The sequence below is a fragment of the Streptomyces sp. NPDC058525 genome (assembly GCF_042719495.1).
Classification (GTDB): domain Bacteria; phylum Actinomycetota; class Actinomycetes; order Streptomycetales; family Streptomycetaceae; genus Streptomyces.
In genome coordinates, this window is the sequence record NZ_JBHXNP010000001.1 from 1 (window position 1) to 57671 (window position 57671).

The 57671-nt window shown below is 70.6% G+C and carries 53 protein-coding genes and 3 tRNA genes (1 of these 56 running past the window's edge); 34 read left to right on the forward strand and 22 right to left on the reverse strand.

Annotated elements, in window-relative coordinates; all coding sequences use genetic code 11:
• Positions 1–128: 128 nt before the first annotated feature.
• Positions 129–1595: a CCA tRNA nucleotidyltransferase gene (locus ACFWP3_RS00005; RefSeq protein WP_384215112.1), complete on the reverse strand. Its 1467-nt coding sequence runs from the start codon at positions 1593–1595 to the stop codon at positions 129–131.
• Positions 1596–1780: 185 nt separating this feature from the next.
• Between ACFWP3_RS00005 and ACFWP3_RS00010 the strand changes: the two genes are divergently transcribed.
• The 7 genes from ACFWP3_RS00010 to trxA all read left to right on the forward strand — a co-directional run bounded on the left by ACFWP3_RS00010 (position 1781) and on the right by trxA (position 11309).
• Positions 1781–4045 (forward strand): DUF6049 family protein, encoded by a 2265-nt coding sequence (locus ACFWP3_RS00010; RefSeq protein ID WP_384215113.1) that lies wholly within the window; start codon positions 1781–1783, stop codon positions 4043–4045.
• Positions 4046–4091: 46 nt separating this feature from the next.
• A complete protein-coding gene (gene murJ / locus ACFWP3_RS00015) occupies positions 4092–6266 on the forward strand; it encodes a murein biosynthesis integral membrane protein MurJ (RefSeq protein WP_384215114.1) in 2175 nt (724 codons plus the stop codon).
• 117 nt (positions 6267–6383) lie between these two features.
• Positions 6384–8111 carry a protein kinase family protein gene (locus ACFWP3_RS00020; RefSeq protein WP_384215115.1) on the forward strand — a complete coding sequence of 576 codons (1728 nt, stop codon included), beginning with the start codon at positions 6384–6386 and terminating at the stop codon, positions 8109–8111.
• Positions 8112–8211: 100 nt separating this feature from the next.
• Entirely contained in the window at positions 8212–8907 is a 696-nt protein-coding gene (gene sigM, locus ACFWP3_RS00025; protein ID WP_384215116.1) for an RNA polymerase sigma factor SigM, read from the forward strand.
• The gene (locus tag ACFWP3_RS00030) at positions 8904–9836 is read left to right on the forward strand and encodes a hypothetical protein (RefSeq protein WP_384215117.1); all 933 of its coding nucleotides are present in this window, start codon (positions 8904–8906) and stop codon (positions 9834–9836) included. Before sigM ends, ACFWP3_RS00030 begins: the two co-directional genes overlap by 4 nt.
• A 124-nt stretch (positions 9837–9960) precedes the next feature.
• Positions 9961–10920, forward strand: a complete 960-nt coding sequence (gene trxB / locus ACFWP3_RS00035) for a thioredoxin-disulfide reductase (RefSeq protein WP_384215118.1) — start codon at positions 9961–9963, stop codon at positions 10918–10920.
• Between the two features lie 47 nt (positions 10921–10967).
• Positions 10968–11309, forward strand: a complete 342-nt coding sequence (trxA, locus tag ACFWP3_RS00040) for a thioredoxin (RefSeq protein WP_384215119.1) — start codon at positions 10968–10970, stop codon at positions 11307–11309.
• Between the two features lie 91 nt (positions 11310–11400).
• Here the strand turns inward: trxA and ACFWP3_RS00045 are convergent, their stop codons facing one another.
• The 9 genes from ACFWP3_RS00045 to rpmH form a co-directional block, all read right to left on the reverse strand.
• The gene (locus ACFWP3_RS00045) at positions 11401–12018 is read right to left on the reverse strand and encodes a GNAT family N-acetyltransferase (RefSeq protein ID WP_384215120.1); all 618 of its coding nucleotides are present in this window, start codon (positions 12016–12018) and stop codon (positions 11401–11403) included.
• A gap of 116 nt (positions 12019–12134) precedes the next feature.
• Positions 12135–13226: a ParB/RepB/Spo0J family partition protein gene (locus tag ACFWP3_RS00050; RefSeq protein WP_384215121.1), complete on the reverse strand. Its 1092-nt coding sequence runs from the start codon at positions 13224–13226 to the stop codon at positions 12135–12137.
• On the reverse strand, positions 13223–14311 hold the full coding sequence (locus ACFWP3_RS00055) for a ParA family protein (RefSeq protein ID WP_384215122.1): 1089 nt from the start codon (positions 14309–14311) through the stop codon (positions 13223–13225). Before ACFWP3_RS00055 ends, ACFWP3_RS00050 begins: the two co-directional genes overlap by 4 nt.
• 264 nt (positions 14312–14575) lie before the next feature.
• Complete coding sequence (rsmG, locus tag ACFWP3_RS00060; protein WP_384215123.1) at positions 14576–15292, reverse strand: 16S rRNA (guanine(527)-N(7))-methyltransferase RsmG; 717 nt, start codon at positions 15290–15292, stop codon at positions 14576–14578.
• Between the two features lie 131 nt (positions 15293–15423).
• Complete coding sequence (locus tag ACFWP3_RS00065) at positions 15424–15936, reverse strand: R3H domain-containing nucleic acid-binding protein (RefSeq protein ID WP_326589132.1); 513 nt, start codon at positions 15934–15936, stop codon at positions 15424–15426.
• Between the two features lie 15 nt (positions 15937–15951).
• Positions 15952–17058 (reverse strand): membrane protein insertase YidC, encoded by a 1107-nt coding sequence (yidC, locus tag ACFWP3_RS00070; protein WP_384215124.1) that lies wholly within the window; start codon positions 17056–17058, stop codon positions 15952–15954.
• A 3-nt stretch (positions 17059–17061) separates the two neighbouring features.
• Complete coding sequence (gene yidD / locus ACFWP3_RS00075) at positions 17062–17343, reverse strand: membrane protein insertion efficiency factor YidD (protein ID WP_215021225.1); 282 nt, start codon at positions 17341–17343, stop codon at positions 17062–17064.
• On the reverse strand, positions 17340–17714 hold the full coding sequence (rnpA, locus tag ACFWP3_RS00080; RefSeq protein ID WP_384215125.1) for a ribonuclease P protein component: 375 nt from the start codon (positions 17712–17714) through the stop codon (positions 17340–17342). The genes yidD and rnpA overlap by 4 nt, the downstream gene beginning before the upstream one ends.
• Before the next feature lie 21 nt (positions 17715–17735).
• Positions 17736–17873: a 50S ribosomal protein L34 gene (rpmH, locus tag ACFWP3_RS00085; RefSeq protein ID WP_008741645.1), complete on the reverse strand. Its 138-nt coding sequence runs from the start codon at positions 17871–17873 to the stop codon at positions 17736–17738.
• Between the two features lie 357 nt (positions 17874–18230).
• On the opposite strand from rpmH, the gene dnaA reads away from it, so the two are divergent.
• From dnaA to ACFWP3_RS00145, 12 genes are all read left to right on the forward strand, one after another.
• Positions 18231–20042 carry a chromosomal replication initiator protein DnaA gene (dnaA, locus tag ACFWP3_RS00090; RefSeq protein WP_384215126.1) on the forward strand — a complete coding sequence of 604 codons (1812 nt, stop codon included), beginning with the start codon at positions 18231–18233 and terminating at the stop codon, positions 20040–20042.
• Between the two features lie 851 nt (positions 20043–20893).
• Positions 20894–22024 (forward strand): DNA polymerase III subunit beta, encoded by a 1131-nt coding sequence (dnaN, locus tag ACFWP3_RS00095; protein ID WP_329382392.1) that lies wholly within the window; start codon positions 20894–20896, stop codon positions 22022–22024.
• 188 nt (positions 22025–22212) lie between these two features.
• Entirely contained in the window at positions 22213–23088 is an 876-nt protein-coding gene (gene gnd / locus ACFWP3_RS00100) for a phosphogluconate dehydrogenase (NAD(+)-dependent, decarboxylating) (RefSeq protein WP_384215127.1), read from the forward strand.
• 84 nt (positions 23089–23172) lie between these two features.
• Positions 23173–24309 (forward strand): DNA replication/repair protein RecF, encoded by a 1137-nt coding sequence (gene recF, locus ACFWP3_RS00105; RefSeq protein ID WP_384215128.1) that lies wholly within the window; start codon positions 23173–23175, stop codon positions 24307–24309.
• The gene (locus tag ACFWP3_RS00110; RefSeq protein WP_384215129.1) at positions 24306–24848 is read left to right on the forward strand and encodes a DUF721 domain-containing protein; all 543 of its coding nucleotides are present in this window, start codon (positions 24306–24308) and stop codon (positions 24846–24848) included. Before recF ends, ACFWP3_RS00110 begins: the two co-directional genes overlap by 4 nt.
• Before the next feature lie 359 nt (positions 24849–25207).
• Complete coding sequence (gyrB, locus tag ACFWP3_RS00115; RefSeq protein WP_384215328.1) at positions 25208–27226, forward strand: DNA topoisomerase (ATP-hydrolyzing) subunit B; 2019 nt, start codon at positions 25208–25210, stop codon at positions 27224–27226.
• Between the two features lie 40 nt (positions 27227–27266).
• The gene (gene gyrA, locus ACFWP3_RS00120; protein ID WP_384215130.1) at positions 27267–29885 is read left to right on the forward strand and encodes a DNA gyrase subunit A; all 2619 of its coding nucleotides are present in this window, start codon (positions 27267–27269) and stop codon (positions 29883–29885) included.
• 87 nt (positions 29886–29972) lie between these two features.
• On the forward strand, positions 29973–30506 hold the full coding sequence (locus ACFWP3_RS00125) for a DUF3566 domain-containing protein (protein ID WP_384215131.1): 534 nt from the start codon (positions 29973–29975) through the stop codon (positions 30504–30506).
• Between the two features lie 83 nt (positions 30507–30589).
• Positions 30590–30663 (forward strand) — tRNA-Ile (locus tag ACFWP3_RS00130).
• 145 nt (positions 30664–30808) lie between these two features.
• Positions 30809–30943, forward strand: coding sequence for a DLW-39 family protein (locus ACFWP3_RS00135; RefSeq protein ID WP_208809277.1), 135 nt, complete (start codon positions 30809–30811; stop codon positions 30941–30943).
• A 122-nt stretch (positions 30944–31065) separates the two neighbouring features.
• Entirely contained in the window at positions 31066–32127 is a 1062-nt protein-coding gene (locus ACFWP3_RS00140) for a hypothetical protein (protein WP_384215132.1), read from the forward strand.
• Positions 32076–32396, forward strand: a complete 321-nt coding sequence (locus ACFWP3_RS00145; RefSeq protein ID WP_384215133.1) for a hypothetical protein — start codon at positions 32076–32078, stop codon at positions 32394–32396. The genes ACFWP3_RS00140 and ACFWP3_RS00145 overlap by 52 nt, the downstream gene beginning before the upstream one ends.
• Here ACFWP3_RS00145 and ACFWP3_RS00150 read toward each other — a convergent pair.
• Positions 32383–33741: a serine/threonine-protein kinase gene (locus tag ACFWP3_RS00150; RefSeq protein WP_384215134.1), complete on the reverse strand. Its 1359-nt coding sequence runs from the start codon at positions 33739–33741 to the stop codon at positions 32383–32385. The genes ACFWP3_RS00145 and ACFWP3_RS00150 overlap by 14 nt on opposite strands.
• Before the next feature lie 53 nt (positions 33742–33794).
• On the reverse strand, positions 33795–34343 hold the full coding sequence (locus tag ACFWP3_RS00155; protein WP_384215135.1) for a helix-turn-helix domain-containing protein: 549 nt from the start codon (positions 34341–34343) through the stop codon (positions 33795–33797).
• A gap of 161 nt (positions 34344–34504) precedes the next feature.
• On the opposite strand from ACFWP3_RS00155, the gene ACFWP3_RS00160 reads away from it, so the two are divergent.
• Positions 34505–34577 (forward strand) — tRNA-Ala (locus ACFWP3_RS00160).
• Between the two features lie 115 nt (positions 34578–34692).
• On the opposite strand, the gene ACFWP3_RS00165 is transcribed toward ACFWP3_RS00160, so the two are convergent.
• Complete coding sequence (locus tag ACFWP3_RS00165) at positions 34693–35217, reverse strand: GNAT family N-acetyltransferase (protein ID WP_384215136.1); 525 nt, start codon at positions 35215–35217, stop codon at positions 34693–34695.
• A gap of 46 nt (positions 35218–35263) precedes the next feature.
• A complete protein-coding gene (locus tag ACFWP3_RS00170; protein ID WP_384215329.1) occupies positions 35264–36631 on the reverse strand; it encodes an MFS transporter in 1368 nt (455 codons plus the stop codon).
• A 289-nt stretch (positions 36632–36920) separates the two neighbouring features.
• Here ACFWP3_RS00170 and ACFWP3_RS00175 point away from each other — a divergent pair, with 289 nt between their 5' ends.
• Both ACFWP3_RS00175 and ACFWP3_RS00180 read left to right on the forward strand, forming a co-directional pair.
• Entirely contained in the window at positions 36921–37400 is a 480-nt protein-coding gene (locus ACFWP3_RS00175; protein WP_384215137.1) for a MarR family winged helix-turn-helix transcriptional regulator, read from the forward strand.
• Positions 37401–37550: 150 nt separating this feature from the next.
• On the forward strand, positions 37551–38087 hold the full coding sequence (locus ACFWP3_RS00180; protein WP_384215138.1) for a LysM peptidoglycan-binding domain-containing protein: 537 nt from the start codon (positions 37551–37553) through the stop codon (positions 38085–38087).
• A gap of 107 nt (positions 38088–38194) precedes the next feature.
• On the opposite strand, the gene ACFWP3_RS00185 is transcribed toward ACFWP3_RS00180, so the two are convergent.
• On the reverse strand, positions 38195–38887 hold the full coding sequence (locus ACFWP3_RS00185; protein ID WP_384215139.1) for a DUF5324 family protein: 693 nt from the start codon (positions 38885–38887) through the stop codon (positions 38195–38197).
• Positions 38888–39062: 175 nt separating this feature from the next.
• Between ACFWP3_RS00185 and ACFWP3_RS00190 the strand changes: the two genes are divergently transcribed.
• Complete coding sequence (locus ACFWP3_RS00190; protein WP_384215140.1) at positions 39063–39590, forward strand: peptidylprolyl isomerase; 528 nt, start codon at positions 39063–39065, stop codon at positions 39588–39590.
• 111 nt (positions 39591–39701) lie between these two features.
• Positions 39702–40577, forward strand: a complete 876-nt coding sequence (locus ACFWP3_RS00195) for a rhomboid family intramembrane serine protease (RefSeq protein ID WP_384215141.1) — start codon at positions 39702–39704, stop codon at positions 40575–40577.
• 115 nt (positions 40578–40692) lie between these two features.
• Here the strand turns inward: ACFWP3_RS00195 and crgA are convergent, their stop codons facing one another.
• A complete protein-coding gene (gene crgA / locus ACFWP3_RS00200; RefSeq protein WP_384215142.1) occupies positions 40693–40947 on the reverse strand; it encodes a cell division protein CrgA in 255 nt (84 codons plus the stop codon).
• 91 nt (positions 40948–41038) lie between these two features.
• Between crgA and ACFWP3_RS00205 the strand changes: the two genes are divergently transcribed.
• The 6 genes from ACFWP3_RS00205 to ACFWP3_RS00230 all read left to right on the forward strand — a co-directional run bounded on the left by ACFWP3_RS00205 (position 41039) and on the right by ACFWP3_RS00230 (position 45016).
• On the forward strand, positions 41039–41812 hold the full coding sequence (locus ACFWP3_RS00205) for a DUF881 domain-containing protein (RefSeq protein WP_384215143.1): 774 nt from the start codon (positions 41039–41041) through the stop codon (positions 41810–41812).
• 4 nt (positions 41813–41816) lie between these two features.
• Complete coding sequence (locus ACFWP3_RS00210; RefSeq protein WP_384215144.1) at positions 41817–42536, forward strand: class E sortase; 720 nt, start codon at positions 41817–41819, stop codon at positions 42534–42536.
• A gap of 90 nt (positions 42537–42626) precedes the next feature.
• On the forward strand, positions 42627–42803 hold the full coding sequence (locus ACFWP3_RS00215) for a hypothetical protein (RefSeq protein WP_030011120.1): 177 nt from the start codon (positions 42627–42629) through the stop codon (positions 42801–42803).
• Positions 42800–43438 (forward strand): aminodeoxychorismate/anthranilate synthase component II, encoded by a 639-nt coding sequence (locus tag ACFWP3_RS00220; protein ID WP_384215145.1) that lies wholly within the window; start codon positions 42800–42802, stop codon positions 43436–43438. The genes ACFWP3_RS00215 and ACFWP3_RS00220 overlap by 4 nt, the downstream gene beginning before the upstream one ends.
• A 143-nt stretch (positions 43439–43581) precedes the next feature.
• Positions 43582–44265 carry a class E sortase gene (locus ACFWP3_RS00225; RefSeq protein ID WP_384215146.1) on the forward strand — a complete coding sequence of 228 codons (684 nt, stop codon included), beginning with the start codon at positions 43582–43584 and terminating at the stop codon, positions 44263–44265.
• A gap of 13 nt (positions 44266–44278) precedes the next feature.
• The gene (locus ACFWP3_RS00230) at positions 44279–45016 is read left to right on the forward strand and encodes a class E sortase (protein WP_384215147.1); all 738 of its coding nucleotides are present in this window, start codon (positions 44279–44281) and stop codon (positions 45014–45016) included.
• 190 nt (positions 45017–45206) lie between these two features.
• Here the strand turns inward: ACFWP3_RS00230 and pknB are convergent, their stop codons facing one another.
• The 6 genes from pknB to ACFWP3_RS00260 all read right to left on the reverse strand — a co-directional run bounded on the left by pknB (position 45207) and on the right by ACFWP3_RS00260 (position 53307).
• Entirely contained in the window at positions 45207–47246 is a 2040-nt protein-coding gene (gene pknB / locus ACFWP3_RS00235) for a Stk1 family PASTA domain-containing Ser/Thr kinase (RefSeq protein ID WP_384215148.1), read from the reverse strand.
• 186 nt (positions 47247–47432) lie between these two features.
• Positions 47433–48896, reverse strand: coding sequence for a peptidoglycan D,D-transpeptidase FtsI family protein (locus ACFWP3_RS00240; protein ID WP_384215149.1), 1464 nt, complete (start codon positions 48894–48896; stop codon positions 47433–47435).
• Positions 48893–50317 (reverse strand): FtsW/RodA/SpoVE family cell cycle protein, encoded by a 1425-nt coding sequence (locus tag ACFWP3_RS00245; RefSeq protein WP_384215150.1) that lies wholly within the window; start codon positions 50315–50317, stop codon positions 48893–48895. The genes ACFWP3_RS00240 and ACFWP3_RS00245 overlap by 4 nt, the downstream gene beginning before the upstream one ends.
• Before the next feature lie 31 nt (positions 50318–50348).
• Positions 50349–51809: a PP2C family protein-serine/threonine phosphatase gene (locus tag ACFWP3_RS00250; protein ID WP_384215151.1), complete on the reverse strand. Its 1461-nt coding sequence runs from the start codon at positions 51807–51809 to the stop codon at positions 50349–50351.
• Between the two features lie 138 nt (positions 51810–51947).
• On the reverse strand, positions 51948–52448 hold the full coding sequence (locus ACFWP3_RS00255) for an FHA domain-containing protein (protein ID WP_384215152.1): 501 nt from the start codon (positions 52446–52448) through the stop codon (positions 51948–51950).
• A 10-nt stretch (positions 52449–52458) separates the two neighbouring features.
• A complete protein-coding gene (locus ACFWP3_RS00260; protein WP_384215153.1) occupies positions 52459–53307 on the reverse strand; it encodes an FhaA domain-containing protein in 849 nt (282 codons plus the stop codon).
• A 293-nt stretch (positions 53308–53600) separates the two neighbouring features.
• On the opposite strand from ACFWP3_RS00260, the gene ACFWP3_RS00265 reads away from it, so the two are divergent.
• The 4 genes from ACFWP3_RS00265 to ACFWP3_RS00280 form a co-directional block, all read left to right on the forward strand.
• Positions 53601–53683: transfer RNA gene (locus ACFWP3_RS00265), tRNA-Leu, on the forward strand.
• Between the two features lie 242 nt (positions 53684–53925).
• Positions 53926–55596, forward strand: a complete 1671-nt coding sequence (locus tag ACFWP3_RS00270; RefSeq protein WP_384215330.1) for a sensor histidine kinase — start codon at positions 53926–53928, stop codon at positions 55594–55596.
• An 8-nt stretch (positions 55597–55604) separates the two neighbouring features.
• Positions 55605–56264, forward strand: a complete 660-nt coding sequence (locus tag ACFWP3_RS00275) for a response regulator (protein ID WP_384215154.1) — start codon at positions 55605–55607, stop codon at positions 56262–56264.
• A gap of 51 nt (positions 56265–56315) precedes the next feature.
• On the forward strand, positions 56316–57671 hold the 5' portion of the coding sequence (locus ACFWP3_RS00280; protein WP_384215155.1) for a DUF2252 domain-containing protein. The gene runs 45 nt beyond the window's last position; only the first 1356 of its 1401 coding nucleotides appear in the window; it begins with the start codon at positions 56316–56318; the stop codon falls past the right edge of the window.

A 57671-nucleotide genomic window follows, 5' to 3' on the forward strand; every position in this document is an offset into this window, starting at 1 on the left:
TGGTGTGGTGTGTGGTTTTTTTTTTTGTTTTTTTTTTTTTAAATTTTGGGGTTTTGCGTTGGGTTTATCTTTGTTTACGGGGGGGTGTTTTTTTTTAATTTTAAAACACCCACCCCCGCGCTCTCTCGTCACGCCTGGGCGGCCCACCACTCCTTGAGGGCGGCGACGGCCGCGTCGTGCCCCACCGGCCCGTTCTCCAGCCGCAGCTCCAGCAGGAACGCGTACGCCTTGCCGATCACCGGACCGGGCCCGACATCCAGCACCCGCATGATCTCGTTGCCGTCCAGGTCGGGCCGGATCGCGTCCAGCTCCTCCTGCTCCTGCAGCTGCGCGATGCGCTCCTCCAGGCCGTCATAGGTCCGGGAGAGCGCGTTGGCCTTGCGCTTGTTGCGCGTGGTGCAGTCCGAGCGGGTCAGCTTGTGCAGGCGCTCCAGCAGCGGGCCGGCGTCGCGGACGTAGCGCCGCACCGCGGAGTCCGTCCACTCGCCGTCGCCGTAGCCGTGGAAGCGCAGGTGCAGCTCCACCAGCCGGGACACGTCCTTGACGATGTCGTTGGAGTACTTCAGAGCCGTCAGGCGCTTCTTGGTCATCTTCGCGCCCACCACCTCGTGGTGGTGGAAGGAGACCCTGCCGTCGCTCTCGAAGCGCCGGGTGCGGGGCTTGCCGATGTCGTGCAGCAGGGCGGCGAGCCGCAGCACCAGGTCCGGGCCGTCCTCCTCCAGCGCGATCGCCTGCTCCAGCACGATCAGCGAGTGGTCGTAGACGTCCTTGTGGCGGTGGTGTTCGTCACTCTCCAGCCGCAGCGCGGGCAGCTCGGGCAGCACCCGGTCGGCCAGCCCGGTGTCCACGAGCAGGCCCAGGCCCGCCCGCGGGCCCGCGGAAAGGATCAGCTTGTTCAGTTCGCCCTGCACCCGCTCCGCCGAGACGATCTCGATCCGGTCGGACATGGCCTTCATCGCCGCGACCACCTCGGGAGCGACCTCGAAGCCCAGCTGCGCCGCGAACCGCGCCGCCCGCAGCATCCGCAGCGGGTCGTCGGAGAACGAGTCCTCAGGGGTGCCCGGGGTACGCAGCACACCGGCGGCCAGATCCTCCAGACCGCCGTGCGGGTCGATGAACACCTGCTCCGGCAGGGCCAGCGCCATTGCGTTGACCGTGAAGTCGCGCCGGACCAGGTCCTCCTCGATGGAGTCGCCGTAGGAGACCTCGGGCTTGCGCGAGGTCCGGTCGTAGGCCTCCGAGCGGTACGTCGTCACCTCGATCTGGAAGTTCCGCACGACGCCCTCGACGCGGGCGCTCTTCTGCGCCCCGACGGTGCCGAAGGCGATGCCGACGTCCCACACCGAGTCCGCCCACGGGCGGACGATCTTCAGGACGTCCTCGGGACGGGCATCGGTGGTGAAGTCGAGATCGTTGCCGAGACGCCCGAGCAGCGCGTCGCGGACGGACCCGCCGACCAGGGCGAGGCGGAAGCCCGCCTCCTGGAAACGGCGGCCGAGCTCGTCGGCGACAGGAGCGACCCGCAGCAGTTCACTCACCGCGCGGAGCTGCACCTGACTCAGGGCACTGGGGTTGTCTTCGTTGGCGTTCGGCACAACAGAAAAGGGTACGTGTCCCGCCCGGCGCGGGCTTCCTCCTTTATCGCGACCCCGGTACGCGGATGCCCCGGGGCTGAGCCGATCATGTGGAGCAAGGGGCGGCACTCGCGCACAGCGGGTCTCGTTACCATGCGTGGACGCACAAACGACGACCACTGACACTTCGAGGGACGGGCTAGCGCGTGGCCGAGGCGGCAGACATCCTGGGGGCGTCCCCCACTCCTGTCCGGCGCCGCTGGCTGCGGCGCGCGGTGGTCCTGCTTGCCGGGACGCCCGTCCTCGCCGCCCTCGTCTACTCTCCCGCCCCCAAGGCCCAGGCCGCCCAGGCGTCCGGCGTCGACGTCCAGCTGACCTCGATGACCCCTGCCGCCCCGGTCAAGGGCGACACCCTGACCATCACGGGCACCGTGGTCAACAACGGCTCCGAGACGATCAACGACGCGCACGTGGGCCTGCGGGTCGGTCCGCTGCTCGCGGACCGGGCCTCGATCGACGAGGCCGGGGAGCGCACCGGCTTCCGGGCGGGCATCGACCCCGGGGAGATCGACCCGGCCCACGCCGTGAAGATCGCCTCGCTGCCGTCGAAGGTGAACCAGGACTTCACGCTCACGATCCCCGTGAACAAGCTGGAGCTGGACAAGGACGGCGTCTACCAGCTCGGCGTCTCCCTGTCCGGGGTGACCGAGAGCCGCCCGTCCGAGCAGGTGCTCGGCATCAAGCGCACCTTCCTGCCCTGGCAGCCGGAGGCCGCGGCCAAGCGGTCCCAGCTCACGTACGTGTGGCCGCTGATCTCCACCACCCACGTGACGGCGGAGACCGGCTCGGACGAGACCCAGACCCCCGTCTTCCTCGACGACTCCCTCGCGGAGGAGCTCAAGTCCGGCGGCCGGCTGGAGCGGATGGTCGCGCTCGGCAAGGACCTGCCCATCACCTGGGTCATCGATCCCGACCTGCTCTACACGGTCGACGCGATGACCAAGGGCTACCGGGTCCGCGTCCCGGGCGGAAAGCCCGTCCAGGGCAAGAACAAGGCCGTCGCGGAACAGTGGCTGAACTCGCTGGAGGCGGCCGTCCAGGGCAAGAAGGTGGTGGCCCTGCCCTTCGCGGACCCCGACCTCGCCTCCCTCGCCCACCGCGGCAAGGACGTCTCGGGGACCCTGGGGCAGCTGCGTCCCGCCACCGACAAGGCCAAGGACGCCATCGACACGGTGCTGCACGTCCCCGCGTCCACCGACTTCTCCTGGCCCGTGGACGGCGCCATCGACCCCTCGATCGTCAACGTCGCCACCTCGGCCGGCGCCCACAACATCCTCACCCGCAGCGACAGCCTCTCGGAGAGCGGGGCGCTGGGGTACACCCCCTCGGCCGCCCGCCCCATCGGCGCGGGTGCCACCGCCGTCGTCGCCGACGCGGACCTCTCCACCGCCTTCGAGGGCGACATGCTGAGCGCCGGGAACTCCACCCTCGCCGTGCAGCGGTTCCTCGCCCACTCGCTCTCCCTGAACCTGCAGAAGACCGACGAGCAGCGCAGCTTCGTCGTCGCCCCGCAGCGGATGCCCAGCGTCAGCCAGGTGGAGACGATGGCCGATGCCGTCCGCGCCCTCCAGGCCGGCCGCTGGACCCAGCCCGGCGACCTCGAGAGCGCGGCCGCGGCCAAGCCCGACCCGTCGGCCGCCACCCAGGTGCCGGGCGCCGGGCAGTACCCGGAGGAGCTGCGCAAGCACGAGCTCCCGGTGACCGCCTTCGAGAAGATCCGGACCACCCAGAACACCCTCGACCACTTCAAGGTCATCCTCGCCGCACCCGACCGCGTCGAGATCCCCTTCGGCAACACAACCAACCGGGAGATGTCCACCTCCTGGCGCGGCCGCCCCGCGGAGGCCGCGCTCTACCGGGACCAGGCGCAGGACTACCTGATCGGCCTCACCGAGAAGGTCAAGATCATTCCCAAGTCCGACGCCACCTTGTCCGGCCACAGCGCCACCATCCCGGTGAGCGTCCAGAACAGCCTCGTCCAGGACGTCCACGACCTGGTCCTGCGGGTCAAGTCCGCCAACCCCACGCGCCTGATGTTCGGCGACAAGGGACAGGCCGAACAGCAGGTCACCGTCCAGGGCGACCACACCCAGACGATCAAGTTCCCCGCGAACGCCACCGCGAGCGGCCCCGTCGAGGTCACCGCGCAGCTCTTCACCAAGGACGGCGTCCCCTACGGCAAGGAACGAAAGTTCACCGTCGACGCCACCGAGGTCACCCCCACCGTCATGCTCGTCATCGCCGGCGGTGTGCTCCTCCTCGTCCTGGCGGGCATCAAGATGTACGCCAGCCGCAAGCGCGTCGCGGCGCGCGCGGCCGCCGAGGAGAGCACGCAGCAGAGTGACGAGTCCCCGGACACCGGACCGCAAAGCACGGACGGGTCCGGCACGAGTGAGACAGTGGACCGTTGAGCGATGCCGTGGCCGGTCGGCCTGGGGACGATGAGGTGGGGTTTCGATGAACGCGCCGTACGACGGTGACCGCGCGCAGGGCACTGGTGGGCCTACGCCCCCCCAGGGCACTGCCCCGGGCACCCCGGTGCCCGGGCAGGTTCCCGCACCTGCGCCCGCGCCGGACCGTGACCCGTATGTCCAGGACGCCTACGACTACGACCCGTACCGGTCACAGGACCTGTCCGCACAGGATCCCGTGGCCGAGGTCCTCTACGACCGGGCCGCACACCCCCCGCCGCCGCCCGGCACCTACCAGGAGGCGGGCCCGCTCTACGCGGCGCCCACGGCCCCCTCCTACGCCCCCGACCCGCGCGTCTGGGCCCAGACCCCGCCGCCCGAGCCGGACGGCCCCTCCCGCCACCTGCCGTACGGCGACCACGCGAGCACGACCCAGTTCGTCGGCGTGGACTCCCTCGTCACCAAGGCGGCGGACGACGAGCCCGAACCCGACGCATTCGCCCACCTGTACCGGGACCAGGAGGCGGCTCCCCGCACCCCCGCCGAGGAGCCCCCCGTCGCCGCGCCGGCCCCTGCCAAGCCCGCCGGGCGCGCGTCCAGCCTGCTGAAGTCCAGCGCGCTCATGGCCGCCGGCACGATCGTCTCCCGCATCACCGGCTTCCTGCGGACCCTGGTCATCGCCGGTGCCATCGGCGTCGGCACCTTCAACGACACGTACCAGATCGCCAACACCCTGCCCACGATGATCTACGTGCTGGTCGGCGGCGGCGCCCTCAACGCCGTCTTCATCCCGCAGCTGGTCCGGGCGATGAAGAACGACAGCGACGGCGGCCAGGCGTACGCCAACCGGCTGCTGACCCTCGTCGTGGTGCTGCTGGCCGCGATCACCACCGTCTGTGTGCTGGCCGCGCCCGTGTTCATCACGATGATGTCGCCGAAGATCGCCTCCGACCCGCAGCAGATGGACGTCGCGGTCGCCTTCGCCCGCTACTGCCTGCCGACCATGTTCTTCATGGGCGTCCACGTGGTCCTCGGTCAGATCCTCAACGCCCGGGGCCGGTTCGGCGCGATGATGTGGACCCCGGTCCTCAACAACATCGTCGTCATCGCCACCTTCGGCGCCTTCATCTGGGCCTTCGGCGGCTTCACCACCTCCGGCGTCAACGCCTCCACCGTCACGGCCGACGGTGTGCGGCTGCTGGGCCTCGGCACCCTGCTGGGCCTCACCGTCCAGGCCCTCGCGATGCTGCCGTACCTGCGCGACGCCGGCTTCAAGCCGCGCCTGCGCTTCGACTGGAAGGGCCACGGCCTCGGCAAGGCCGCCCGCCTGGCCAAGTGGACGTTCTTCTTCGTCCTCGCCAACCAGATCGGGCTCGTCGTCGTCACCCAGCTCGCCACCTGGGCCGGATCGGTCGCCGAGAAGCAGGGCCACCCCGGTACCGGCATCACCGCCTACAACTACGCGCTGCTGCTGTGGCAGATGCCGCAGGCCATCATCACCGTCTCCGTCATGACGGCCGTGCTGCCGCGCATCTCCCGGTCCGCCCACGACGGGGACGCCGCCGCCGTGCGCGACGACATCTCCTACGGGCTGCGCACCTCCGCCGTCGCGATCGTGCCCTGCGCCTTCGCGTTCCTCGCGCTCGGCGTCCCCATGGCCACGCTGCTCTACGCCGGTTCCGGCTCCGGCGCCCAGAACATCGGCTACGTCCTGATGGCCTTCGGCCTCGGTCTGATCCCGTACTCGGTCCAGTACGTGGTCCTGCGCGGCTTCTACGCCTACGAGGACACCCGGACGCCCTTCTACAACACCGTCATCGTCGCCGCGGTCAACGCGGCCGGTTCGGCGGCCTCCTTCTTCCTCCTCCCGGCCCGGTGGGCCGTCGTCGGCATGGCCGCCGCCTACGGCCTCGGCTATGCCGTCGGCGTCGGCGTCGCCTGGCGCCGCCTCAAGACCCGCCTCGGCGGCGACCTCGACGGCGCCCACGTGATGCGCACCTACGCCCGCCTCACCGGCGCGTGCGTCCCCGCGGCCGCGGTGGCCGGCGCCGCCGCATATGGCGTCACCCGGTGGCTCGGCAGCGGAGTCGCCGGCTCCGCCACCTCCCTCGTGGCCGGCGGCATCGCCCTGGCCGCCGTGTTCCTCATCGCCGCCAAGCGGATGCGGATCGAGGAGCTCAACTCGATGGTCGGAATGGTCCGCGGACGACTGGGGCGCTGATGCGCACAACCGTCGCCCCCGTTCGTGTGTCGTGCATAGCGTCGGACTGTGGGCACAATTGGCATGGCTTCGCAGACTGGCCGACAGCGCGCAACGGATGGGGAGGCGGGAACGACGGTGGCGGAACGTAGCACGGCTGCCGTCGACGTGGCCGACAACAGTGGCGACAAGCCGCTGGCCGCGAAAGCGGACAAGGCCACGGCCGACGGGGTGGACACCCAGAACGGACGAGCCGCGGACGGACCCATGACCGAAAAGGACGGCGAACGCACGAACGCGGCCCCTGCGGCCGCACCCGAACTCCACAGCGGCCACAAGCTCGCCAGACGCTACCGGCTCGAGGAGTGCGTCACCCGTCTGGACGGATTCAGCAGCTGGCGTGCGATGGACGAGAAACTGCGCCGGGCCGTGGGCGTCCACCTGCTGCCCGCCGACCATCCGCGGGCCCGGTCCGTCCTTGCCGCAGCCCGCTCCTCCGCCCTGCTCGGCGACCCCCGGTTCGTCCAGGTCCTCGACGCCGTGGAGGAGAACGACCTCGTCTACGTCGTGCACGAATGGCTGCCCGACGCCACCGAGCTCACCGCGTTCCTCGCCGCGGGCCCCCTGGAGCCCCACGAGGCCTACCAGCTCGTCAGCCAGATCTCCCAGGCCATGGCCGCGGCCCACCGCGAAGGCCTCGCCCACCTGCGCCTGACACCCAGCGCGATACTGCGCACCTCCACCGGCCAGTACCGCATCCGCGGCCTCGCCGTGAACGCCGCCCTGCGCGGCATCACCAGCGAGACTCCGCAGCGCGCCGACACCGAGGCCATCGGCGCACTCCTGTACGCCGCGCTCACCCAGCGCTGGCCGTACGAGAACGACGCCTACGGGCTCACCGGCCTGCCCAAGGGCGTCGGCCTGATCGCCCCCGACCAGGTCCGCGCCGGGGTGCACCGGGGCCTGGGCGAGCTCGCCATGCGCGCCCTCGCCAACGACGGGGCCACCGCCTCCCGTCAGGAGCCCGCCTGCACCAGCCCCGAGGAGCTGGCCAAGGCCGTCGCCGCGATGCCCCGCATCCGGCCTCCGGAGCCCGCCTTCACGGCCCCGCCGGAGTACCAGCACACGACCTACCAGCAGGGCAGCTACGGCCGTCCCACGCCTCCCGGTGCCAACACCACCCAGGTGCGGCCCATCGCGCCCCCGCCGCCCCCGCTGCAGAGCCGTACGGGCCGGGCCCTCAAGTGGGGTGTCGCCGCCCTGCTCATCGCCGCCCTCGGCCTGGGCAGCTGGCAGCTGGCCGACACCCTGCTGGAGCGCAACAACGGCGGCACCAACGGCCCGAACCAGACGCAGACCGAGTCCGACGACGCCCCCAAGCCCGTCACTCCCGGCAAGGCCCTCAGCATCGCCGACGCCTCCGTGTTCGCGCCCGACCCGGACCCGCTGAACACCAAGGACAGCCACAAGGCCGTCGACGGCAACCCGGAGACCGGCTGGGCCACCCCCCGGTACGACGGCTACGCCAACTTCGGCAACCTGCCGTCCCGCAAGGGCGGCAGCGGCATCATCGTCGACCTCGGCAGCGTCCAGGACGTGGCCGGCATCGATCTGGACCTCTACGCGAGCGGCCAGAAGCTCCAGGTCCGGGCCGCCCCGCCGGAGGCCTCCTCGCCGTCGGAGCTCTCGCAGTTCTCCCAGCCGATCACCGAGCTGAAGGACGTCGAGAAGAAGCTGAAGGCCAACCTCGACAAGCCGGTCCGCACCCGCTACGTGCTGATCCACATCACCTCCCTGCCCTCCGAGGGAGCGGACAGCTACCGGGGCGGCATCAACGAGATCAAGATCCTCGGTACGACCCCCTGAGGTCCTGACCGTCTTCGCGGGCCCGCTGCGCCACCGGCACGGCGGGCCCTCGTCAATTCCCCCGCCCAGGCCGTAATCTCCCCCCGGGAGGCGAGGTGTGATGCACGACGCGACGACCGGCGACGCGAGCGACGCGGACCTGCTGGCCCGGCACACCGCCGGGGACCCCGAGGCCTTCGGTGAGCTCGTGCGGCGCCACCGTGACCGGCTCTGGGCCGTGGCCCTGCGGACGCTCGGCGACCGGGAGGAGGCCGCCGACGCGGTGCAGGACGCCCTCGTGTCCGCCTACCGGGCCGCCCACACCTTCCGCGGGGAATCCGCCGTCACCACCTGGCTGCACCGGATCACCGTCAACGCCTGCCTCGACCGGGCCCGCAAGGCCGCCTCCCGCAAGACCTCGCCCCTCGACGACACGGAACGCCTGGAGCGCCTCCTGGAGCCCCACGAGTCCGCCGAGGCCCCCGCGGAACGCCAGGACCTCCACCGCCAGCTCCTGGCCGCCCTCAGCACCCTCCCCGCCGAACAGCGGGCGGCGCTCGTCCTCGTCGACATGCAGGGATACCCCGTCGCCGAGGCCGCCGACCTCCTCGACGTCCCCACCGGCACCGTGAAGAGCCGGTGCGCACGGGGCCGGGCGAAACTCCTCCCGATGCTCACTCATCTGCGCGCGAATGCCGGGGATAACACCGCCGCCGAGCGGGGAAGGAACCGGACGCCGGGGACAGCCGTCCCACCAGCGGCAGAACCCAGGCATCCAGATCCAGACGCAGTGAAGGGCGGAGGTGGACGACCGTGAGCCCCACCACCGGCACGACCGGCACGATCCGGCACCCGGACGTCTCGGAGATCTCCGACCTGACCGAAGGGCTCCTCTCCCCGGCCCGCAGCGCCGAAGTCCGCCGCCACCTCGGCGACTGCGTGCTCTGCGCCGACGTGCGCGACTCCCTGGAGGAGATCCGGGCGGTGCTGGGCACCCTCCCGGGCCCGGCCCGGATGCCCGCCGACATCGCGGGCCGCATCGACGCCGCCCTGGCCGCCGAGGCCCTCCTCGACGCCACCACGCCCCGGGATCCCCAGCAGAGCGGAGGGCCCGCCGAGGCGGCCCGTCCCCGCACCTCCGACCGCGATGTTTCACGTGAAACATCGGCGAGGCGCGCCCAGCCCGCCGGTCACCCGACCGGCCCAACCGGCCCCGGCCGGCGCCGCGCCCGCCGCCGGATCGCCGTTCTCGCGGGACTGACCGGGGCCGCCGCCTGCGCCCTCGGGATCTTCCTGTTCGCCGACCCCGCCGGTCCGCCCCCGCTGACGGCCCGTGACGCGACGAGCTCGGCCGCCCAGCCCCGGGCCGCCGACGGCTCGTACACCGCCCAAGGCCTCCAGAGCACGGTCCGCCGGCTCCTCGCCTCGGGTGAGGCCTCCGGCACCGCCCCGCAGGAGCAGAACAACACGTACGGGATGGAGAACACCTCTCCGGCCCCCGGGATCGCCCCCAACGACCGCGGGGCGGCGTCCGTACCGGCGTGCGTCCAGAAGGCGACCGGCCGCCCGGACCTTCCGGTCGCCACCGAACGCGGCAGCTACCAGGGCACTCCCGTCTTCCTGCTCGTCCTGCCGCACCCGGGCGACAGCTCCCGCGTGGACGCCTACCTCGTCGACAGCGCCTGCGAGAGCGCCCCGGACAGCACCGGAAAGGTGCTGCTCACGAACAGCTTTGCCCGAAGCTGACACATCGGGTCCCGCACCGGGCGGGCTGGGGAATGCTCGCGCCGTAGGATCCGTTGGGTGGGGTGAGAGTCCGCACCGGCCCCCGGTAGGCAGTACGCAGTCCGCAGAGACGAGGAAGAAACCCGTGAGCGACGTCCGAAACGTGATCATCATCGGATCCGGACCGGCCGGCTACACCGCCGCCCTGTACACCGCACGTGCTTCGCTCAAGCCTCTGGTATTCGAAGGCGCCGTCACCGCCGGTGGCGCGCTGATGAACACCACCGAGGTGGAGAACTTCCCCGGGTTCCAGGACGGGATCATGGGCCCGGACCTCATGGACAACATGCGCGGCCAGGCCGAGCGCTTCGGTGCCGAGCTGGTCCCGGACGACGTCGTGTCCGTGGACCTCACCGGTGACATCAAGACCGTCACCGACACCGCCGGCACCGTGCACCGCGCCAAGGCCGTCATCGTCACCACCGGCTCCCAGCACCGCAAGCTCGGCCTGCCGAACGAGGACGCGCTCTCCGGCCGCGGCGTCTCCTGGTGCGCCACCTGTGACGGGTTCTTCTTCAAGGACCACGACATCGCCGTCGTCGGCGGCGGCGACACCGCGATCGAGGAAGCGACCTTCCTCTCCCGGTTCGCCAAGTCCGTCACGATCGTCCACCGCCGCGACAGCCTGCGCGCCTCGAAGGCCATGCAGGACCGCGCCTTCGCGGACCCGAAGATCAAGTTCGCCTGGGACAGCGAGGTCGCCGAGATCCACGGCGAGCAGAAGCTCTCCGGCCTCACCCTGCGCAACACCAAGACCGGTGAGACCTCCGCGCTGCCCGTGACCGGCCTCTTCATCGCCGTCGGCCACGACCCCCGCACCGAGCTGTTCAAGGACCAGCTGGAGCTCGACGACGAGGGCTACCTCAAGGTCGACGCCCCCTCCACCCGGACCAGCGTGACCGGCGTCTTCGGCGCCGGCGACGTCGTGGACCACACCTACCGTCAGGCCATCACCGCTGCGGGCACCGGCTGCTCCGCCGCACTGGACGCCGAGCGCTTCCTCGCCGCCCTCGCGGACGCCGAGAAGGCCCACGCGACCGTCTGACCCCCGTACCAGCCCCACCCACACCCCGCAGGAAGAAGGAGGCCGCTGTGGCCGGCACCCTCAAGAACGTGACCGACGCTGACTTCGAGGCCGAGGTCCTCAGGAGCGACAAGCCCGTACTGGTGGACTTCTGGGCCGCCTGGTGCGGACCGTGCCGCCAGATCGCGCCGTCCCTCGAGGCCATCGCCGCCGAGTACGGCGACCAGATCGAGATCGTCAAGCTGAACATCGACGAGAACCCGGCCACGGCCGCCAAGTACGGCGTCATGTCCATCCCGACCCTGAACGTGTACCAGGGCGGCGAGGTCGCCAAGACCATCGTGGGCGCCAAGCCGAAGGCCGCCATCCTGCGCGACCTCGAGGAGTTCGTCCAGGCGAAGACCGCCTGACGATCCGCCTGTTCCGCCGGGGGCGACCCCGGCGGCGGCCGGTGGAGAAACGGGGCCGTCCCTCCGCGGGCGGTCCCGTTCCCGTGTCCGCTCACAGCGGGCGCAGCGCCGGCTCCTTGCGTGCCGCTCCCAGCAGCCGGTCCAGCGCCAGCTCCACGTCTTCCTTCCACGACAGCGTGGAGCGCAGCTCCAGCCTCAGCCGTGGATGCGCCGGGTGGGGCCGGACCGTCTTGAAGCCCACCGCGAGCAGGTGGTCCGCCGGGAGCAGGCACGCCGGGCCCTCCCACCGGGCGTCCCCGAAGGCCTCGATGGCCCGAAACCCCCGGCGCAGCAGATCCTTCGCCACCGTCTGGACCATCACCCGGCCCAGCCCCTGCCCCTGGTACCCCGGCATGATCCATGCCGTGATCAGCTGCACGGCGTCCGGGGACACCGGACTCGTCGGGAACGCCGTGGACCGCGGGACGTACGCCGGCGGCGCGTACAGCACGAAGCCGACCGGGACCTCGTCCACGTAGACGACCCGGCCGCACGATCCCCACTCCAGGAGGACGGCGGAGATCCAGGCCTCTTTCTCCAGTGCCGGTGTCCCCGCCTTCACGGCGGCGTCACCGCTGACCGGATCGAGCTCCCAGAACACACAGGACCGGCAACGTCGAGGCAGATCCTGGAGGTTGTCCAGCGTGAGCGGTACCAGCCGACGACCCATGAACGCATGGTAACCACTGGTCCCCGCTCATTCGACAGGCGCGGCTCGGCGGCACGGCAAAGGGGCGGACCGCGCGGCTCTCACCGGCACGGTCCGCCCCTCGGCGGCTCCGGGGATCACTCCCCGGACAGACCCTGCTCCAGCACCCGGCCCTCGCCCGGCGCCAGCGTCCCCAGAATCCGCTCCAGATCCTCCATCGAAGCGAACTCGACGGTGATCTTGCCCTTCTTCTGGCCCAGGTCGACCTTCACCCGCGTCTCGAACCGGTCCGACAGCCGCGTCGCCAGCTCGCTGAGCGCCGGAGCCACCCGGGCACCCGCACGCGGGCCCTTCGGCTTCACCCCGCTGGAGGGCTCCGACGCCATCAGCGTCACGATCTCCTCCACCGCACGCACCGACAGCCCCTCGGCCACGATCCGGTGCGCCAGGCGGTCCTGCTCCTCGGAATCCTCCACCGACAGCAGCGCCCGCGCGTGGCCCGCCGAGAGCACACCCGCGGCCACCCTCCGCTGCACCGACGGCGACAGCTTCAGCAGTCGGAGCGTGTTCGACACCTGGGGGCGCGAACGCCCGATCCGGTCCGCCAGCTGGTCGTGCGTGCAGTTGAAGTCCTGGAGCAGCTGGTCGTAGGCCGCGGCCTCTTCCAGCGGGTTCAGCTGAGCCCGGTGCAGGTTCTCCAGCAGCGCGTCCAGGAGCAGCTTCTCGTCGTCCGTCGCGCGGATGATCGCCGGGATGCTCTCCAGCCCGGCCTCCCGGCAGGCCCGCCAGCGCCGCTCGCCCATGATCAGCTCATAGCGGCCGGGAGACGACTGCCGCACCACCACCGGCTGAAGCAGGCCCACCTCCTGGATGGAGGTCACCAGCTCGGCCAGCGCGTCCTCGTCGAAGACCTCGCGCGGCTGCCGCGGGTTCGGCGTGATCGCGTCCATTGGAAGCTCCGCGAACGACGCCCCGGCCACCACATTGGCCTCCGGCGCCGCCGGCGCCGGCTCGCTCACCGGCGGGGCCGCGAACGATGTTTCACGTGAAACATCGGCCTGCGCGAGCGAAGCCAGCTTCGCCGCCGCGACCCCGCGCTCCGCGGTCATCACCGGCACCGCCGACGGAGACGTCGACCCGCCGCCGACCACCGGCGGCGTCTGCTCCTGCGGAGCCGCCGGAATCAGCGCACCGAGCCCCCGCCCCAGACCTCTACGTCGCTCGCTCACTGGATCCCCTCCGCCACACTCTGCGTGCTGTTCACACCCGCGCCCAGATGGGCCTGCCGGGCGTCGTATTGCATTCCAACCCCACGAAACGCGATCTCCCGCGCCGCCTCCAGATAGGAGAGCGAGCCGCTGGAACCCGGGTCATAGGTGAGCACCGTCTGCCCATAGCTCGGCGCCTCGGAGATGCGCACCGACCGCGGGATGCTCGTCCGCAGCACCTCCTTGCCGAAGTGACTGCGCACCTCGTCCGCCACCTGCGAGGCCAGCCGGGTCCTGCCGTCGTACATCGTCAGCAGGATCGTCGACACGTGCAGGGCCGGGTTCAGGTGGGCCCGCACCAGGTCGACATTGCGCAGCAGCTGACCCAGACCCTCCAGCGCGTAGTACTCGCACTGGATCGGGATCAGCACCTCCGCGCCCGCCACCAGAGCGTTGACCGTGAGCAGCCCCAGCGACGGCGGGCAGTCGATCAGGATGTAGTCGAGCGGCTGCTCGTACGCCTGGATCGCCCGCTGCAGCCGGCTCTCACGGGCCACCAGCGACACCAGCTCGATCTCCGCACCTGCCAGGTCGATCGTGGCCGGAGCGCAGAAGAGCCCCTCCACGTCCACCACGGGCTGGACCACCTCCAGCAGCGGCCGGCTGTCCACCAGAACGTCGTAGATCGACGGCACGTCCGCGTGGTGGTCGATGCCCAGAGCCGTGGAGGCATTGCCCTGCGGGTCGAGGTCGACCACCAGGACCCGCGCCCCGTGCAGTGCCAGCGAGGCCGCCAGATTCACGGTCGTCGTGGTCTTGCCCACGCCGCCCTTCTGGTTGGCGACCACGATGACCCGGGTCTGCTCCGGACGGGGCAAGCCCTCACCGGCGCGCCCCAGCGCCTCGACCGCCAGCTGGGCGGCTCGGCCGATGGGGGTGTCGTTGTCTACAAGGGGAGGAGGCGATGTTTCACGTGAAACATCGTCCCCCGCCGATTCAGAGCGGGGACCGGGGACCGGATCGGTCATCGGCCCCGCGAGGTTGGCGTCGGACCGCACGGTGTCACTCTCCTCGACATCAGGCTCGCGATGAACAGAGCCTGCCATGTCACCGGGGTCGCGAACCAGCGGGGCCCGTACTCCTGTGGATGAATCCACCGATGTGGACAACTCCGTCCCCCTCGCGTCCTTGCGGGGGCGGGGGGACGCAGCCGCACGACCGCGGCTGATGATTCCGTGCAGCAGAGAGCGACGTTTCACGTGAAACACGATGCCCGGGCGGAGACTTCCGGCCGCTACGACACTCCGAAATCCATACCTATAGGGCCCAACACAGGCGAAATCTCCCGCCGAACCCCGGGAATCAGAGGTTCAGCGACGCCGGCGCGTCCGTCCCACCCGAGCCGCCTTAGCCCGCTTGGCCGCGAACCTCACCCCGCCGGGGCTCTCGCCGACCTCGACGCGCACCACCGTCGACAGGGGGTCCACCACACCCTCACCGACGTGCAGCACCGAGGTCTTCACCACACCGAGCTTCGTCAGCGCGGTCTTGGCCGACACCAGCTCCTCCTCCGCGGTGTCGCCCTTGAGCGCCAGCATCTCCCCGTACGGACGCAGCAGGGGCACGCCCCAGCCGGCCAGCCGGTCCAGCGGAGCCACCGCGCGGGCCGTCACCACGTGCACCGGCTGGAGCTTCCCGAGGACTTCCTCGGCCCGCCCGCGCACCACCGTCACGTGGTCCAGGCCCAGCAGCTCCACGGCCTCCTGGAGGAACGTCGTACGCCGCAGCAGCGGCTCGAGCAGCGTGATCTTCAGATCGCGCCGCACCAGAGCCAGCGGGATGCCGGGCAGACCCGCGCCCGAGCCCACGTCGCACACGGTGACTCCCTGGGGAACCACCTCCGACAGCACAGCGCAGTTCAGCAGATGCCGCTCCCACAGGCGCGGCACCTCACGCGGCCCGATCAGGCCCCGCTTCACTCCCGCATCGGCCAGCAGCTCCGCGTAGCGCACAGCTTCCGGGAAAAACTCACCGAACACCGCGCGCGCCTCTTCAGGCGCCGGGGGAAGCTCAGCTGCCTCCGTCACGGGGACCGTCCCTTCCGTACCGCATGGTTCTGAAGAACCACGTCTTCAAGATGGCGCGTCGTTCACATGCCAGGCTGACAAACTTCGGCCCCGTCTGCGACACAGACGGGGCCGAACACTCTCGCTACCGGTCAGGCCGGGAGCACAACGACGAAGCGCTGCGGCTCCTCGCCCTCGGACTCGCTCCGCAGACCGGCCGCCGCCACCGCGTCGTGGACGACCTTGCGCTCGAACGGGGTCATCGGGGCCAGCTTCATGGGCTCGCCGGACGCCTTCACGTCCGCCGCGGCCTGGGCGCCCAGCGCCGCCAGCTCCTCGCGCTTCTTCGCGCGGAACCCGGCGATGTCGAGCATCAGCCGACTGCGGTCCCCGGTCTCGCGGTGCACGGCGAGGCGAGTCAGCTCCTGCAGAGCCTCCAGAACCTCACCGTCGCGGCCCACGAGCTTCTGCAGGTCGCGGCCGGCCGAGTCACTGACGATCGACACCGCGGCCCGGTCGGCCTCGACGTCCATGTCGATGTCGCCGTCCAGGTCGGCGATGTCCAGCAGACCCTCAAGGTAGTCGGCCGCGATCTCACCCTCCTGCTCGAGGCGGGTCAGGGTGTCGCCACTCTCAGCGGCGGCGGTGGTGGTGCCTTCCGTCACGGGAGGGACTCCTTCTTACTTCTTGGAGGGCTTGCTGGGGGGCGTCTGACGCTTCGACTTCGTCTGCCGCTTGGGCTGCTGCCGCTTGGTCGCGACACCGCCGCTCGCCGCGTCCGAGTCGACGGTGGCTTCAGCACTCTTGGCGACCGAGCCGTCCGCCTGAGCGGCCAGGCCCTGCTTGGTCAGCGCGGAGATGAACTTGCGTTCGTTGTCGTTGCGGTCCGGGCCCTTGGCCACGATCGCGGCGACGACCTTCTTCTTGCTCCGGCCCTTGACGTCACCGTGCGAGCTGACGTGCTTCAGCAGGCGGTTCAGGTACTGGTCCTGGGCCATGCTGCCCGGCGTCGGGTTCTGGTTGATCACGTACATCTGCTGGCCCATGGTCCACACGTTCGTGGTCAGCCAGTAGACGAGGACACCGACGGGGAAGTTGATGCCCATGACCGCGAAGATCACGGGGAAGATGTACATCAGCATCTTCTGCTGCTGCATGAACGGCGTCTTGACCGAGAGGTCGACGTTCTTCTGCATCAGCTGACGCTGGGTGTAGAACTGCGACAGCGACATCAGGACGATCATGACCGCGGTGACGATCCGCACGTCCGTGATCGAAGCGCCGAGAGCGGCGACGTCCGCGGCGCTGTCCATGAACTTGGACGCCAGCGGGGCACCGAAGATGTGGGCGTTACGCGCACTCTCCAGCAGCGGACCGTCGATGTAGCCGATCTTCTCGCCGTTGGCGATGCTCGCCAGCACGTGGTAGAGCGCGAAGAAGAACGGGGACTGCGCCAGGATGGGAAGGCACGAGGAGAGCGGGTTGGTACCCGTCTCCTTGTACAGCTTCATCATCTCTTCGGACTGACGCTGCTTGTCGTTCTTGTAGCGCTCCTGGATCGCCTTCATCTTCGGCTGGAGCGCCTGCATGCCACGCGTCGCCTTGATCTGCTTCACGAAGAGCGGGATCAGGCAGATACGGATCAAGACCACCAGGGACACGATGGACAGGCCCCAGGCCCACCCACTGTCCGCACCGAAGACCGCCCCGTACAGCTTGTGGAACTGGACGATGATCCACGAAACGGGTGTGGTGATAAAGCTGAACAGACTGGCAATCGTGTCCACTAATCAGGCTCCTTGAGCATTGCGAGATCTACGCAACGCACTGCGCAGCTGCTCGTGCCAACGCGGGCGTTTACGAGGTGGGACGTGGTCCACACCACCCGGGGACCACGGATTGCACCGCAGGATCCGCCAGCCGGTCAGGACCGTCCCCTTCACCGCACCATGCCGGTCGATGGCCGTGTACCCGTAGTGCGAACACGAGGGGTAGTAGCGGCACACCGGGCCGAGCAGCGGACTGATCGTCCACTGGTACAGCTTGATCAAAGCGAGCAGCGGGTACTTCATCGAGCCACGCCTCCCAGGAGCCGCGCCAGAGCGGCATCCAGGTCCCGGGCCAGATCGTCGGGGCCGGCATCACCCGCTCCGGGCAACGCACGTACCACCACCAGGCTACCGGCGGGCAGCTGGGACAGCCGCTCCCGGACCAGATGGCGCAGACGGCGCTTCACCCGGTTACGTATGACGGCGTTGCCGACAGCCTTGCTGACGACGAAACCCGCACGCGTCGAGGGATCGATCTCCCCCGGCTCGTGCGGGTCCGTTGCACCGCTTGTACGTAGGTGGACGACGAGGAGCGGGCGACCAGCCCGACGACCTCGACGTACCGCGCTCGCGAAGTCCTCGCGCCGCCTCAGCCGATTCTCGGGAGACAGCACGACGTCACGACCTGCGTGTTGTTACGCGGAAAGGGCGGCGCGGCCCTTGCCACGACGGTTCGCGAGGATCGCGCGACCGGCACGGGTACGCATCCGCAGGCGGAAGCCGTGGGTCTTGGCACGACGGCGGTTGTTCGGCTGGAAGGTGCGCTTGCTCACTCGGGGGCTCCAGAGAATGAAATCGTTGTGGCGGGACATCGCCTGGCTGTCACCGTGCGCCCACGAGGAAACTCGCGTGTTCGCCCGAGTGGCACCGCTAAACGATCACGATCAGTGATCTTCGCCCATCGGTAGGCAGGCGGCAGCAGCCATCGACAACTCGACCTCGTTACGGTACGCGCGGCTACGCCATCCGGTCAAACCGAGCCGACGCTGCCCCACACTGTGCACAGGCTGTGGACAACGACTTGAACCGTACCCGCTGGCCTGACTACCGTTGCCTGATCCCGGATTTTTTTGTCCCGACCGTCCCAAAGAACCACACATTCGTGGGACCCCTGTGAGAGAGCGTGCTCTGTGGCTGACGTACCTGCCGATCTTGCCGCAGTGTGGCCAAGGGTGCTCGAAAAGCTCCTCGGGGAGGGACAGCCGGGGATCGAGCCCAAGGACAAGCAGTGGGTCGAGCGATGCCAGCCCCTGGCACTCGTCGCCGACACCGCACTGCTCGCCGTCCCCAACGAGTGGGGCAAGCGCGTCCTCGAGGGCCGCCTCGCCCCGCTGATCAGCGACGCCCTCAGCCGCGAATGCGGCCGCCCCATCCGGATCGCGATCACCGTGGACGACTCCGCCGGCGAGCCCGCGCCCTCCGCCCCGGGCGGCCAGCAGCAGGGCGGGTACGAGCCGTACCCCGGCCAGCGCCCCGGCGGCCCGGGCGGCCCCTCCGACGACCAGCTCCCCACCGCCCGCCCCGCCTACCCGGACTACCAGCAGCAGCGCCCGGAGCCCGGCGCCTGGCCGCGGGGCGGGCAGCAGGACGACTACGGCTGGCAGCAGCCCCGCCTCGGCGGCTTCCCCGAGCGCGACCCGTACGCCTCTCCGCAGCCGGGCTACCTCCAGCAGTCCGAGCCCCCGGCCTACGACCAGGGCTCCTACGAGCAGCAGCAGTACGAGCAGTCCCCGTACGAGTCCCAGCAGCAGCACCAGTCCCACCCGTCGCATCAGTACGAGCAGCAGAAGTACGAACAGCAGCAGTACGAGCAGCAGCAGTACGAGCAGCCCCCGCCCCGCCAGGCCCCCGGCCGGCCCTCGGCCGCCCCGGCGCCGTCCGGCGGCTCCACGTCCGGCCCGCTCGAGCCGACCGCCCGGCTGAACCCCAAGTACCTGTTCGACACCTTCGTCATCGGCGCCTCCAACCGCTTCGCGCACGCCGCCGCGGTGGCCGTCGCCGAAGCGCCCGCGAAGGCGTACAACCCGCTCTTCATCTACGGGGAGTCGGGACTCGGCAAGACGCACCTGCTGCACGCCATCGGGCACTACGCGCGGAGCCTGTACCCCGGCACCCGCGTGCGGTACGTGAGCTCCGAGGAGTTCACCAACGAGTTCATCAACTCCATCCGCGACGGCAAGGGCGACGCGTTCCGCAAGCGCTACCGCGAGATGGACATCCTGCTCGTCGACGACATCCAGTTCCTCGCGAGCAAGGAGTCGACGCAGGAGGAGTTCTTCCACACCTTCAACACGCTCCACAACGCCAACAAGCAGATCGTGCTCTCCTCCGACCGGCCGCCCAAGCAGCTCGTCACCCTGGAGGACCGGCTGCGCAACCGCTTCGAGTGGGGCCTGATCACCGACGTCCAGCCGCCCGAGCTGGAAACGCGCATCGCGATCCTGCGCAAGAAGGCGGTCCAGGAGCAGCTCAACGCCCCGCCGGAGGTACTGGAGTTCATCGCCTCCCGCATCTCGCGCAACATCCGCGAGCTGGAGGGGGCGCTGATCCGGGTCACGGCCTTCGCGAGCCTGAACCGGCAGCCGGTCGACCTGGGCCTGACCGAGGACGTCCTCAAGAACCTGATCCCCGGCGGCGAGGACAGCGCGCCGGAGATCACGGCGACCGACATCATGGCGGCCACCGCCGACTACTTCGGGCTCACCGTGGACGACCTGTGCGGCTCCTCGCGCAGCCGGGTCCTGGTCACCGCGCGGCAGATCGCCATGTACCTGTGCCGGGAGCTCACCGACCTGTCCCTGCCCAAGATCGGGGCCCAGTTCGGCGGGCGGGACCACACCACGGTCATGCACGCCGACCGCAAGATCCGCGCCCTGATGGCGGAGCGCCGCTCCATCTACAACCAGGTCACGGAGCTCACCAACCGCATCAAGAACGGCTGAGGCGGACCCGCGCAGAGCTCTTCCAAACGCTTTCAGAGGGCGCTCCCGGACCACACCGGGGGCGCCCTTCTTCGTCCGCGCGCCCCTGACCTGTTCGAATACGCCCCCTCGGGAGCAACTCATCCACAGATTCGCGGACTTTCTGCCGTCCACACCCTGGGGACGGCCCCCATCGCCCACAATCTGTCCACAGGCATGCCGGGTGAGGATCCATCAGGCCTGGTCAGCAGGCTGTGGAATTGTGCGCAAGCTTCATCCACAGCCTGTGGACAGAATATTCATCCACAGCCCTGTCCACGACGTTGTCCACCGCCAACCCACAGGTTCGCCGATCCTGTGCACAGGATCCGACGTCTTCTCCACACCGTTGTCCACTGTTCGGCAACATTCCACCCCCGCTCACCGCCCCGAGTGAAAGCCGTCACACGCAGGTGGACGTTTGGGCTGTGGAGTACTGGGGGAAAGCTGGGGACACACCTGTGGAGTAGTCGAGGTCGTCTGGGGACGGCCTGTGCAGAACTTTTCGTTCTCCACAGAGACACCGTGTTGTCCACCGGTGCCACCCACAGGGTGTGGGGATAAAAAACGCGGGCTGACCTGGGAAAACGGGGTTATCCACCGTTTCCACAGGCCCTACTACTACCCCCATAGAGAGTTAGCCCGGTTTCGGTTTTCAAGCAGGTCCTGTGCACAACTCGGTGGACGGGCTCGCCAACGCCTCGCTCCCGACTTGACCGCCAGCCGCACCGAGTGTCGGCGCCGTACGTCAGACTGGTCCCCGGCACTCGAGCCATCGACAAGCCGACGACGAAGGCCGGCAGACGAGCGAGCAACAGCAGGAGGCGGTTCCGGTGAAGATCCGGGTGGAGCGCGACGTACTCGCGGAGGCGGTGGCCTGGGCTGCCCGTAGCCTCCCGGCCCGGCCGCCGGTGCCCGTTCTCGCGGGCCTGCTGCTGAAGGCCGAAGAGGGCACCCTCAGCCTCTCCGGCTTCGACTACGAGGTCTCGGCCCGCGTCTCCGTCGAGGCGGACGTCGAGGAGGACGGCACGGTCCTGGTCTCCGGCCGGCTGCTGGCCGACATCTGCCGCGCCCTCCCCAACCGCCCGGTGGAGATTTCCACAGACGGTGTACGGGCGACCGTGGTCTGCGGCTCCTCGCGGTTCACACTCCACACCCTGCCTGTGGAGGAGTACCCGGCGCTGCCGACGATGCCGACCGCTACCGGCACCGTGCCCGGCGAGGTCTTCGCCTCGGCCGCGGCCCAGGTCGCCATCGCCGCCGGCCGCGACGACACGCTGCCCGTGCTGACCGGTGTGCGCATCGAGATCGAGGGCGACCGCGTCACCCTCGCCTCCACCGACCGCTACCGCTTCGCGGTCCGCGAGTTCCTGTGGAAGCCGGAGAACCCGGACGCCTCCGCCGTGGCCCTGGTGCCCGCGAAGACGCTCCTGGACACCGCCAAGTCGCTCACCAGCGGTGACACCGTCACCCTGGCGCTGTCCGGCTCCGGTGCCGGCGAGGGCCTGATCGGCTTCGAGGGCGCCGGCCGCCGCACCACCACCCGCCTCCTCGAGGGCGACCTGCCGAAGTACCGCACGCTTTTCCCGACGGAGTTCAACTCCATCGCCGTGATCGAGACCGCCCCGTTCGTCGAGGCCGTCAAGCGCGTGGCGCTGGTCGCCGAGCGCAACACCCCGGTCCGCCTGAGCTTCGAGCAGGGCGTGCTGATCCTCGAGGCCGGTTCCTCCGACGACGCACAGGCTGTGGAGCGCGTCGACGCCAAGCTCGAGGGCGACGACATCTCGATCGCCTTCAACCCGACCTTCCTGCTCGACGGCCTGAGCGCGATCGACTCGCCCGCCGCTCAGCTCAGCTTCACCACGTCCACCAAGCCGGCGCTGCTCAGCGGCCGCCCGGCGGTCGACGCCGAAGCCGACGAGGCGTACAAGTACCTGATCATGCCGGTACGCCTCTCCGGCTGATTCTTCGCAGGTCAGGCCCGGTTTCGCACGCCGCGAGACCGGGCCTGACCGCGTTTTCCCGTACTCCCGGGCCAGGCGCGCCCCATGGCGCCCGGCGAGCCCGCCGGGCGTAGGCTCGGGGCCTGGGATGTCCTCCGGGAAGCAGGAGGCCCCGGCAAAGACGGCCACAACGCTTAAGGAACCACCTGATGGAGCTTGGTCTCGTCGGTCTCGGCAAGATGGGCGGCAACATGCGCGAGCGCATCCGCCGCGCAGGCCACACCGTCATCGGATACGACCGCAACCCGGACCTCGCCGATGTCCACAGCCTGCAGGAGCTTGTGGACAGTCTGCAGGCCCCCCGCGTGGTGTGGGTCATGGTCCCGGCCGGTGCGGCCACCCAGTCCACCGTCGACGAGCTCGCCGAGCTGCTGTCGCCGGGCGACATCGTGGTCGACGGCGGCAACTCGCGCTGGACGGACGACGAGAAGCACGCCGAGGAGCTGAAGGCCAAGGGCATCGGCTTCGTCGACTGCGGCGTCTCCGGCGGCGTGTGGGGCCTCGAGAACGGCTACGCCCTCATGTACGGCGGCGACAAGGAGCACGTCGCGACCGTGCAGCCGGTCTTCGACGCCCTCAAGCCCGAGGGCGAGTTCGGCGCCGTGCACGCCGGCAAGGTCGGCGCGGGCCACTTCGCGAAGATGGTCCACAACGGCATCGAGTACGCCATGATGCAGGCCTACGCCGAGGGCTGGGAGCTGCTGGAGAAGGTGGACTCGGTCACCGACGTCCGCGAGGTCTTCCGCTCCTGGCAGGAGGGCACGGTCATCCGGTCCTGGCTGCTGGACCTGGCCGTGAACGCCCTCGACGAGGACGAGCACCTCGACCAGCTGCGCGGCTTCGCCCAGGACTCGGGCGAGGGCCGCTGGACGGTGGAGGCGGCGATCGACAACGCCGTTCCGCTGCCCGCGATCACCGCCTCGCTGTTCGCGCGGTTCGCGTCGCGCCAGGACGACTCCCCGCAGATGAAGATGATCGCCGCGCTGCGCAACCAGTTCGGCGGCCACGCGGTCGAGAAGAAGTAGCGACAAGAGACACCGTGCGGCGCCCCCGGGGGCCGCACACAGCACCACACAGAGCAGCAGGAAGCCGGGGGAGGTCGGCGCCGTATGCACGTTTCGCATCTCTCGCTGGCCGACTTCCGCTCGTACGCCCGGGCCGAGGTTCCCCTCGACCCGGGCGTCACCGCTTTCGTGGGCCCCAACGGCCAGGGGAAGACCAACCTCGTCGAGGCGATCGGCTACCTGTCGACGCTCGGCAGCCACCGGGTCTCCTCGGACGCGCCGCTCGTACGGATGGGCGCGGAGCGTGCGGTTATCCGCGCGGCCGTCACCCAGGGCGAGCGCCGGCAGCTGGTCGAGCTGGAGCTGAACCCGGGCCGGGCGAACAGGGCCCGGATCAACCGGTCCTCACAGGTCAAGCCGCGGGACGTGCTGGGGATCGTACGGACGGTGCTGTTCGCGCCGGAGGACCTGGCGCTCGTGAAGGGCGACCCGGGCGAGCGGCGCCGGTTCCTGGACGAGATCGTCACGGCGCGCTCGCCGCGGATGGCGGCGGTCCGCTCGGACTACGAGCGGGTGCTGAAGCAGCGCAACACCCTGCTGAAGTCGGCGGCGATGGCCCGCCGGCACGGCGGCCGGTCCATGGACCTGTCGACCCTGGACGTGTGGGACCAGCACCTCGCGCGGGCGGGCGCGGAGCTGCTGGCGCAGCGGCTGGACCTGATCGCGACGCTGCTGCCGCTGGCGGACAAGGCGTACGAGCAGCTCGCGCCCGGCGGCGGTCCGCTGGGGCTCGCGTACAGATCCTCGGCGGGCGAGCCGGTGGACAGCGGGGCGGCGCGCAGCCGCGAGGCGGTCTACGAGGTGCTGCTGGCGGCCCTGGCCCAGGTGCGCAAGCAGGAGATCGAGCGCGGCGTGACGCTGGTCGGTCCGCACCGCGACGACCTGCTGCTGCGGCTCGGGGAGCTGCCGGCGAAGGGGTACGCGAGCCACGGGGAGTCGTGGTCGTACGCGCTGGCCCTGCGGCTGGCCTCGTACGAGCTGCTGCGCTCGGAGGGCGCCGAGCCGGTGCTGATCCTGGACGACGTGTTCGCGGAGCTGGATACGCGGCGGCGGGAGCGGCTGGCCGAGCTGGTCGCGCCGGGCGAGCAGGTGCTGGTGACGGCGGCGGTGGACGATGACGTTCCGGGTGTGCTGACGGGGACGCGGTTCGGGGTGTCCGGCGGTGAGGTGACCCGGCTGTGAGCGATCAGGACAAGGAACCGCGCAAGGAGGCCCGCAGGGCGCCGGAGCCCTCCGGGGTGGACCTGGCGCGGCAGGCGCTGGCCGCCGCGCGGGAGCAGGCGCGGGCGCGGGGGAACGCGGCGGGCGGGAAGAAGCGACAGCAGGGGCCGGGACTGCGGTCGGGTGCGCGGGCGGACGGCCGGGATCCGATGCCGCTGATGGCGGCGCTGGACCGGCTGCGCACCGAGCGCGGCTGGGAGATGCCGATGGCGGTGGCGGGCGTGATGGAGCGCTGGCCGGAGATCGTCGGGCCGGACATCGCGGCGCACTGTGAACCGGAGCACTACGAGGACCGTGAGCTGGTCGTCCGGTGCGATTCCTCGGCGTGGGCGGCGCAGCTGAAGCTTCTGGCCCCGCAGCTGGTGGCGCGGCTGAACGCGGACCTGGGGCAGGGCACGGTCCGGCTGATCAAGGTCCGGGGCCCCGGGGGCGGCCGCCCGAGGGGCTACGGGCCGTGGCGGGCGCCGGGCAGCACGGGTCCGGGGGACACGTACGGCTAGACCGTCTCCGGAAGGGACGGATCAGACCCCGCCGAGGGTGCCGGCGGGGCCCCTGGGCACGGCGTCGGCGGCCGCCTGGGGTCAGGGCGGCAGGTGGTGTCCCTCACGGTAGCCGGAGCTTGACAGGCCGAAGCGCTGGATGCCCGTGTGAGCCTCTTTGAGCCCCATCCCGGATATGGGGAGTCGGAAGGTAGAGGTTCAGGGCGGCACATGCGGACTCAGGTACCGGCAAACCCCCATTCATGTCAGTGGTACCGGTAGACTGGAGGGAATCCCGCCCGATCGCGGGATCACGCAGACAACGCAGATCGACGCGGCCGCTCCTCCGGCGCACACGCTGGTCCGGAGTACGGGCTGCGCTGTGCCAGAAAGGGCGCTTCGTGGCCGATTCCGGCGACTCCAACGAGAAGAATTACGACGCCAGTGCCATCCAGGTCCTCGAGGGCCTGGATGCGGTCCGCAAGCGGCCGGGTATGTACATCGGCTCGACCGGTGAGCGTGGCCTGCACCACCTCGTGCAGGAGGTCGTGGACAACTCCGTCGACGAGGCCATGGCCGGGCATGCCGACACGATCGACGTGACGATCCTCGCCGACGGCGGTGTGCGCGTGGTCGACAACGGCCGGGGCATCCCGGTCGGCATCGTGCCGTCCGAGGGCAAGCCGGCCGTCGAGGTCGTCCTCACGGTGCTGCACGCGGGCGGCAAGTTCGGCGGCGGCGGCTACGCCGTCTCCGGCGGTCTGCACGGTGTCGGCGTGTCCGTCGTGAACGCCCTGTCGACCAAGGTCGCGGTCGAGGTCAAGACGGACGGCCACCGCTGGACCCAGGACTACAAGCTGGGCGTCCCGACGGCCCCGCTGGCCAAGAACGAGGAGACCGACGAGCACGGCACGTCGGTGACGTTCTGGGCCGACCCCGACGTCTTCGAGACGACCGACTACTCCTTCGAGACGCTCTCGCGGCGCTTCCAGGAGATGGCCTTCCTGAACAAGGGCCTGACCCTGACGCTGACGGACGAGCGCGAGTCGGCGAAGGCGACCTTGGGCGCGGACTCCGCCGAGGAGTCGGACGACGCCCAGGCGCGCACGGTGAAGTACCACTACGAGGGCGGCATCGTCGACTTCGTGAAGTACCTCAACTCGCGCAAGGGCGAGCTGATCCACCCGACCGTCATCGACGTCGAGGCCGAGGACAAGGAGCGGATGCTCTCGGTCGAGATCGCGATGCAGTGGAACTCGCAGTACACGGAGGGTGTCTACTCCTTCGCGAACACGATCCACACGCACGAGGGCGGTACGCACGAGGAGGGCTTCCGTGCGGCGCTGACGGGTCTGGTCAACCGGTACGCGCGGGACAAGAAGCTGCTGCGCGAGAAGGACGACAACCTCGCCGGCGAGGACATCCGCGAGGGTCTGACGGCGATCATCTCGGTGAAGCTGGGCGAGCCGCAGTTCGAGGGCCAGACGAAGACCAAGCTGGGCAACACGGAGGCGAAGACCTTCGTGCAGAAGGTCGTGCACGAGCACCTGAACGACTGGTTCGACCGGAACCCGGTCGAGGCCGCGGACATCATCCGCAAGTCGATCCAGGCCGCCACGGCCCGCGTCGCGGCCCGCAAGGCCCGTGACCTGACCCGTCGCAAGGGTCTGCTGGAGAGCGCCTCGCTGCCGGGCAAGCTGTCCGACTGCCAGTCGAACGACCCGACGAAGTGCGAGATCTTCATCGTCGAGGGTGACTCCGCCGGCGGCTCGGCGAAGTCCGGCCGCAACCCGATGTACCAGGCCATCCTGCCGATCCGCGGCAAGATCCTGAACGTCGAGAAGGCCCGTATCGACAAGATCCTCCAGAACACCGAGGTCCAGGCGCTGATCAGTGCCTTCGGCACCGGTGTGCACGAGGACTTCGACATCGAGAAGCTCCGCTATCACAAGATCATCTTGATGGCGGACGCCGACGTCGACGGCCAGCACATCAACACCCTGCTGCTGACCTTCCTGTTCCGCTTCATGCGGCCGCTGGTCGAGGCAGGTCACGTGTACCTGTCCCGCCCGCCGCTGTACAAGATCAAGTGGGGTCGCGACGACTTCGAGTACGCGTACTCGGACCGTGAGCGCGACGCCCTGGTCGAGCTCGGCAAGCAGAACGGCAAGCGGATCAAGGACGACTCGGTCCAGCGCTTCAAGGGTCTGGGCGAGATGAACGCCGAGGAACTGCGCGTCACCACCATGGACGTGGACCACCGCGTGCTCGGCCAGGTCACCCTGGACGACGCGGCGCAGGCCGACGACCTGTTCTCGGTGCTGATGGGTGAGGACGTCGAGGCCCGGCGCTCCTTCATCCAGCGCAACGCCAAGGACGTTCGCTTCCTCGACATCTGAGTCGGCTCAGCTGACCGCCTGAAAGGACTTCTGACCAGCAATGGCCGACGAAACCACCCCCACTGCCGAGAATCCGGCGGAGGACCAGCCCGTGCTGCGCATCGAGCCCGTCGGGCTCGAGACGGAGATGCAGCGCTCCTACCTCGACTACGCGATGTCCGTCATCGTCTCGCGTGCGCTGCCCGACGTGCGCGACGGCCTCAAGCCGGTCCACCGCCGTGTGCTGTACGCGATGTACGACGGCGGCTACCGGCCCGAGAAGGGCTTCTACAAGTGCGCCCGCGTCGTCGGCGACGTCATGGGCACCTACCACCCGCACGGTGACTCCTCGATCTACGACGCCCTGGTCCGCCTGGCCCAGCCGTGGTCGATGCGCATGCCGCTGGTGGACAGCAACGGCAACTTCGGCTCCCCGGGCAACGACCCGGCGGCCGCGATGCGCTACACCGAGTGCAAGCTGATGCCGCTGGCCATGGAGATGCTCCGGGACATCGACGAGGAGACCGTCGACTTCACGGACAACTACGACGGCCGCAACCAGGAGCCGACGGTCTTGCCGGCGCGCTTCCCGAACCTGCTGGTCAACGGCAGCGCCGGTATCGCGGTCGGCATGGCGACGAACATCCCGCCGCACAACCTGCGCGAGGTCGCGGCGGGCGCGCAGTGGGCGCTGGAGCACCCGGAGGCCACGCACGAGGAGCTGCTCGACGCGCTCCTGGAGCGGATCAAGGGACCTGACTTCCCGTCGGGCGCCCTGGTCGTGGGCCGCAAGGGCATCGAGGAGGCGTACCGGACCGGTCGCGGCTCCATCACGATGCGCGCGGTGGTCGAGGTCGAGGAGATCCAGAACCGCCAGTGCCTGGTGGTCACGGAGCTTCCGTACCAGACCAACCCCGACAACCTCGCGCAGAAGATCGCCGACCTGGTCAAGGACGGGAAGATCGGCGGCATCGCCGACGTCCGTGACGAGACCTCGTCGCGGACCGGCCAGCGCCTGGTGATCGTGCTGAAGCGCGACGCCGTCGCCAAGGTCGTGCTGAACAACCTGTACAAGCACACCGACCTGCAGACGAACTTCGGCGCGAACATGCTGGCGCTGGTGGACGGCGTGCCGCGCACGCTGTCGATCGACGCCTTCATCCGCCACTGGGTGCAGCACCAGATCGAGGTCATCGTCCGGCGCACGCGCTTCCGCCTGCGCAAGGCGGAGGAGCGCGCCCACATCCTGCGCGGCCTGCTCAAGGCGCTGGACGCGATCGACGAGGTCATCGCGCTGATCCGGCGCAGCAACACCGTCGAGATCGCGCGCGAGGGCCTGATGGGCCTCCTGGAGATCGACGAGATCCAGGCGAACGCGATCCTGGAGATGCAGCTGCGCCGCCTGGCGGCCCTGGAGCGGCAGAAGATCGTCGCCGAGCACGACGAGCTCCAGGCCAAGATCAACGAGTACAACGCGATCCTGGCCTCGCCGGAGAAGCAGCGCTCGATCGTCAGCGAGGAGCTGGCGGCGATCGTCGAGAAGTACGGCGACGACCGGCGTTCCAAGCTGGTGCCCTTCGACGGTGACATGTCCATCGAGGACCTGATCGCCGAAGAGGACATCGTCGTCACGATCACGCACGGCGGCTACGTCAAGCGCACCAAGACCGAGGACTACCGCTCGCAGAAGCGCGGCGGCAAGGGCGTGCGCGGCACGAAGCTGAAGCAGGACGACCTGGTCGACCACTTCTTCGTCTCCACCACGCACCACTGGCTGCTGTTCTTCACGAACAAGGGCCGGGTCTACCGGTCCAAGGCGTACGAGCTTCCGGACGCCGGCCGGGACGCGCGCGGGCAGCACGTGGCGAACCTGATGGCCTTCCAGCCGGACGAGAAGATCGCGCAGATCCTCGCCATCCGCGACTACGAGGCGGCGCCCTACCTGATCCTGGCCACCAAGGGCGGCCTGGTGAAGAAGACGGCGCTGAAGGACTACGACTCGCCCCGTTCGGGAGGTGTCATCGCGATCAACCTCCGGGAGACCGGCGTCGACGGCGCCGACGGCACTGCCGACGAGCTGATCGGCGCCGAGCTGGTGTCCGCCGAGGACGACCTGCTGCTGATCAGCAAGAAGGCGCAGTCGATCCGCTTCACGGCGACCGACGACGCGCTGCGCCCGATGGGCCGCGCCACCTCGGGCGTGAAGGGCATGAGTTTCCGCGAGGGTGACGAACTGCTCTCGATGAGCGTTGTGAGGCCGGGTACCTTCGTCTTCACCGCGACCGACGGCGGCTACGCCAAGCGGACGCCGGTCGACGAGTACCGCGTCCAGGGTCGCGGCGGTCTGGGCATCAAGGCCGCCAAGATCGTGGAGGACCGCGGGTCGCTCGTCGGGGCGCTCGTGGTGGACGAAACGGACGAGATTCTCGCCATCACGCTCGGCGGTGGTGTGATTCGTACGCGCGTCAACGAAGTCAGGGAGACCGGCCGTGACACCATGGGCGTCCAGCTGATCAACCTGGGCAAGCGCGATGCCGTGGTGGGCATCGCCCGTAACGCCGAGGCCGGTCAGGAAGCTGACGAGGTCGACGGTGACGAGACCGAGACCGAGGCAGCCGAAGGACAGGCCGCCGAGGCCGCCGAGGGCACGCAGCCCTCGGCCGGGGAGCACGAGGAGTAAGTCGTGAGTGGAGCCACGGGCGCCGGACCGGCCAAGACTGGAGAGAACGGTGCCCGTGGCCCTGCCGCGGACTCCCAGGGGGGGACTGTGACGGATACCCGAGAACCGCAGCCGCAGGCCGGCGCGGCCCCCGCGCAGCCGTACCACCCGCCGCAGGCCTACTCGGCGCCCTCGGGCCCGGGTGCGCCGCGGGGCGGCGGGGCGGGCACGGCGCAGCGCAAGCCGCGCACGGTGGCCCGGATGGCGCCCAGGACGCGCAAGGCGCGGCTGCGGGTGGCCAAGGCCGACCCGTGGTCGGTGATGAAGGTCAGCTTCCTGCTGTCGATCGCGCTGGGCATCTGCACGGTCGTGGCGGCGGCCGTGCTGTGGATGGTCATGGACGCGATGGGCGTCTTCTCGACCGTCGGCGGCACGATCAGCGAGGCGACCGGCTCGAACGAGAGCAACGGCTTCGACCTCCAGTCGTTCCTGTCGCTGCCGCGCGTTCTGATCTTCACGTCGGTCATCGCCGTGATCGACGTGGTGCTGGCGACGGCTCTGGCGACGCTGGGCGCGTTCATCTACAACCTGTCGGCGGGCTTCGTCGGCGGTGTGGAGCTCACGCTCGCCGAAGACGAGTGACCTGCGCAGACGCTGCTCAGGAACCGATTTTGGACCTCCCGGGTCTGTGCGCTAACCTTCAGGAGTCAGCGCGCAGCGCGGATGGGGCTATAGCTCAGTTGGTTAGAGCGCATCCCTGATAAGGATGAGGCCACAGGTTCAAATCCTGTTAGCCCCACAGTGTCGAAGACCCCCAGGCCCAAGGCCCGGGGGTCTTCTTCGTATGGGCAGTTGGCCGGATCCCAGATAACCGATCGGTATCGGTCGGTGTGTATTGTTGGCTGCCAGAAGTCCCCTACGTCAACGAAAGACGAGGTCGCGCGGTGAAGAAGCTGCTCCTGGTCGCACTGGCCGCCATCGGCGGGCTCCTCGTGTACCGCCAGATCCAGGCGGACCGCGCCGAGCAGGACCTGTGGACGGAGGCAACCGACTCCGTGCCCTCTGGTTCCGGTGTGTGAGACCCAAGGCTGATCTCATGAAGCCCCGGCTGCCGCTGCGGCCGGGGCTTTGTGCTGTTCTGTGACGAAAAGTTACGTTATGCAAAGATTTGGCTTGCGCTAGCAAACTCGGGGTGGGCGTGATGGGGCGGGTACGGACGAGAGTGCGCACGGGGGCCGTGGCGGGGGCGGCGGCCCTGGCCGTGGCGGCGGGCCTGCCCGGGGCGGCCCGCGCGGAGGGGACGGCGCCGCAGCCGGTCCCGACCTACCGTGCGGCGGACGGCGCGAAGGCGGTGGCGGGCAAGCCCTCCACGGCGGACGCCCCGCTCCTGGAGGCGGGCAGCGTCTACCAGGACGAGATATCCCCCGGAGAGCGCGTCTACCGGCTGGTCCTGGAGAAGGACCGGTCGAACGTCTACGTCTCCGCCGTGGTCCGGCCCGGCCCGGGTGCCAAGGTCACGGGCAGCGACGGCATCGAGGTGGAGCTCATGACCACCGCCGGCCGGTCCTGCCCGGGCAGCACCGGCCGGGCGAGCTTCGGCTACGACCCGGTGCCCATCAGCGCCGCCGGCGTCCGCTGGGGCGCCGAGGACGCCGACTGCGCGCCGGGCGGCGTCTACTACGTCAAGGTCACCCGGACCTCCGCCAAGGGCTCCGACCAGAGCCCCTGGCCGGTGGAGCTGAAGGTGCAGCGCGAGCCGGGCCGGGGCGCGGGGGTGCCGACCACGGCCCCCAGCAGCTGGGCCTCGGGCGCCCCGACCCTGCCGGGCACCGAGGCGGTGGCCCGCACCGGCGGGACCGGCTTCAACGACGCCCGCGCCCTGGGCTCCGGGGTGTGGCGCGACGAACTGCGGCCCGGGCAGACCCGCTTCTACCGGGTGCCGCTGGACTGGGGACAGCAGCTGGGCCTCAGCGCCGAACTGGCCGCCGCCAAGCTGACCAAGCAGTACGGCGGCTCGGTCTCCAACGGGCTCACCGTCTCGCTCTACAGCCCCTACCGGGCCTGGTCGCCTACGACGATGCCTCCTACGACGGCAAGCAGGCCGGGGTCACGCTGGAGAAGACCCCGCCGGTCGCCTACGAGAACCGCTTCTCGAGCGACAAGGACGTCCAGTCCGCGGGGATCGCCGGCTGGTACTACATCGCCGTCACCATGGGCGGGAAGGTCGCCGACTTCACCGAGGACGCGACGCCCGTGCCGCTGACCCTGCGCACGGACGTCGGCGGCACCCCGGCGAAGGCGCCGGCCTACACGCAGAGCCTGGCCGCGGGCGGGTTCGGGATCGGCCCCGAGGACCGGGCCGCCGCCGCGGAGGGGCTGACGGCCCCCGAGGCCGCCGAGGCCGCCAGGAACGGCTCGGTGATGCGCGTGGTGGCCGGAGCCGGGTTCGGCACCGGGACCCTGCTGCTGCTCGTGCTGGGCGGCTGGATCCTGCTCGCCCGGCGGGGCCGGGGAGCCGCTACAGCCGGGTGAGAGCCCACACCCCGACGGCGAAGCAGAGCAGCGCGGCCGCGAGGAGCCCGGCCTTCACCCCGGCCGGGGGCGGGGCGATCGTGCCGCCGGTCCGCGCGGGCGTCTCGGGCCGGGCCCGGGGCGCCGGCGGCGCGAGGTGGAAGCTCCCGGTCTCCGGGGGCCCGTACGCGGCCACGGGGGCGGCCGCGGGCGCGGCGGTCGGGGAGGTCTGGCCGGTGCCGCGCGGATCGGGATGACGGGCGGCGTGCGCCACCGTGGCCGGGGACGCGTAGGGGGTCGCGTACGGGGAGGTCTGAGGGGGCCCGTACGGGGACGGCGTCGCAGACGGGGGCGTGTCCGGGAGTGCGTGCGGGGTGGGGGCCGGGTGCGGGGTCGCGGGCGCGGTTCCGGCCGGGGCCGTGGGGGCGGCCGGGGCCGTGGCGGCCGTCGGCGGCTCCGTGCCTCCCGGCCCGTCCGGCTGCGCGGCCGGCGGCCCCTGGGGGCCGAAACCGGCCGGGAGGGGGCCGAGTTGGTCGAACACCTCCACCGGGCCCTCGTCCGGTGCGGGCGGGGCGAGCAGCTCGACGGCCTCGGCAAGGGCCTTGCGCGCCCCTGTGGCGGTCTTGAACCGGCTGTGCGGGTCCGGTTGCAGAAGACCGGCGATGACGTCCCACAGCGGCGCGGGAACGCCTTCCGGTGCGCCGGGGGTGCCGTGCGCCACGAAGTGCTCCACCAGGGCCCGGGAGTCGGGCTTGCGCCCCTGGAGCAGGTAGAGGGCGACCAGCCCGACGGCGAAGAGGTCGGCGGGGAAGTCCGGCTCGGCACCCAGCAGTTGTTCGGGGGCGAAGTAACCCGGCGTGCCGACCACGTAGTCGGTCTCGGTCAGCCTGGGCTCGCCCTTGCGCATCGAGATGCCGAAGTCGGACAGCCGCAGGTGCGGCCGCCCGGTTCCGGTGGCCTCCATCAGGATGTTGGCCGGTTTGATGTCGCGGTGGACGACGCCCTCCGCGTGCACCGCGGCCAGCCCCGACAGGAGCTGGTCGAGCAGCGTGCACACGAACCGGGGCGGGAGGGGGCCGTAGTCCCCGATCACGTGGGCGAGGGAGCCGCCGCTGACCAGGTCCATGGTGAACAGGACCTTGTCGTCGTCGGCCGCCCAGCTCGCGGGGGCCAGTACGTGCGGGTGGTCGATCCGAAGGGCCTGCTCCCGTACGAACCTCAGGAGCGTGTGGGCGTCGCTCTGGAGGAGCACCTTCGCCGCGACGTACCGGCGGCGCCGGTGGTCCCAGGCGCGCCACACGGCGCCGGCGCCACCGCGCCCGATCGGATCGACCAACTCGTACCGACCGGCGAAGACCTCACCCATCGCTGTGCACGTCCCCCGTCACCCGTAGTCGCCCTGGCCCGCCTTCGTGCGCGTCAGTTCTGGTGGGCCTCGTAATGGGCCACCGCGTCCGCGGTGCGGCCCGCGCCGTACACCCGGAGGAACTCTGCCAGTTCCGGGTGGCTGGCGGCGAGCGTGTCCGCCGCGTCGATGATGTCCCCCGCCGCGGAGACCGAGCGCAGCAGCGACTGGATCTCGCGGACGACGCGCTTGACGGTGGGCGCGCCCGAACTGATCTGGGTCTGGCTGCTGTTGCTGAGGACCGAGCCTCCCTGGGTCTTCTTGATCTCGTCCATCCGGTCGGTGGCCTCCGCCGCACTGACGCTCCCGTCGGCCACCTGGCCGGCGAGGTCCTGGAGGGCCTGGACGCGCTGCACCACGGCAGGGTTACCGATCTTGGCGCGCTGGCCGCTCATCAGCTGGGACAGCATGGGCGCCGACAGTCCGAGGACGGCAGCGAGGCGAGCCTGGTTGAGGCCGAGGTCATCTATGAGCCGGCGGAAGAGCGCTCCCAAGGGCTCCCCGTACCAACTGCGCTGAAGCTCTCTGGCTCTGGCCGTGGCCTCTTGCTGTACTGCGTCCACTCTTCCTACTCCCCTTCGCTGGTGCGAACCTCGCGAGCATCTTACGGAGCGTGGTCGCAGGGCGGGAGTCCCTATCATTTTGCGGGATGAGGGGGTACACCCGGTACTCTGTTCTGCGGAACACCCGCTCCCCGCAAGGGGACAGGCGCGTCCGTATCCATGGGGCCTTAGCTCAGTTGGTAGAGCGCTGCCTTTGCAAGGCAGATGTCAGGAGTTCGAATCTCCTAGGCTCCACAAGCGAGACCCCCCTTGACCTGCGAAATCGCGGGTCGAGGGGGGTCTTTTCGCGTCCGGGGAGCGTCCGCGGAGCGTGCTGGGCCTGAGGTCCGGCGGCGTGCGGAGCGGTCGGCTAGAGGTCGATCCAGTAGCGGCGCTTGGGGCCGATCAAGGTCTCGCGGACGTCTTCGAGGACGCCGCCGCCCCGCTCGATCGTGCGCACCGAGGCGGTGTTGCCGGGGTCGCAGGTCAGCAGGACCCGGTCCATCCCCATCACCCGCGCCTCGTGGAGCACCGATTCCAGTGCCCGTGCGGCCAGCCCGCGCCCCCGCGCCGAAGGTCGCACGCTGTAGCTGATGTGGCCGCCGGCATCGAGGAGGAACGCGTTCAGGTGGTGGCGCAGGTCTATCGCGCCCAGGTAGGTGTCGCCGTCGGCGATCCACCAGTGCGTCGCGTGCACCCGGCCCTGCTCGACCGGCAGCGTACGGTCCGCACGGCGGTGCAGCCTGTCCACCCACGCGGCGAAGCCCTCGGGGCTGTCCACGTCGTCGTCCGAGTCGAGGCCGGCCCCGTCCATGTGGGCCTCGTCGCCCCACTCCTCGCGGGCGGCGAGCCAGGAGGAGTGCAGTCGGGGGGTGGGCGGGATCAGCTCGGACATGCTCGGACGCTATCAGCCGGGTCGGCGCCGGCCGGTGGGCCGGACATCAGCGGGCGGACGATGTTTCACGTGAAACACGGGTCCGCAGGAGCGTCGCCGTGAGGGTGATCGCGGCCAGCAGGAGGGCGGCGCCCAGGGCGAAGGCCAGGTGGTATCCGCTGGTGAGGGCCTCGGCCGGGGTGCTTCCGGACCGTTCCGCGGACTCCGTGCGGGAGGCCGCGAGGGTGGAGAGGACGGCGACGCCGAGGGCCATGCCGATCTGCGCGGTGGTGTTGAAGAGCCCCGAGGCCAGTCCCGCGTCGCGCTCGCCGGCACCGGACATGCCCAGCGTGGTGAGGGCCGGCAGGGCCAGTCCGAAGCCCGCGGCCAGCAGCATCACCGGCAGCAGGTCGGTGACGTAGTCGGCGTGCACGGGCAGCCGGGTCAGCAGCCCCAGGGCCACGAGGAGCAGGGCGAGGCCGGCGAGCAGGACGTTGCGCTCCCCGAAGCGGGCGGCCAGCCGGGCCGAGACGCCGAGGGAGACCGCGCCGATCACCAGGGCCGCGGGCAGCATGGCCAGGCCGGTGGCGGCGGCTCCGTAGCCCAGGACCTTCTGGAGGTAGAGGGCGACCAGGATCTGGAAGGAGAACAGCGCGGCCACCATCAGCATCTGGACCAGGTTCGCGCCGACCACGGTCCGCGAGCGGAAGATCCGCAGCGGCATCAGCGGGGTACGGGCCTTCGCCTGGCGCAGGGCGAACGCGGCGAGCAGGGCCAGGGAGAGCGTGCCGAGGCCGAGGGTGTGCGCGGCCGCCCAGCCGTACCGCTCCACCTCGACGACGGCGTAGATGCCGGTCATCAGCCCGCCGGTGACGAGGAGGGCGCCGAGTACGTCGGCACCGGAGCGCAGCCCCAGACCCCGGTCGGCGGGGAGCGCGGGCAGGGCCAGGAGCAGGGCGGCCAGTCCGATGGGCAGGTTGATGAAGAAGATCCAGTGCCAGTCGAGGGCGTCGGTGAGGACACCGCCGAGCACCTGGCCGAGGGAGGCGCCGGCCGCGCCGGTGAAGGAGAACACCGCGATCGCCCTGGCGCGCTCGCGGGGCTCGGTGAACAGGGTGATCAGGATGCCGAGGCCGACGGCGGAGGCCATCGCGCTGCCGACGCCCTGGAGGAAGCGGGCGGCTATCAGCACCGCCGGGGAGGCGGCGAGGCCGGCGAGCACCGAGGCGCCGGTGAAGACGGCGGTGCCGGCCAGGAACACGCGCTTGCGGCCGAGCAGGTCACCGAGCCGTCCGGCGAGCAGCAGCAGGCTGCCGAAGGCGATCAGGTAGGCGTTCACGACCCAGCTGAGGCCCGCGGGGGAGAAGCCGAGGTCGTTCTGGATGGCGGGCATGGCCACGGTCACGATGCTGCCGTCGAGGATCGTCATCAGCATGGCCGTCGAGAGCACGGTGAGCGCGCTCCAGCGGGAGCGCAGGCCGCGCGGGGCGGCCGCGGCGGGCGTCCGGGCGGTCGGCGGGCCGGGCTGCGGGCCGGTCGTCGGGGAGGGCGCGGAGGCGGACGGTGAGGCGGAGGGGGAGGGAGAAGTAGCGGAAGGAGAAGTGGCGGAGGGAGAAGTGGCGGCAGGCATCGGTCTCTCCAGTCAGTGAGGGCGACTGATGTGACCGTAGCAGATAGTTTTGTTGCAGACTATTTTCTTCGGATCGAATTGTTAGGCTGGAGTCATGACTGCCATGGCGCCCGCCCGGACCGAGCCCGACCTCTCCTTCCTCCTGGACCACACCAGCCATGTCCTGCGCACGCGTATGGCGGCGGCCCTCGGCGAGATCGGCCTCACCCCCCGGATGCACTGCGTCCTCGTCCACGCCCTGGAGGAGGAGCGGACCCAGGTCCAGCTCGCCGAGATCGGCGACATGGACAAGACGACGATGGTCGTCACCGTGGACGCCCTGGAGAAGGCGGGGCTGGCCGAGCGCCGTCCGTCCGCCAAGGACCGCCGGGCGCGGATCATTGCCGTCACCGAGCAGGGCGCGGCCGTCGCCGTGGACAGCCGGCGGATCGTGGACCAGGTGCACGCCGACGCCCTGGCCTCCCTCGCCGACGCGGACCGCACCGCCCTGCTGCGGGTTCTCGGCCTCCTCGTCGAAGGCGACCTGGCCACCCCCTCCGACAGCCCCCGCCCGGCCCGCCGCGCCCGCCAGTGACGGCCGGGACGCCGTCCCGGGCGCCCGGGACGGCGTCCCCCGGATGGCCCCGTCACAGGGCCGCCCGGAGCCCCGTGTCCGACAGTGGGGGAAGGAGCGGCGCCCCGAGGCGCCGCCCAGGGGGAAACACCACGCCGGAGGCGTACGCACATGGGACTCTTCGACTTCCTGAAGTCCGACAAGAAGAAGGCACACGAGGCCGCCGAGAAGGCGAAGGAGCAGGTCCAGCAGCAGGCCCCGGCCGCGGCGCCCGCGACGAGCCAGGCCGCCGACGCCGCGTCGGCGACCCGGGCGGCCGCCGAGCGGATGGCCGCGGCCGCGCCGCCCAAGCCCAAGCCCGCCCCCGCGACCCCGACCCCCGCATCGGCCGCCCACAAGGCCGTGCCCGCGCCCCCCAAGCCCGCCCCGATGCCCAAGCCCGGAGCGGCCCCGGCGGCACGCGGCGCCGCGCACACCCCGACGCCGGGCTCCGCGGCGCACAAGGCCGTTCCGGCCGCGCCCAAGCCGGCGCCCGCCGCCAAGAAGCGCACCTACACGGTCCGGCCCGGCGACTCGCTCTCCGCGATCGCCCGCCGCGAGCTCGGCAACGAGGCCCGCTGGCGCGAGCTCTACGCCATGAACCGCGCAGTCGTCGGCTCCAACCCCGACCTCATCCGCCCGGGCATGGTGCTGACGCTCCCCAACTGACCCGGGACGAACGGCGAAGAATCAGCGAAGAACGGCGAAGAACGGCGAGGGGCCCGGATCCATCAAAGGATCCGGGCCCCTCGCCGCACTCACACGAGCTTCGCCGGTCAGAGCTGCTTGTCGTCGGCCGACGAGCCCGCCTCCCGCTCCTTGGCCGCCAGCTCGTCGTCGAAGCTCGCCGGCTCCGCATCGCGCGCCGGCACCTCCGTGGCCGCCGGCGGCTCGACCAGCCAGTCCGGGTTCGACTGCTGGTCCCACCACTTCCAGGCGGCGAAGGCGACGCCCGCGAGGAGACCGACCACGGCCACCCCGCGCAGCGCACGGCCGCAGCGCGCCCGCCGCTCGTGGCGCCGGGCGAGCCGCTGGATCTCCTGCGGCGTCACCTGGCCGCGCAGCGCCGCGAAGGCCGCCACCGACCGCGAGGCGGCCTCCTCGGCCACCGGCGTGGCGGCCGCGATCGCGTTCTCGATCCGGGGCTGCGTGTAGTCGGCCGCCTGCCGCGCGGCCTTGCGCGTCTGCTTCACCGCCTGCGTGGCGGCCCGGTCCACATTCGGCGGCACATGCGCACGCGCCGCCCGCATCCGCGGATGCAGGTGGGTGTCGTACGTGGTCCGCGCCTGGCGCGCGGCCTCGTTGGCGGCGTACGAAACCTTCGGCGCGAGGATCTGGTTGGCCTCATGGGCGTAGTGCGCCATGGCGTCTTTGGCGGTCCCTGCGTACGGTGCCACCACTTCCGACGCGTGCCGCACGGTTTCCCTGGCGCTTTCCGCTGCCGCGAGCACGCTGTCCTTGCGGGTCACAGGATTCCTCCTTCTCGGTGGCGGACACAGTTCACCTTTCCACCCTTTGTCGGATCATGCCTGGCATGACACCGCCGGGCATGCGTGACAGGGCATACGGGTGGAGCATTTCCGTCCCCTGCTTCCCTCCGTGGGAGGATCTCAACCGACAGTGATGACTAAGGAAGGCAGATCTGTGGCCGAGAAGCTCTACGCCACCCTGAAGACCAGCCACGGCGACATCAAGATCGAGCTGCTGCCGAACTTCGCTCCGAAGACCGTACGGAACTTCACCGAGCTCGCCACCGGCGCCCGTGAGTGGACCCGGCCCACCGACGGCCAGAAGACCACGGACCCGCTGTACGACGGCACCGTCTTCCACCGCGTCATCAGCGGCTTCATGATCCAGGGCGGTGACCCGCTGGGCAACGGCACCGGCGGCCCGGGCTACCAGTTCGCCGACGAGTTCCACCCCGACCTGGCCTTCACCAAGCCCTACCTGCTGGCCATGGCCAACGCCGGCCCGGGCACCAACGGCTCGCAGTTCTTCATCACCGTCGCGCCCACCGCCTGGCTGACCCGCAAGCACACCATCTTCGGCGAGGTCGCCGACAAGGCCAGCCAGACGGTCGTGGACAAGATCGCCTCGCTCCCCACCAACGCGCGCACCGAGCGGCCGCTGGACGACGTGATCATCAAGTCCGTCGTCATCGAGAAGTACTGACGCGAGGCCCGGGCGCCGTGCGCCGGGAACCTTTCCGCCCCGCCCGTCCGTCCTGGATACATACCGGACCGGCGGGGCGTCCCCCTGCCCCGCCGCCGATCGAGGGGACCGATGGACACCGAACGTCTGCCGGGCTGCTACCGCCACCCGGACCGCGACACGGGAATCAGCTGCACCCGCTGTGAGCGCCCCATCTGCCCCGAGTGCATGGTCAGTGCCTCGGTGGGCTTCCAGTGCCCCGAATGCGTCCGCTCGGGCTCCGGCACCGGCCACCGGCCGACCGCGAACGCGCCGCGCACCCTCGCGGGCGGGGTGGTCGCCGCCGACCCCCAGCTGGTCACCAAGATCCTGATCGGCATCAACGCCGCCGTGTTCCTCGTGATGCTGGCGGCCCCGGCGGTCGTGGTGCGGCTGGAGCTGCTCGGCCAGTACGTGGAGTACCTGGGCGGCCCCGTCGAGGGAGTCTCCACCGGCGAGTACTACCGCCTGCTGACCTCGGTGTTCCTGCACGTCGAGTGGTGGCACATCATCGGCAACATGATCGGCCTGTGGGTGATCGGCGGCCCGCTGGAAGCGGCGCTCGGCCGCTCCCGCTATCTCGCCGTCTACCTGCTCTCTGGGCTCGGCGGAAGCGCCCTCGTCTATCTGCTGACCGCGCCGAACACCCCGACCCTCGGCGCGTCCGGGGCCGTCTTCGGCCTGCTCGGCGCCACCGTCGTCCTCGCGCGCCGGCTGCGCTACGAGATGCGGCCGGTGATCGTGATGGTCGTGCTGATGCTGTTCCTGACCTTCGTACCGCTCGGCGGCAGCCTCAACGTGTCCTGGCAGGCACATGTGGGCGGTCTGGTCACCGGCGCCCTGGTGGGCCTGGGCATGCTCCAGCCCGCCGCCGGCAGGAACCGCACACTCGTCCAGGCGGGTACCTGTGTGGTGGTGTTCCTGCTGGTGGCGGCGGTGATCCTGCTCCGGACCGCGGAACTCACCTGATCACACCGGCGTCAACTCTCCACAGAGTTATCCACAGATCTTCTGTCTTTTCCTCAGGTGTGGATGACGCTGTGGATAACTCATGGGGAGAGCTTTTATCGCGGAAGGTTTAGTGCTACTTCCACTGCGTCGAGACGCCGAATCCCGCCGCGATGAAGCCGAAACCGACCACAATGTTCCAATTGCCCAGTGCTTCGATCGGCAGCTGGGTCTCGGTCACGTAGAAGACGACGATCCACGCGAGACCGATCAGGAAGAGCGCCAGCATCACCGGGGCGACCCAGCTGCGGTTGGTCAGCCTGATGGACTGCGGCTGCCGCGTGGACGGCGGCGTGTAGTCGTCCTTCTTGCGGATACGTGACTTCGGCACGAGGGGCTCTCCTGTCGATGCGCTGGGGACCTTGCCTGCCCCGGGCGTCCGTTAGCGTAGTGGACCTGTGGCGTTGAAGGAGAAGGGTACGTTGAGCAATTCCGACGACTCCTCCGCGGGTCCCCGTCGCCGGGCCAGGCCGGTCCGGCTGCTGACGGCCGCCGTCTTCGCCCTGGCCGGGCTTCTCTTCGTCACCAGTTTCAACACCTCCAAGGGTACGAACATCCGGACCGACGCGTCGCTCCTGAAACTGTCCGACCTCATCGAGGAACGCAGTCAGAGCAACGCGGAGCTCGAGCAGAGCCTGGGACCGGTGCGCCGCCGGGTCGACGCGCTCGCCGACCGCGACGACGGCAGCACCAAGGCCGAGGACGCCAAGCTGGCCGCCCTGCGCGCGGCCTCGGGCACCGAGGAACTGTCCGGCAAGGGCCTGACCGTCACCCTCAACGACGCCCCGCCCAACGCCACCGCCCGCATCCCCAACGTCCCCGAGCCGCAGCCCAACGACCTGGTGATCCACCAGCAGGACCTCCAGGCCGTGGTGAACGCCCTCTGGCAGGGCGGGGCCCAGGGCATCCAGGTCATGGACCAGCGGCTCATCTCCACCAGCGCGGTCCGCTGCGTCGGCAACACCCTGATCCTCCAGGGCCGGGTCTACTCGCCGCCGTACAAGATCTCGGCGGTCGGCGACCCGGGCGCGTTGCGCAAGGCCCTCGCCGCCTCCCCCGCCCTGCAGAACTACCAGCTGTACGTGAACGCCTACGGGCTGGGCTGGAAAGTGGACGAGCACAAGGCGCTGACACTTCCCGGCTACTCCGGCACAGTGGACCTCCACTATGCGAAGCCGGTGGAGGCCTCGTCCTGAGGCATTGCGGCCCGACGTCGTACTGCGCCTGGTGGTACGGACGTTCAGCGAGGTGTGCCTGACGGCCGGCACCCTCATCGTGCTCTTCGTCGCCTACGTCCTGCTGTGGACCGGGGTCAAGGCCGACCGGGCCATGGACGGCGAGATGGCCCGGCTGCGCGACGACTGGGCGGCGGCCGGCGCGCCCGCGGCGCAGTCCGCCCCGGCCCGGGACCCGGCAGCGCCCACCGGGCCCGCCGAACCGGTCCGCTACCCCGCCGGCCAGGCCTTCGCCGAGATGTACATCCCGCGCTTCGGGAAGGACTGGAACAAGCCCGTCCTGGAGGGCACCGGCACCGAGCTGCTGAAGAAGGGCCTGGGCCACTACCGCGGCACCGCCGCGCTCGGCGCCACCGGGAACTTCTCGGTCGCGGGCCACCGGCGCACGTACGGGGACCCCTTCAAGGACTTCCCCGAGCTGCGCCCCGGCGACGCCGTGATCCTCAAGGACGCGACCACCTGGTACACGTACACGGTGCGCGGCGGGCCGCTGCGGACCGTGCCCACCGACATCGGGGTGGTGGAGCCGGTGCCCCGCAAGTCGCCGTTCACCGTGCCCGGCCGGTACCTGACGCTGACGACCTGCGATCCCGAGTGGGGCCACAGCCACCGGCTGGTCGTCTGGGCGGAGCTGACCGGCACGCGCGTCGTGGGGCAGGGCAGGCCGGAGGGATTGCCGAGCTGACCCACCCGGCCGGGCCGCTGCCTTTAGTCTGTTGGCGTACCGCCTCCCGCGGTGCGTGGAACGAATGTGGACGAAAAGGAAACAGGCGGCATGTACGGCTGGATCTGGCGGCATCTGCCGGGAAACGCGTGGGTACGCGCGCTGATCTCACTCGTACTGGTCCTCGCGGTGGTGTTCGTGCTGTTCCAGTACGTGTTCCCGTGGGCCGAGCCCCTCCTGCCGTTCAACGATGTGACCGTGGACGAGGGATCGGGAGCCACTCCGTGAGCGCGCGCATTCTGGTTGTGGACAACTACGACAGCTTTGTCTTCAACCTGGTCCAGTACCTCTACCAGCTCGGCGCCGAATGCGAGGTGCTGCGCAACGACGAGGTGGAGCTCTCGCACGCGCAGGACGGCTTCGACGGCGTACTGCTCTCCCCCGGGCCCGGCACGCCGGAGGAGGCTGGGGTCTGCGTCGACATGGTCCGGCACTGCGCCGCGACGGGCGTCCCCGTCTTCGGGGTGTGCCTCGGCATGCAGTCGATGGCGGTCGCGTACGGCGGGGTCGTGGGCCGGGCGCCCGAGCTGCTGCACGGCAAGACCTCGCCCGTGGTCCACACGGGACTGGGCGTCTTCGAGGGCCTGCCCTCACCCTTCACCGCGACTCGCTACCACTCCCTGGCCGCCGAGCCCCAGACCCTGCCCGGGGTGCTGGAGGTCACGGCGCGCACGGAGGACGGGATCATCATGGGCCTGCGCCACCGGGAGCACGACGTCGAGGGTGTGCAGTTCCACCCCGAGTCGGTGCTGACCGAGTGGGGCCACCGGATGCTCGCGAACTGGCTGGTGCGGTGCGGCGACGCGGGCGCCGTGGAGCGGTCGGTGGGGCTGGCCCCGGTGGTGGGCAAGGCCGTCGCGTGACCGCGCTCGCGCCGTCCGCGCCCACAGGGGGCCGGGCCGCGCGGCGCAGGGCGGCACAGGAGGCCGCGAAACGGGCCGCCAGGACGTCCAGGAGGCGGGGCGGGCGGCGGCGCAGGCGGCCGGCGTCGGGCGGCCCGCTGGTCGTGGCGAGCCGGCTGGGCGGGGAACTGTTCATCACGGCCGGCCTGGTGATGCTGCTGTTCGTCGCCTACCAGCTCTGGTACACGAACATCGTCGCGGAGCGGGCGGCGGACGGCGCCGCGGGCACGCTCGAGCAGACGTGGCAGCGGGACGCGGGCACGGATCCGGGCGGAGCGGCGGCGCCGCCCGTGACGGCGTTCGAGCCCGGCCAGGGCTTCGCCATCCTGCACATCCCCAAGCTGGACGTGAAGGTTCCGGTGGCGGAGGGGATCAGCAAGCCGAAGGTGCTGGACCGGGGGATGGTCGGGCACTACGGCGAGGGCGCGCTGAAGACGGCGATGCCCGCGGACAAGCAGGGCAACTTCGCGGTGGCGGGCCACCGCAACACCCACGGGGAGCCCTTCCGCTACATCAACCGGCTGGTGCCGGGGGATCCCGTCGTGGTCGAGACCCGGGACGCGTACTACACGTACGAGATGACCTCGGCGCTGGCGCAGACGCCGCCGACGAACGTGGCGGTGATCAAACCGGTGCCGGAGGGCTCGGGCTTCACCGAACCCGGCCGGTACATCACGCTGACGACCTGCACCCCGGAGTTCACCAGCACCTACCGGATGATCGTATGGGGCAGGATGACCGATGAACGCCCCCGCGGCGAGGGCCCTCCGCCCGCGCTGACCAGTTAAGGACGAATCAGCAGTGTCTCGTGCCCGCCGCCGCGCCGCGGCACCGCCCGCCCCCGCCGGCAGCCGCAGTGTGCTCGCCGGGTTCCTGAGCCTGCTGGGCGAGCTCCTGATCACGGTGGGGCTGGTGCTCGGCCTGTTCGTGGCGTACTCGCTGTGGTGGACGAACGTGCTCGCGGACCGCCAGGCGTCGGCGCGCGGAGACCAGGTCCGCCAGCAGTGGCTGACGCCGGGCGCCGAGTCGAAGCCCGCGGAGCCGGGTGCGCTGGACACCAGGGACGGCGTCGGCTTCCTGCACGTGCCGGCGATGAAGAACGGCGAGGTGCTGGTCAAGCGGGGCACGGACCCGGAGACCCTGAACGACGGGGTCGCGGGCTACTACACGGAGCCGGTGAAGTCGGCGCTGCCGTGGGACGAGAAGGGCAACTTCTCGCTGGCCGCGCACCGGGACGGCCACGGCGCGAAGTTCCACAACATCGACAAGCTGAACAACGGCGACGCGATCGTGTTCGAGACCAAGGACACCTGGTACGTGTACAAGGTCTTCGCCGAGCTGCGCCAGACGTCGAAGTACAACGTGGACGTGATCAGCCCGGTCCCGAAGGAGTCGGGCAAGACGGCCCCGGGCCGCTACATCACGCTGACCACCTGCACCCCGGTGTACACGTCGAAGTACCGCTACATCGTGTGGGGCGAGCTGGTCCGGACGGAGAAGGTGGACGCGCAGCGCACCCCGCCGGCCGAGCTGCGCTGACCCGGAGCCGCACTCCCCCGCTCCGGGCCCCCACAGGGCCCTGTGGGCGACGACGGCCGAGCCGCGAGCAGCGGTGGCCAAGGCTTCGCGGGCGGGGGCGCAGACGGCCGCACACGGCCCGCGATCGAAACGGGTCCGGCCCCTCTCCCACGGGAGAGGGGCCGGACCCGTTTCAGCGTGCCGGTGGGCGTCAGCGGCCGAGGCCTCCGAAGAAGCCGCCGCCGCCGTTACCGCCGCCGCCGTTGTTGTTGCCGCCGTTCTGCTGGCCGCCCTGCGTCACCACGTTGACCACCGAGCCCGGGGCGACCTGGCTGCCGGCCGACGGCTGCGAGAGCCTCACGACGGCGTTCTCGTCCTGCGGGCCCGAGATGACGGCGAGGCTCAGGCCCTTGCCGGCCAGCTCCGCCCTGGCCTCGGCCACCGTCCTGCCCGCCAGGTTCGGTACCTGGACCTGCTGCGGCGCGGCCTTGGCGATGGTGATGTTGACCGTCTTGCCGACCTCGAGCTGCGCCCCGGCCTGCGGACTCTGGCCGGTGACCGTCTTCGGCGCGGCCCCGGGGAAGTCCATCTCGGTCACGCTGCCGAGCTTGAGGTTGACGGCCTCGAGGGCCTTCGCGGCGTCTTCCTTGGTCTTGCCCTTGAGATCCGGGATGACCGCCTTGGACTGCTCCTTGGCGACCGTCAGCGTGACGACGGAGTTCGCCTCCGCCTCGGTGCCCGCCGCAGGGTTCTGCTCCAGGACGGTCCCGGCCGGCCGTGCGGACTCCTCGAGCTTGCGGTCGACCTGGAAGCCCTTGTCCTTCAAGGCCTTCTCGGCGTCCTCGTACGTGAGGTTGCGGACGCTGGGGACCGGCGCCTTGGGCGCGCCCGTGGAGATGGTCACCGTGACGGTGGAGTCCCGCGCGACCTTGGTGTCGGGCGCCGGGTCCTGCTTGCAGACGTTGCCCTTGGGCTGGTCCGCGCAGGGCTCCTCGGCTCCCTTGACCACCTTGAGGCCGACGTTCGCACCGCTCTTCTGCGCCGCCTCTAGGGTGGAGCCGATGAGCTTGGGCACGTTGGGGCGGTTGTCGGCCCCGCCGCTGGTGAGGGCGCGGCCGATGAGGATCGCGCCGACCAGGACGAGGACGCCGGCCGCGACGAGCAGGATCGTGGACGCCTTGCTCTTCTTCTGGCGGCGGTGCGGCCCCTGGTCGTAGCCGCCGTGGCCCTGGTCGCCGTACCCGTAGCCGCCGTCGCCCGGGGGCATCGGCGGCATCATCGAGGTCTGGCCGGCGTCGGCGGTGCGCAGGGCGGTGGTGGGCTGGTCGTAGCCCTGGTGCCCGTAGCCGTGGCTCTGGTCGTGCGGGTAGCCGTAGCCGGCCGCGCCCATGGCGGCGGTGGCGGCGACGGGCTGGCCGTCGAGGCAGGCCTCGATGTCGGCGCGCATCTCGTCCGCGGACTGGTAGCGGTAGTCGGGGTCCTTGACCAGGGCCTTGAGGACGATCGCGTCCATCTCGGGCGTGATCTCGGGGTCGAAGTTCGACGGCGGCTGCGGCTCTTCCCGTACGTGCTGGTAGGCGACGGCCACCGGGGAGTCGCCGACGAACGGGGGCCGCACGCTGAGGAGCTCGTAGAGCAGGCAGCCCGCGGAGTAGAGGTCGGAGCGTGCGTCGACCTGCTCGCCCTTGGCCTGCTCCGGGGAGAGGTACTGGGCGGTGCCGATGACGGCGGCCGTCTGCGTCATGGTCATGCCGGAGTCGCCCATGGCGCGGGCGATGCCGAAGTCCATGACCTTGACCTGGCCGGTGCGGGTCAGCATCACGTTGGCGGGCTTGATGTCGCGGTGCACGATGCCGGCGCGGTGCGAGTACTCGAGGGCCTGGAGGATGCCGATGGTCATTTCCAGGGTGCGCTCGGGCAGCAGCTTGCGCCCGGAGTGCAGCAGTTCGCGCAGGGTGGATCCGTCGACGTACTCCATCACGATGTACGGGATGGAGATGTTGTCGACGTAGTCCTCGCCGGTGTCGTAGACGGCGACGATCGCCGGGTGGTTCAGCGACGCGGCCGACTGGGCCTCGCGCCGGAACCGGGCCTGGAAGGACGGGTCGCGGGCGAGATCGGCGCGCAGGGTCTTGACGGCGACGGTACGGCCGAGCCGGGTGTCGTGGGCGAGGTAGACCTCGGCCATGCCACCGCGGCCGAGCACGTGGCTCAGCTCGTACCGGCCGCCGAGGCGACGCGGCTCTTCCATAACGTTGCAGCCCTCTCCGTCAGTCCCGACCGCACCTGTGTGTGGTCCGGCGGTGTGCTGTTCGCGCAAAGGCTACCGGCCGATCGTCTGTGATCGGTTCGCGGCCACAGGCTGATACAGGACCGGTACCGTACGCTCCGACCCGGCCGGAACCGGTGACGTGGGTCACGGAGTTCCGGCGGGCCGTCATCCCTGGCTCTTCAGTACGGCTTCCATGACGGCCTTCGCGACCGGGGCCGCGAGGCCGCCGCCGCTGATGTCCTCGCGGTCCGCCTCGCTGTCCTCGATGACGACGGCGACGGCGACCGGGGAGCTGCCGTCCTTGCCCTCGGCGTAGGAGATGAACCAGGCGTAGGGGCGCTTCTTGTTGCCCTCGCCGTGCTGGGCGGTGCCGGTCTTGCCGCCGACCTTGACGTCCTTGATCTTGGCCTTGGTCCCGGTGCCGTTGTCGACGACGTTGACCATCATCTCCTGGACCTTCTGCGCGTTGGCCGGGGAGAGGGGACGGCTCATCTCCTGCGGCGAGTGCTTCTCGATGACGTCGAGGTTCGGCGCGGCGACGTGGTCGACCATGTACGGCTTCATCAGCTTGCCGTCGTTGGCGATCGCGGCGGTGACCATGGCCATCTGCAGCGGCGTGGCAGCGGTGTTGAACTGGCCGATGGAGCTCTGGGCGTTGCCGTCCCTGCCCATCTTCTTGTCGTAGACGCTGGCGAAGGCGCGGACCGGGATGTCGATCTTGTCGTTGTTGAAGCCGAACTTCTCGGAGGTCTCCACCATCTTGTCGCGGGTGACCTTGTCGCCCAGGTTCGCGAAGACGGAGTTGCAGGAGATTTCGAGCGCCTTGTTGAGGCTGGCTTCCTTGCAGCCCTTGGCGTGGTTGATCATCTCGGTCTTGGTGCCGGGCAGGAAGTACGGATCCGGGGTGTCCGTCGGATCGTTGATCTCCTTGACCACGCCGTGCTCGAGGGCGGCCGCGGCGGTGACCACCTTGAAGGTGGAGCCCGGCGGGTAGGTCTCGCGCAGGGCGCGGTTGACGAGGTTCTTGTCCTCGCTGTCCTTCAGCTCGATCCAGGCCTTCTCGTCGTCCTTGGAGTTGCCGGCGAAGCGGCCGGGGTCGTACGAGGGGGTGGAGACGAGGGCCAGGACGGCGCCGGTGCGCGGGTCGATGGCGGCGGCCGCGCCCTTCTTGGTGCCGAGCGCCTCGAAGGCGGCCTTCTGCGCATCGGGGTTGAGCGTGGTGACGACGTTGCCGCCCTGCTTCTTCTCCCCGGTGAACATGCCGATGGTGCGGTCGAAGAACAGCCGGTCGTCGTTGCCGGTGAGGATGCCGTCCTCGAGGGATTCGAGCTGGGTGGAGCCGAAGGCCTGCGAGGCGTACCCGGTGACGGGGGCCCAGAGCTCGCCGGCGGTGTAGGTCCGCTTGAACTTGTAGTCGCTGCCGTTGGTGACCTTCGAGCCGGTGATGGGCTCGCCCGCGACGATGATGTTGCCGCGCTCGGTGGCGTACTGGGCGATCTGGACCCGGCGGTTCTCCTTGCGGGTGCTGAGTTCCTCGGCCTGGACGTACTGCAGCCAGTTGGTCCGGATCAGCAGGGCGAGGACGAGCAGCCCGCAGAACAGCGAGATGCGGCGCAGGGGCTTGTTCATGACGGGCGGACCACCTGGGTCATCTCGGAGTCGGGGGACGGGGCGGGGGCCGGGGCAGGTCGGCGTGCGGTGTCGCTGATCCGGATGAGCACGGCGATGAGGATCCAGTTCGCGAGGACGGAGGAGCCGCCGGACGCGAGGAAGGGCATCGTCATGCCGGTGAGGGGGATGAGGCCCATGACTCCGCCGGCGACGACGAAGATCTGGAGGGCGAAGGCGCCGGAGAGGCCGATGGCGAAGAGCTTGCCGAACGGGTCGCGGGCGGCGAGGGCGGTGCGGACGCCCCGCTCGATGATGAGCCCGTAGAGCAGCAGGAAGGCCATCACACCGGTGAGGCCGAGTTCCTCGCCGACGGTGGAGAAGATGAAGTCGGAGTTGGCGGCGAAGCCGATGAGGTCGGAGTTGCCCTGGCCCCATCCGGCGCCGAGGACGCCGCCGGAGCCGAAGCTCATGATCGACTGGCCGACCTGCTCGCAGGCGCCCGAGGTGGTGTAGCAGGCGAAGGGGTCCAGCCAGGCGGTGACACGGGCCTTGACGTGGCTGGCGAAGCTGGCGACGACCACGGCGCCGCCGACCGACATGAGCAGGCCGATGACGATCCAGCTGGTCCGCTCGGTGGCCACGTACAGCATGATCACGAACATGCCGAAGAAGAGCAGCGAGGTGCCGAGGTCGTTCTCGAAGACGAGGACGAGCAGGCTCATCGCCCAGATCATCAGGATCGGGCCGAGGTCGCGGCCGCGCGGCAGGTAGAGGCCCATGAAGCGGCGGCTGGCCAGGGCCAGGGCGTCACGTTTCACCATGAGGTAGCCGGCGAAGAAGATGGCGATGACGATCTTCGCGAACTCGCCGGGCTGGATGGAGAAGCCGCCGATGCTGATCCAGATCTTGGCGCCGAAGACGTCGGCGCCGAGGCCCGGGATCACGGGCAGGATCAGCAGGACCAGGGCTCCGGCCATCGAGATGTAGGTGAAGCGCTGCAGGACGCGGTGGTCCTTGAGGATGAGCAGGACCGCGGCGAACAGGGCGATGGCGAGCGCCGTGTACATCATCTGGCGGGGTGCGGAGGGGGTGAACGCACCGAAGGAGCGCTTGGCGAGGTTCTGCAGCCGCTCGGACTGGTCGAGCCGCCAGATCAGCACGAGGCCGAGCCCGTTGAGGAGGGTGGCCAGCGGCAGCAGCAGCGGGTCGGCGTACTTGGCGTACCGGCGTACGACGAGGTGCGCGACCCCGGCGAGGGCGCCGAGGCCCAGGCCGTAGAGGAGCATGCCGGGGGGCAGGCTGCCGTTGATCGCGAGGCCCACGTTGGCGTAGGCGAAGATCGGGATGACCACGGCGAAACCGAGCAGCATCAGCTCGGTGTTCCGCCGGCTCGGCAGCTCGATGGCGCCGATGGTGGTCGTGTTGGTGACAACGCTCATGGTGTGGCAGGCCCCCTGCGCCCGCGGGTGTCTACTGCTTTCCGCACAGGCTGACCACTTGCTGCTCCGCGGGAGTCAGAGTGGAGCCGGGTGTCTGGTTCTGCGCCTCGGCGTTGCGGCGCTCCTCGTCCTTCTTGCAGGCCGAGACCTGGACGCCGAGGTCGTCGAGCTTCTCGCGGGCGCCGTCGAGGCTGCCTTCGCTGATGGTGGCCTCGACCTGCTTGCGCTTGAAGGGCGGGAGGTACTTCAGTTCGATGTCGGGGCGGTCGGTCTCCACCTTGGAGAGCTCCAGCGGTCCGAGCTTCTGGCTGATGCCGCGGAAGAGCGCGACGTGCTCGCCCTTGACGCCCACGTAGAACTGGGTCTGGGTCCAGCGCCAGCCCGCGTAGAGGCCGCCGCCGACGACGCCGGCGACCAGGAGCAGGGTCAGGGTACGGGTGGCCCACTTGCGTCCTTTGCCGCGGCGCCTGCGGGGGTGGTCGTACGTGTCCTCGTACTCCGCGTCCCCGTCATAGGCCTCGGCTTCGCCGAAGCTGCCGTACGCGCCGCCGCCCTGGCCCTGGTCGGAGTTCCCGTAGCCGTTCGCCTCGCCGCTGCCGGGGGGCCCGAAGGCGCCGGCGGGCGGGGCGGCCTGGCGGCCGAGGCCGGAGGCGCGGCCTGCGGGGGTCTGCATGGCGTTGCCGCCGTCGAAGAGCTGGTGCTGGTTCTCGGCGACCGCGCCGACGACGACCGGGGTGTCGTTGACCTGGGCGGCGAGGGTGTCGCCGCTGTCGGTGTCGAGGACGTCGGCGACGATGCAGGTGATGTTGTCGGGTCCGCCGCCGCGCAGGGCGAGCTGGATGAGCGACTGCACGGTCTCGCGGGGCCCGTGGTAGTCGGCGAGGGTCTCTTCGAGGGTCTGGTGGGAGACCACGCCGGAGAGCCCGTCGGAGCAGATCAGGTACCGGTCGCCGGCGCGGACCTCGCGGATGGAGAGGTCGGGCTCGACGATGTCGCCGCTGCCCAGCGCGCGCATCAGCAGGGAGCGCTGCGGGTGGGTGGTGGCTTCCTCTTCGGTGATGCGGCCCTCGTCGACGAGGCGCTGCACCCAGGTGTGGTCCTGGGTGATCTGCGTGAGGACGCCGTCGCGGAGCAGGTAGGCGCGGGAGTCGCCGACGTGGACCAGGCCGAGGCGCTGACCGGTCCACAGGAGGGCGGTCAGGGTGGTGCCCATGCCCTCGAGCTGGGGGTCTTCCTCGACCATCACGCGCAGCTGGTCGTTGGCGCGCTGCACGGCCGTGGCGAGGGAGGTGAGGATGTCGGAGCCCGGGACGTCGTCGTCGAGCTGCACGAGCGTGGAGATCACCTCGGAGCTCGCGACCTCGCCGGCGGCCTGGCCTCCCATGCCGTCGGCGATCGCGAGGAGCCGGGGCCCGGCGTAGCCGGAGTCCTCGTTGCCCTCGCGGATCATGCCCTTGTGAGATCCGGCGGCGAACCGCAGGGACAGACTCATGCGCACCTCGCCGGTCGGCTCCGGGTACAACCGGTCTCGAGCCACACTGCCCACCCTCCGGTCGGGAGCGCGCGCGTGTCCGTGTCCTCGGTGGGACGGATCGCCGCCGCGTGCTCGCTCCGCTCGCTCATTCTCGTACTACTTCCGCAGCTCGATGACGGTCTTGCCGATGCGGATCGGGGCGCCCGGCGGAATGGGCGTCGGGGTGGTCAGGCGGGTCCGGTCGAGATACGTGCCGTTGGTGGACCCGAGATCCTCGACGATCCACTGGCCGTCACGGTCGGGGTAGATCCTGGCATGGCGGCTGGACGCGTAGTCGTCGTCCAGCACGATGGTGGAGTCGTGCGCGCGGCCCAGGGTGATCGTCTGGCCGGCGAGGGCCACCGTGGTTCCCGTGAGGGTGCCCTCGGAGACGACGAGCTTGGTGGGCGCACCGCGGCGCTGGCGCTGCTGCGGAGGCGCGGCCTGCCGGCCCGCCTGCTGCTGCGGCGCGGTGGCCGCGCCGCCACGGCGGGAGCCGCGCTGCGTGACTCTCGTTCCGAAGAGGTCGCTGCGGATGACCTGGACGGCCACGATGACGAACAGCCACAGAACGGCTAGGAAACCCAGCCGCATGACCGTCAGGGTCAGCTCTGACATTGCCCCCGCTTCACCCTTCGGCTTGCCGGTAAATGATGGTCGTGCTGCCCACGACGATCCGCGAGCCGTCGCGGAGCGTAGCGCGGGTGGTGTGCTGCCCGTCCACCACGATGCCGTTGGTGGACCCGAGATCCTGGATCGTCGAGGGCGTTCCGGTCCGGATCTCACAGTGCCGGCGCGATACGCCGGGGTCGTCGATCCGCACGTCGGCTTCGGTGCTTCGGCCGAGTACGAGCGTCGGGCGCGAGATCTGGTGGCGGGTGCCGTTGATCTCGATCCAGTGGCGCCGTGAGGCGCCGGAGGCCGGTACGGGTGCGGCGGGTCCCGCTCCGCCGGCCGGCCGCCGGGCGCCGGGTCCGCCGGGCGGCGGGGCGCTGGGCATGGGCGGGGCGGCGACCGGCGGGTAGCCGTAACCGCCCTGTGCCTGGCCCTGGCCCGCCGGACCGCCCTGCGGGCGGCCCTGGGCCGACTGCGGCTGGGAGGTGCTGGAGGCGAGGGTGCGGCTGCGGACCCGGTAGAGCCCGGTGTCCAGGTCGTCGGCCTTCTCCAGGTGGACCTTGATGGGGCCCATGAAGCTGTAGCGCTGCTGCTTGGCGTAGTCGCGGACGAGGCCCGCGAGCTCGTCGCCGAGCTGCCCGGAGTAGGGGCTGAGGCGCTCGTAGTCGCCGGTGCTGAGCTCGACGATGAAGTCGTTGGGCACGACCGTCCGCTCGCGGTTCCAGATGGTGGCGTTGTTGTCGCACTCCCGCTGGAGGGCTCCGGCGATCTCCACCGGCTGGACCTCGGACTTGAACACCTTGGCGAAGGTGCCGTTCACCAGACCTTCGAGTCGCTGCTCGAACCGCTTCAGAACTCCCATGGGGCACCTCCTCCGTCGTTGTCGCCCTGTACTGCTTACTGATCGTATCCACGCGTGGCGGATTCGGGTGGTTCCCCATCGGTCCTGTGAGGACGAGTGTTGGTCCTCACAGGGGATCGTAGGGGGGCCTCAGGGACAGTGTCCCGCACCGGGAGCGGAGTGCGGGAGGGGCAGTCCGCGGCGGGGTGCGGGGGTGCGGGGAAAGCGATGTGATTCCACCCCGTCCGACGTGCTAATGTTTCGACGTCGCCAGGGGAACGGCCCGAAAGGGAAGAACCACTGGGACGCTGCTCGGGCGAGTGGCGGAACGGCAGACGCGCTGGCTTCAGGTGCCAGTGTCCTTCGGGACGTGGGGGTTCAAATCCCCCCTCGCCCACATCGACGAAACGGTCGTCATCGCGAAAGCGGTGGCGGCCGTTTCGTGTTGTGCGCTTCCTCGCATCCCGGGTGATCAACTGGCGTGCCCGGTACGGGCGGTCCGCCCACCGGCGGCCAAGGAGTGATCCAGGACACGTTGTTCACGTCGGCCGTCCGACTTTCGTCGTGCGGGGCGCGACGAAAGAGGACGGCCGGTGGTGCACCGGGGTGTCTAGGGTCGGTCGGGTGGATGCCAAGGCGATGACGCGAGCGGGCTGGGACTGGCTGAAGGGGCCGGAGCCCTGGACCCGGCGGATGCTGGTGGGCGACCTCGCGATCGCCGCGATGCCGGCGCTGCTGGGCCTGGGCGTCGAGGAGCTCGACAACGGTTCCGGGTGGCGGATGACCGCGAGCGCCGGCGCCGTGGTGTTGCTCACCCTGCTGCGGCGCAGGCTGCCCGCGGCGACGCTGGTCGTCGGTTCGGCGGTGACCGTGTTCCTGCCGGGCTCGTTCCTGGTCACGGCCGTGCTGGGCTGGTCGGCGGGGCGGCGGATCGTCGGGGTGGGCCGGGCGGGGGCCGCCTTCACGCTGGCGTTCATCGCCGTGGTCGGCCTCGGCGTGCTGCACGAGTGGGAGCAGATGCGGCCCCTGCTGGTGATGGTGTTCTCCACCCTGATGTTCCTGGCGATGACCGTGATGCCCGGTCTGGCCAGCCGCTACTGGTCGCAGCGCCGCACGCTGCTGAGCGCGCTCCAGGAGCGCAACGGGCAGCTGATGCGCGAGCGGGCGATGGTCGCCGGGCAGGCGAGGCTGCGCGAGCGGCAGCGGATCGCCCAGGACATGCACGACAGCCTCGGCCACCAGCTGGCGCTGATCTCGGTGCACACCGGTGCGCTGGAGGTGGATCCGAAGCTCACCGACCGGCAGCGCGAGGCGGTGGGGGTGCTGCGGCAGGCCTCGGTGGCGGCGATGCACGAGCTGCGCGAGGTCGTCGGGATCCTGCGGGACGGGGTCGAGGCGCCCGTCCCGGTGGAGGAGGCGGCGCATCCGGCGGCGCGCGGGGTGGCCGGGATCGCCGGGGTGGTGGAGGCGGCGCGGGGCGCGGGGACCGACGTGCGGATGTCCGCCTCGGGCCGGCCGCGGCCGCTGGTCGCGGCCTGCGACCACGCGGCGTACAGGATCGTGCAGGAGGCCCTGACGAACGCGTACAAGCACGCGCCGGGGGCGCCGATCACGGTGGAACTGCGGTACGAGGACGACTCGCTGGTGGTGGAGATCGCCAACGGGCCTGCGGCCGGTCCGGGGGCCGGCGAGGTGGTGTCCGGCGGGCAGGGGCTGACGGGGCTGCGCGAGCGGGCGCGGCTGGTCGGCGGGATGGTGCACGCGGGCGCGACGGAGGACGGCGGCTTCCGCGTGGCGGGGGTGCTGCCGTACGGGGCGGAGCCCGCCGGGGCGGAGTCCGTGGCCGACGACTTCGGGCAGCAGGCCCAGGCGCGCGGGCTGAGCGGTGCGCCGCCGATGGACTGGAGCGTGGTCGACCGGGAGCTGGCCGTGTCGCGGCGCGGCCCGGTCGGCGGGCTGGCGCTGGGCTGCGGCATCGCCTTCGCGGCGGTGGTGCTGCTGGTGATCGTGCTCGGGGCGGGGATGCTGCTGGTGGTGGGCTCGCTGGGCGACTCGATGGTGGAGCGGGCCGATTACGACGCGGTGCGGGTGGGAGAGTCGGAGCAGGCCGTACGGGACCGGCTGCCGAGCGGCGACAATTTCCTGACGGCCGGTGCGGACCGCAAGGGACCGCCGCGGCCGGAGGGTTCGGACTGCCTGGCGCTGATGGCGACGGACCAGCCGGACTCCCTGGGGGTGGACCTGATCTACCGGTTCTGCTTCAAGGACGGAACGCTCGTGGACAAGCAGGCTTACGAGGTCAAGCAGTAGGAGCACGGGTGACAGCCGAAGTGATCCGCGTGGTGATCGCCGACGACGAGCCGCTGATCCGGGCGGGGATCAGGATGATCCTGACCTCGGCGCCGGACATCGAGGTCGTGGCGGAGGCGGCGAACGGCCGGGAGGCGGTGGACCTGGCCCGCGCGCACGCGCCGGACGTGGTGCTGCTGGACATTCAGATGCCCGTGATGGACGGGCTGACCGCGCTGGGTGAACTGGGGCGGGCCGCGCCGGAGGTGCGGGCGCTGATCCTGACCACCTTCGGGGAGAAGGAGAACGTGCTGCGGGCGCTGGGCGAGGGCGGTGCCGGGTTCCTGCTGAAGGACTCGGCGCCGGGCGAGCTGATCGGCGCCGTACGGGCGGCCGCGGCGGGCGACGCGTACCTCTCCCCGGCGGCGACCCGGCACGTCGTCGACCAGCTGGCGTCGGGGAAGGCCGTGGTGCGCGGCGAGCAGGCCCGGCGGCGGGTGGCGGAGCTGAGCGAACGCGAGCGCGGGGTGCTCGCGTTGCTCGGGGAGGGGCTGTCGAACGCGGACGCCGGGCGGCGGCTGCACATGAGCGAGGCGACCGTGAAGACGTACGTGAGCCGGATCCTCGCGAAGCTGGGCTGCGAGAACCGGGTCCAGGCCGCCTTGCTGGCCAGGGACGCCGGGCTGTAGATACGGTCAGGCCGTTCGAAGGCGATCAACGTACGGGCGGGGGCGGCGCACATGGCGGCGGTAGTGGGGCAGCGGATCCCGGAGGTGGCGGGGTTCGCGCCGCGGGTGGCGGACGGTTCGCCCAAGCAGGACGGCCGGGCGCTGCGGCAGCGGGTGCCGCGGGCGGCGCACGCCGCCTTCGAGGCGCCGTCCGGGCGGCCGGACGCGGTGCGGGCGGTGGAGGAGTCCAACGCCGGCCGGGTCGCCGAGCTGGCGCCGATACGCGTGGGGCGGATGGCGGCGAACCCCTTCGCGTTCCTGCGGGGTGCCGCCGGGCTGATGGCCCACGACCTGTCCGGCGGGCCGGTGACCGGGGTCGGGGCGCAGATCTGCGGTGACGCGCACGCGGCGAACTTCGGCCTGTACGGGGACGTCCGCAACCGGCTGGTCATCGACCTGAACGACTTCGACGAGACCGTCTTCGGCCCGTGGGAGTGGGACGTGAAGCGGCTGGCGACCTCGCTGGTGCTGGCCGGGCGGGTGTCGGGCGTCGGCGAGGACGCCGCGCGGGCGGCCGCGCTGGACGCGGTGGGCGCCTACCGGCGGACGATGCGGCTGCTGGCCCGGCTGTCCGCCAGTGACGCCTGGAACGCCATCGCCGACGAGGAGCTGGTCTCGCACACCGATGCCCGGGACCTGCTGGGGACCCTGGAGCGGGTGGCGGAGAAGGCCCGCAACAACACCTCCGCGCGGTTCGCCGCGAAGTCCACCGAGTCCGGGCCCGACGGCAGCAGGCGCTTCGTGGACGCGCTGCCGGTGCTGCGCCGGGTGGGGGACGGGGAGGCCGCTGCCGTGGCGGCCTCGCTGGGCCAGTACCTGCAGACCCTCCAGGCCGACCGGCTGCCGCTGATGGCCCGGTACGCTATCCACGACGTGGCCTTCCGCGTGGTGGGGACGGGGAGCGTCGGCACGCGGTCGTACGTGGTGCTGCTGCTGGACCACCGGGGCGAGCCGCTGGTGCTCCAGGTGAAGGAGGCGCGGCCCTCGGTGCTGCTGCCGCACCTGCCCGCGCTGGGCTTCGTCCCGCCGCCCGAGGAGCACGAGGGGCGCCGGGTGGTGGCCGGGCAGAAGCGGATGCAGGTGGTCTCGGACATCATGCTCGGCTGGACCACGGTGGAGGGGCGGCCGTTCCAGGTGCGCCAGTTCCGCAACCGCAAGGGCAGTGTGGATCCGGCGGCGCTGAGCGCCGACCAGCTCGACGACTACGGGCGGATGACCGGGGCCCTGCTGGCCCGGGCGCACGCGCACAGCGCCGACCCGCGGCTGCTGGCCGGGTACTGCGGGAAGAACGAGGAGCTCGACGAGGCGATGGCGGCCTTCGCCGTGGCCTACGCGGACCGGACCGAGGCCGACCACGCCGATCTGGTG

Bases quoted from the DNA above. Each gene is read 5' to 3' on its own strand.
- ACFWP3_RS00145 (WP_384215133.1), top strand. From the start codon at position 32,076: ATGGGCGGGAAGGTCGCCGACTTCACCGAGGACGCGACGCCCGTGCCG.
- murJ (WP_384215114.1), top strand. From the start codon at position 4,092: ATGAACGCGCCGTACGACGGTGACCGCGCGCAGGGCACTGGTGGGCCT.
- ACFWP3_RS00270 (WP_384215330.1), top strand. From the start codon at position 53,926: ATGACGCGAGCGGGCTGGGACTGGCTGAAGGGGCCGGAGCCCTGGACC.
- ACFWP3_RS00260 (WP_384215153.1), bottom strand. From the start codon at position 53,307: ATGGGAGTTCTGAAGCGGTTCGAGCAGCGACTCGAAGGTCTGGTGAAC.
- gyrA (WP_384215130.1), top strand. From the start codon at position 27,267: ATGGCCGACGAAACCACCCCCACTGCCGAGAATCCGGCGGAGGACCAG.
- ACFWP3_RS00255 (WP_384215152.1), bottom strand. From the start codon at position 52,448: ATGTCAGAGCTGACCCTGACGGTCATGCGGCTGGGTTTCCTAGCCGTT.
- ACFWP3_RS00170 (WP_384215329.1), bottom strand. From the start codon at position 36,631: ATGCTGATGACGATCCTCGACGGCAGCATCGTGACCGTGGCCATGCCC.
- yidD (WP_215021225.1), bottom strand. From the start codon at position 17,343: ATGAAGTACCCGCTGCTCGCTTTGATCAAGCTGTACCAGTGGACGATC.
- recF (WP_384215128.1), top strand. From the start codon at position 23,173: ATGCACGTTTCGCATCTCTCGCTGGCCGACTTCCGCTCGTACGCCCGG.
- ACFWP3_RS00055 (WP_384215122.1), bottom strand. From the start codon at position 14,311: ATGGCAGGCTCTGTTCATCGCGAGCCTGATGTCGAGGAGAGTGACACC.
- ACFWP3_RS00195 (WP_384215141.1), top strand. From the start codon at position 39,702: ATGGACACCGAACGTCTGCCGGGCTGCTACCGCCACCCGGACCGCGAC.
- ACFWP3_RS00215 (WP_030011120.1), top strand. From the start codon at position 42,627: ATGTACGGCTGGATCTGGCGGCATCTGCCGGGAAACGCGTGGGTACGC.
- ACFWP3_RS00180 (WP_384215138.1), top strand. From the start codon at position 37,551: ATGGGACTCTTCGACTTCCTGAAGTCCGACAAGAAGAAGGCACACGAG.
- ACFWP3_RS00250 (WP_384215151.1), bottom strand. From the start codon at position 51,809: ATGAGTCTGTCCCTGCGGTTCGCCGCCGGATCTCACAAGGGCATGATC.
- ACFWP3_RS00240 (WP_384215149.1), bottom strand. From the start codon at position 48,896: ATGAACAAGCCCCTGCGCCGCATCTCGCTGTTCTGCGGGCTGCTCGTC.
- ACFWP3_RS00045 (WP_384215120.1), bottom strand. From the start codon at position 12,018: ATGGGTCGTCGGCTGGTACCGCTCACGCTGGACAACCTCCAGGATCTG.
- ACFWP3_RS00245 (WP_384215150.1), bottom strand. From the start codon at position 50,317: ATGAGCGTTGTCACCAACACGACCACCATCGGCGCCATCGAGCTGCCG.
- ACFWP3_RS00175 (WP_384215137.1), top strand. From the start codon at position 36,921: ATGACTGCCATGGCGCCCGCCCGGACCGAGCCCGACCTCTCCTTCCTC.
- pknB (WP_384215148.1), bottom strand. From the start codon at position 47,246: ATGGAAGAGCCGCGTCGCCTCGGCGGCCGGTACGAGCTGAGCCACGTG.
- sigM (WP_384215116.1), top strand. From the start codon at position 8,212: ATGCACGACGCGACGACCGGCGACGCGAGCGACGCGGACCTGCTGGCC.
- gnd (WP_384215127.1), top strand. From the start codon at position 22,213: ATGGAGCTTGGTCTCGTCGGTCTCGGCAAGATGGGCGGCAACATGCGC.
- ACFWP3_RS00150 (WP_384215134.1), bottom strand. From the start codon at position 33,741: ATGGGTGAGGTCTTCGCCGGTCGGTACGAGTTGGTCGATCCGATCGGG.
- ACFWP3_RS00165 (WP_384215136.1), bottom strand. From the start codon at position 35,217: ATGTCCGAGCTGATCCCGCCCACCCCCCGACTGCACTCCTCCTGGCTC.
- ACFWP3_RS00140 (WP_384215132.1), top strand. From the start codon at position 31,066: ATGGGGCGGGTACGGACGAGAGTGCGCACGGGGGCCGTGGCGGGGGCG.